This is a genomic window from Azospirillum canadense, assembly GCF_025961225.1.
Classification (GTDB): domain Bacteria; phylum Pseudomonadota; class Alphaproteobacteria; order Azospirillales; family Azospirillaceae; genus Azospirillum; species Azospirillum canadense.
Map to the genome: position 1 here is coordinate 1,884,457 of NZ_JAOQNG010000001.1, position 55,183 is coordinate 1,939,639.

Sequence of the window (55,183 nt, forward strand, 5' to 3'; positions counted from 1 at the left end):
CCACCCGCACCCAGGCGTGGGACGGCGCGACGCAGCCCGCCAGCATCTCGAACTCCGGCGCGCACTGGTCGAGGTCGCGGATGCTGCCGTCGGTGATCGCGCCCAGCGCCCCCAGCCCCCGGTGCACCGCCGTGTGCACCTCTCCCCAGAAGGCGCCGTAGCCCGTGGGCTGGTCGAGGTCCTGGATGACCACGATGGATGGCCGGGGCGACGCGTCCACCAGCCGGTACCAGGCGAGCCGCCGTTCCCGCAGCGTGGCGGCGTCCTCGCGCGGCGGGTGCTGCGCACGGATCGTGGCGGTCACCGCGTAGCCGACGATCGGCTTGGCGGTGGGGTCCGCGCAGACGAAGGGCCGCGTCGTGTAGCCGTAGCCGCGCCGCTCCGGCACCAGCCGCTCCAATGCGTTGCAGACGGTCGGGGTGTCGAGCGCGGCGAGCGCGTCCAGCTCAGCCTGGGTCAATTGAGCTGGGGTCAGGCGGTCCTGCATGATCACTCCTTCACGGCTCCGGTCATGCTGGCGACATAGTGTTCCACGAAGAAGGAATAAAGGATCGCGACGGGCAGCGAGCCGAAAAGCGCGCCCGCCATCAGGGAACCCCAGTGGTAGACGTCGCCCTCCACCAACTCCGTCACCACGCCCACGGGAACGGTTTTCTGCTCCGACGACTGGATGAAGGTCAGGGCGTAGATGAACTCGTTCCAGGACAGGGTGAAGGCGAAGATGCCGGCGGAGATCAGGCCCGGCACCGCCAGCGGCAGCAGGATCTTCACCAGGATTTGCAGCCGGGACGCCCCGTCGATCAGCGCGCATTCCTCCAGCTCGTAGGGAATGGAGCGGAAATAGCCCATCAGCAGCCAGGTGCAGAAGGGGATAAGGAAGGTCGGATAGGTGAGGATCAGCGCCCATTTCGTGTCGAACAGCCCATAGGCGAAGACCATGGACGCCAGCGGGATGAACAGGATCGATGGCGGCACGAGGTAGGCGAGGAAGATCGCAAGCCCGACGTAGCGCGCGCCCTTGAAGCGCAGCCGCTCGATGGCGTAGGCGGCGCAGACCGCGCAAAACAGCGACAGGAACGTCGACACCACCGACACCAGCATGGTGTTCAGCAGCCACTGAGGATAGCTGGTGCGGAACAGCAGCCGATGAATGTTGTCCAGCGTCGGATGCACCACCCAGAAGGGGCTAAAGTCGGTGTAGTTGTACAGCTCCTCGTTCGATTTGAAGGCGGTGATCCCCATCCAGTAGAAGGGGAACAGCAGCACGAACAGGAACAGGATCAGCGGGATCCACAGCGTCACCACGCGGCGCGGGATCGATTCCAGGAAGTCGGCACCACTCGGCGCTTCGGCCTCGGCGCTCTTGCGGAACAGGCCCATGGCGGTGCGCCTCCCCTCAGTCGTTGCCGCCATGCTGCCAGCGCCGGCGTTGCAGGCCGAAGTAGCTGAACAGGATGGCGGACAGCAGGAACGGGATCATGGTGACGGCGATGGCCGCGCCCTCGCCCAGGTTGCCGCCGGGAATGGCGCGCTGGAAGGACAGGGTCGCCATCAGGTGCGTGGCGTTCAGCGGCCCGCCACGCGTCAGCACGTAGATCAGCTGGAAGTCGGTGAAGGTGAACAGCACCGAGAAGGTCATCACCACCGCGATGATCGGCGTCAGCATCGGGAAGGTGACGTAGCGGAAGCGCTGCCAGGGCGTCGCGCCGTCGATGGTCGCCGCCTCGTAGAGCGACGGCGGGATGGTCTGCAAGCCGGCCAGCAGTGTGATCGCCACGAAGGGGATGCCGCGCCAGACGTTGGCGATGATCACGCTGGCCCGCGCCCAGGTGGGATCGCCCAGGAAGTTGATGTTGTGCTCGATCAGCCCCAGCCGGGTCAGCGACCAGGAGATGATCGAGAACTGGCTGTCGTAGATCCACCAGAAGGCGATGGCCGACAGCGCGGTCGGCACGATCCAGGGCAGCAGCACGATGGCGCGCAGGAACGCCTTGAACGGCAGATGCCGGTTCAGCAGCAGCGCCAGCCAGAGCCCCAGCGCGAACTTCGCGATGCTCGCCGCCACGGTGTAGAGCAGCGTGTTGAAGACCGACGTCCAGAAGACGCTGTCGGTCCACAGCATCTCGTAATTCTCGAAGCCGATGTACTGCCCGGCCCGCCCCACCCGCGTGTCGGTCATGCCGAGCCAGACGCCCAGGCCCAGCGGATAGGCCAGGAACAGCAGCAGCACCGCCGCCGCCGGCAGCATGAACAGCAAGCCCATGGCGCCCCGGCTCTCGCCAAGCCGGAACCGGCGGGCGGGGGCGGCGCGCGCGGACGCGCGGCGTTGGCTTTTCGTGTCGACGAACATGGCGACCTCGCAATGGGCGAACCACTTGCCCTCACCCTCCCGCTTCGCGGGTCCCTCCCTCCCCCGCTGTGCGGGGGAGGGCCTAATTGCGGCCTCGCGAAAGGGCGGCGGAGTTCCCTCCCCCGCCCAGCGGGGGAGGGTTAGGGTGGGGGCAAAGCACGCCCCTTAGACCTTGTAGTACCGCGCCGCCCGGCGCTCGGCCCTGGCGGCGGCTTCCTTCGGCGTCTGCTGGCCGCTGGCGGCTTCGGCGAACATGTTGACCACGACGTAATCCGCCATGGCCGCCGCGGACGCCGGCCCCAGCTTCCCGGAATAACCGTTCCACAGCATGTTCTTCACCGTGTCACGATACGGCGTGTGCTTGGGATCGACCGTCCAGATCGGGTTGCTCTCGTAGGCCGCCAGCGGGTGGGTGATGTAGCCGATGGCCGCCTGCTGCCAGGGCTCGTACTGGTCCTTCTCCATCATGAAGCGGAGGTATTCCTTGGCGGCGTTCGGGTACTTGGAGTGCTTGAACACCATGGCCTGGGTGAACAGGTGCAGTTCCGTCGGGCGGCCGACCGGCCCCACCGGCATGTTGGCGTGCTCGATGTCCTTGGCCATCGCCTGCATCGCCGGGTCCTGCGATGTCTTGGCCGAGTAGTAGACGGAGATGCCGTTGGCCGTGACGCCGATCTCCCCGGCCAGGAAGGCCTTGTTGTTGTTGGGGTCGAGCCAGGACAGCGTGCCGGGCACGAAGGACTTGTACAGCTCCGCCACATACTCCAGCGCGCGGACCGTCTCCGGGCTGTTGATGACGACGTTGTTCTGGTCGTCGACCATGCGGCCGCCGAAGGCCCACAAGATGCTGTGCGTCCAGGTGTTGCCGTCGCCCACCGCGTTGCCAAGAGCGAAGCCCGCCGGGTGGCCCTTCTTCGCCATGGCCGTGCAGGCCTTCAGGAAGCCGTCGGTGTCGCGCGGCATCGTCTCGAAGCCGGCCTCGTTCAGCCAGGACTTGCGGTACACGATGCAGTTGCCGGCGGCCCCCACCGGCAGGCCGATCCACTTGCCGTCGCGCATGCCGTAGCGCTTCGGCGCCTCGTACCAGCCGCCGTACTTGTTGCCGAGGTATGTCGCGAGGTCGGTGAGGTCGACCAGCTTGTCCGGATATTGGTGCGGGTCGTCGAACCAGCCGAAGATGATGTCCGGGCCGCTGCCGACGTTGGCGGCGACCGCCGCCTTGGGCCGGATATCCTCCCAGGACTCGGCGTCGATGCGGACCTTGACGCCGGTCTTCTCGGTGAATTTCTGGGTGTTGGCGAACCAGCCGTCCTCGTCGCCCTGGACGAACTTCTTCCAGCGCAGGATGCGCAGCTCAGCCCCCTTTTCCGGCTCGAAATGCATGTCCTGCTGCTGGGCCGCGGCGCTGCCCATGCCGCCCAGCCCGGCGCCGAGTCCGGCACCCAGCGCCGCCACGGCGGCGCCCGCCTTCAGCACATCGCGCCGCGTGAACTCCGTTCCCTTACCATCCTCCCTGAAACCGCCACCTTTAGACTCCATGACCGCACCTCCCTTGTGAGACGTGTCGGCCGGCTTGTGGATGCCGGTCGGCTTTTGGTGTTCCTTCGATGAAATCTCAAAGACGCATCCCCGTCGCCGCGTCGAAGACGTGGCCGCTTTCCACCTGCGGCACCAGCCGCAGCCGCTCGGCCGGCCGCAGCGGGAAGCGTTCGGTCGTCGCGGCGCAGGCGATCGCGTCGCCCACACGGCAGAAGACCAGCGTGTTGTCGCCGGTCGGTTCCACCACCTCCACCTCGGCGGGCAAACCCTGCTCCGCGTCGGAGGCGAGCCGCAGATGGCCGGGCCGGATGCCGTAAACGACCGACTGCCCTTCGTTGCCGCGCACGCCGGGCGGCGCCGGGAACAGGAGGTCGCCCTTTCCTTCCACCCACACGCGGTCGCCGTCGCGGCGCAGCCGGCCCTCGAAGAAGTTCATGGCGGGGGAGCCGATGAATCCGGCGACGAACAGGTTGACCGGACGGTCGTACAGCTCCAGCGGCGAGCCGACCTGCTCCACATGGCCGTCGTGCATCACGACGATTTTGTCGGCCATGGTCATGGCCTCGATCTGGTCGTGCGTGACGTAGATGGACGTGGTGCGCAGCCGCTGGTGCAGCGCCTTGATCTCGGTCCGCATCTGCACGCGCAGCTTGGCGTCCAGGTTGGAGAGCGGCTCGTCGAACAGGAAGACCTGCGGATCGCGCACGATGGCCCGCCCCATGGCGACGCGCTGGCGCTGCCCGCCCGACAGCTGCCGCGGGTAGCGGTCGAGGTACTTGGTCAGGTCCAGGATGTCGGCCGCCTGCCGCACGCGCTGCTCGATCACCGACCGTTCGGCGTGGCGCAGCTTCAAGCTGAAGGCCATGTTGTCGAAGACGGTCATGTGCGGGTAGAGCGCGTAGTTCTGGAACACCATCGCGATGTCCCGCTCCTTCGGCGGCACCATGTTGACCACGCGCCCGCCGATGGAAATCTCGCCGCCGCTGATCGGCTCCAGCCCGGCGATCATGCGCAGCAGGGTGGACTTGCCGCATCCCGATGGGCCGACCAGGACCACGAACTCCTCGTCGCCGATGTCCACGTCGATGCCGTGGATCACCTCGAACGTGCCGAACGCCTTGCGGACCTGACGGATGTCGACGGAGGCCATGCTCGCCCCTTCTGTCACGCGGTGGTTGACCAGCCGCGCTGCGGGCTCAGCCACGCGCGGTTGACGCAGTTGACGAGCCGCCCCGTGCCGAGCGCCGCCGCGACTGTCTCCGCCGACTTGCGGCGCAGGTCGCGGATGCTTTCCGGCGCGAAGAAGGCGGCGTGCGGGCTGAGCAGCAGCCGTCCGGCGATCCACGGCTCCTCAGCCCGCCACGCCCGGATCAACGGGTGCTCGGCCATGCGGGTCACCGGCTCCTCCGGGATGACGTCGAGCGCGGCGCCGGCCAGCCGGCCGTTGCGCAGCGCATCGAACAGCGCGTCGAGCACCACGACCGGCCCGCGCGCGGTGTTCACCAGGATCTGCCCGGTCTTCGCGTCGGCGAAGGCCTCGGCGTTGATCATTCCCCGCGTCTCCGGCGTCAGCGGCGTGTGCAGGCTGACCACATCCGATTCGGCCATCAGCGCGGACAGGCTGTCGACCCGCCGGAAGCCGAGCGCCAGGTCGGTGCCGGTCGGCTTGTACGGGTCGTAGAACAGCACCTCCATGCCGAAGGCCTTCGCCCGCAGCGCGGTGGCAAGCCCGATCCGCCCCAACCCGACCACGCCGAAGACCAGCCCGCGCGTCCGCCTTACCAGCGGCGCCTGCGCGAAGTGCCAGCCCTTGTCCAGGTCGGCGCGGATCGCCGCGTCGTACGTGGCCGTGCCGCGCGTCAGGGTCAACAGCATGGCGATGGCGTGGTCCGCGACCTCCGTCGTGCCATAATCCGGCACGTTGCAGACGGCGATGCCGAGCGCCCCGGCCGTTTCCAGGTCCACGTTGTCGAAGCCGACCCCGGCCCGCACGACAACGCGGCAGCGTTCCAGCCGCTTCAGCCAGGACGCGTCCAGGCGGACCTCGTCGTAGGCGATCACCGCCTCGCAGGACGGCCATTCGCCGGGCGCGATGTCGGCTTGCGGCACCTCGTGGTGCGGGATGAAGGACAGGGCGGAGCCGCCGGTCAGGGTTCCGACGGCCTCTCGTTCGATAGCGGCGGGATCGGTGAACTTGGCGTCGGGGATCAGCACGCGCATGGCGCCTCCCCGCCGGGTCGGAGGCGCGTTGGCCTCCGGAACCGGGAAACGGGCATGTCTCGTCCTCCCAAACCGGCGTCCCGGTTGCTCCGGGATTCGCTCGCTATATTGTCAGTGTAACTGATCGTTTGTTCGACGGTAAGACATAATCGCGCCGCCGCCGGCTTTCGACCGATGTAGCACCATCGTCCAATGTCGCGGCGGGTTCGCCTGTGGGCAAGCTGTGCGTCCGTGTGCCACCCGCGCCAGGGGAATCCCCATGCTCCGCACCACCGTCCTGACCCTTCTCTGCGCCACCGCCGTCGCCGGCACGGCGCATGCCCAAACACAGAAGCCTCAGACGCTGAAGTTCTGGAACCTGACCACCGAGACCATCACGGAGCTGAAACTGGCCGAGCCCGGCACCAACAAGTGGGGCAAGAACCAGACGCTGAACGACAAGGACAAGACGGTGGAGGCGGACGAGCGCCTGAAGCTGTCCGACATCACGCCGGGCGTCTGGGACGTCAGCGTGAAGGACAAGAAGAAGCGCAGCTGCGTCCTGCGCAACGTCACCCTGTCGGGCACCGATGCCTACGCCTTCTCGATCAGCGAAGACGACATGGCGAAGTGCAAGGGTAAGTGACGTCTCGCGCGCGCCCGCAAGCGGGCGGGCGCGAGTACTGTCGTCACCCCGCCTTCAGCGCATCCACGAAGGTGTCCGGATCGACGTTGCCGCCGCTCAGAACCACGGCGACGGTGCGGCCGCGGGCGGGCAGCTTGCCGGTCAGCACGGCCGCCAGCGCGGCAGCCCCGCCAGGTTCGACCACCAGCTTCAGCACGGTGAAGGCGTAGGCCATGGCCTCCTGGACCTCCGCGTCGGTGACGGCGAGGCCGCCGGCGAGCGTCTCCTTCATCACTGGGAAGGTCAGCGCGCCGGGCGCCGCCGACATCAGGGCGTCACAGATCGACGCATGCCCGGCCTCGTTGCCGACGCGCTCCCCCTTCGCGAGCGAGCGGGCCACGTCGTCGAAGCCGGCGGGCTCGGCGCTCCATACCCGGGTGTCGGGGAAGAAATGCTTCACCGCGGTGGCGATGCCCGAAACGAGGCCGCCGCCGCTGCACGGCGCGATCACGTCGTCGGGCACGGCGCCCAGCGCTTGCGCTTGCTCCACGATCTCCAGCCCGACGGTGCCCTGCCCGGCCATGATCTGCGGATGGTCGAAGGGCGGCACGGTGGCGCTGCCGCGCTCCTCCGCGATGCTCTTGGCGATGTCCTCCCGGCTTTCCGTCCAGCGGTCGTAAAGCACGACGTCGGCGCCGTAGCCACGGGTGTTGGCGATCTTCAGCGCCGGGGCGTCCTTGGGCATCACGATGGCGGCGCGCAGGCCCAGGATCGCGGCGGCGGCGGCCACGCCCTGCGCGTGGTTGCCCGACGACCAGGCGACCACCCCGCCCCTGCGCTCCTCCTCCGACAACTGCGACAGGCGGTTGAAGGCGCCGCGGAACTTGAAGGATCCGCTGCGCTGCAAGACCTCCGGCTTCAGCAGGACGCGCCCGCCGACCCGCTCGTTCAACAGGGCGTTCTCCAGCAGCGGCGTGCGCACCGCGTAGCCGTTCAGGCGGCGGGCGGCCTCCACCACGTCCTGATAGTCGATGACGAGATTTGCGGCAGAGTTGGTGGCGGACATGGGTCAGCGACCTCCGGACACGTTGAGGATGGCGCCGGTCACGTAGGACGCGGCGTCGGACAGCAGCCACAGCACGCTCTCCGCCACCTCGTCCGCCGACCCCGGACGACCGATGGGCGGCGTAGAGGCGAGCGCGTCGAGCCGGCTGCCGTGGCCGGGGATGACCTGGATCTCGGTGTCGATCAGGCCGGGCCGCACGCAGTTGACGCGGATGCCTTCCTTCCCGACCTCGCGGGCCAGCCCGATGGTCATGCTGTCCACGGCCCCCTTGGCGGCGGCGTAGGTGATGAACTCGTTGGGCGATCCCAGCACCGCGGCCATGGAGCCAACGTTGACGATGCTGCCGCCCGAGCCGCCGTGGCGGGTGGACATGCGCCGGACCGCCTCCCGCGCGCAGAGGATGGCGCCCAGCACGTCGATGTCCAGGGTGCGGCGGATGCCCTCCGCCGACGCCTCGTCCAGCCGGCCGTAGGGGCCGACGATACCGGCGTTGTTGACCAGCCCGGTGGGGCGGCCGAAGCGCGCTTCCGCGGCGTCGAACAGGGCCAGCACGTCCTCCTCCCGCGCGACGTCGCCACGGATGGCCTGCGCCTGCCCGCCGGCCTCGGTGATCGCCTTGACGGTGGCGTCGGCCGCGTCGGCGTTGCCGATATAGGAGAAAGTGACGGCGTAGCCGCGCTGGGCGGCCATCTTCGCGACCGCGGCGCCGATGCCCCGGCTGCCGCCGGTGACGATGAGGGACTTCATGCCCGTATCCATGCCCGTGTCCATAAGGGATCAGCCTTCCGGGTTGTCGTTGGGCTGAGGCAGCGTGATGCCGGCCAGCCGCTCGAATATCTTGATGACCGCCGCGTCGTCCTCCCGGCCCAGGCCCGCCGAAGCCGCCATGGTGAACATCTGCAAGGCGGTGGCGGCGAGCGGCGTCGGGAAGGTCATGCGGCGCGCCGAATCGACGACGATGCCCAAATCCTTCACGAAGATGTCCACCGCGCTGTGCGGGCTGTAGTCGCCGTTCAGGATGTGCGGCACGCGGTTCTCGAACATCCAGCTGTTGCCGGCGCTGGAGGTGATGACGTCGTAAATGCGCTGCGGGTCGACCCCGGCGCGGATGCCGAAGGCCATCGCCTCCGCCGACGCCGCGATGTGCACGCCGGCCAGCAGCTGGTTGATGGTCTTCACGACGGAGCCCTGGCCATGCTCCGTCCCCACCCGGTGCAGCGTGCCGGATGCCGCGGCCAGCAGATCCTCCGCCCGCGCGAAGGCCTCCTCCGGGCCGGACGCCATGACGGTCATGCGCCCTTCCGCCGCCTTCACCGGGCCGCCGCTGACCGGCGCGTCCAGCATCAGCAGCCCCAGGTCGGCGAGCCGCCGCCCGGCGTCCGCCGCGTAGGCAGCCGGCACGGTGGCCGACTGGACGACGCAGCCGCCCTTCGGCAGGGTCGCGGCGATCCCGTTCGGCCCGAACAGCACCGATTCGACTTGGTCGGCCGTGGCGACCAGGATCACCACGCGCTCCACCTGCCGGCCGAGTTCGGCGGGCGTCGCCGCGGCCTCCCCGCCGTGGGTGACGAGGCTCATGCACTTGGCCGGGGCCTCGTCGCAGCCGATGACGCGGAAGCCTCCGCGCAGCAGCGACAGGGCCACCCCCATGCCCATGGATCCCAGCCCGATGACGCCCGCGACGCGGGCCCTGATGTGGTCATCCCTGTGGTGGTCGCTCATGATCCCCCCGGCGGGCGGGACGCCCGCGCCTTTCGGTTGCCGTCTGCTGCGGCGTTGGCGGGAAGTGTCGGAGGGCGACGCCAATGCGTCAAGCCGCGGCGGTGGGTACGCCTCCCGACGGATGGCGGAACTGCGCCCGGCGCATGACGTTGACTTGAGTTAACGCCAAGCCGTGCCCATCCGCCCAGAATTTTTGCCCCGGGATCTTCATCCGAAGCCCTTGGAGGCGGTCCATGAGCAGCATCGCGCGTGAGGAAGAAGCCGCGGACCGCCTGGAGGCCCGCGCCTGGTGGGTCATCGACGCGACGATGGCCAAGCTGTTCCGCGCAAGGCCGATCATCCCAAAGGTCCTGGCCGAACAGGTTCGAGCCGCCTGCGCGCTGGACAACACGTTCCACCTCGCCTTCCTCGTCAACGCGACGGCCTTCGGCAGCCCCGCCCTGTTCGCCGGCTATGCGCTGTGGACCCGCCGCGTTCTGGCCAGCCGGGGCGTGCAGCCCGCCGACCTAACCGCGAACCTCGACTGCATGAAGGACGCCATCGCGGGCCTGATGCCCAAGCCGTCCGCCGACGCGATCCTTCCCATCCTGTCCGCCGCGCGGACCGCGCTGGACGAAACGCCCGCCTTTCCCGACCCCGAGGAACCCGTTGGAGCCGATGCGCTGGACGGGCTGGCGCGACGGTACTTCCTGTCGGCCATGGAAGGGCGGACCGATCAGGCCATCGCCCTGGTCAAGCGAACCTTCGCGCGGGGCCAAGGCCTTCATGCGGTGTGCGACGACATCATCACGCCCGTGCAGCGCGAGATCGGCCACCTTTGGGAGCTGAACCGCATCACCGTGGCGGAGGAGCACCGCTGCTCCGCCATCACCCAGCTGGCCGTGGCGCAGCTCTATCCGCGCATCATAAGCCTGCGCAAACAGCACCGGAACGGCCGGTCTCTCGTCGCCGCGTCCGTCGGCGGCGATTTGCACGACCTCGGGCTGCGCCTGGTCTGCGACCGGTTCGGTGCCGCGGGATGGATGACGACCTATCTCGGCGCGTCGGTTCCCATGGCCGGGGTCGTCAGCATGGTGGCGGAGACGCGGCCGGACCTTCTTCTCCTGTCCGTGTCCATGGGCATGCACCTGCGCAGCGCCCGGACGATCCTGCGCGCCATCCGCGCGCAGCCCGACACGCGCGACCTGCCCGTGCTCGTCGGCGGGCAAGCCCTGGCGGCCGATTGCGGGATTGCCGACCGACTGGAGGCAACCGCCGTCGCGCCGGATCCGGCCAGCGCCCTCGACCTCGCAAACCGCCTCCTGCCCTGACGAAGGGAGTAGAGGATGCGCCTAGGACGATAAATCCTGCTCCATCATCGGATCATCACCGACGGCCCACTCTTCACCGCCCACAATGAGCCCACATGAAGCTGTGGAGGGAATGGCAAGGAGAATTCAATGCCGGAAAGACAAGAAGGCGTTCCCATCCTTCTGTTCGTCGACGATGACGATTTGGTTCTTTTGAGCCTTCAGGCGTTCTTTTCCGCCGCGGGCTACGAGACGCTGGCGTTCCGGACGCTCGGCGAAGCCCTGCGGCTGTGCAGGCGTTTCGCGATCATTCCCGCGGCGGTGATCCTGAACTATCACCTCCACGATGGGCTGTCGTTCGAGGCACGGCTGGCCCTGTTGTCCGATGACATCCCCGACGCGCCCCTCGCCGTCCTGACCGGCGACATGTCCCAGCAGACGGCGACCATCGTCAAGGACCGAGGGATCTCGCTGCTGCACAAGCCGGTTTCGCCCCTGGACCTGCTGACCCATGTCCGCGGCCTGATTGGTTTCGGCACCGTCCAGGACCTGGGAAGCCCCCATTGAGCAGTTCTCCCCAAGCGCATCCAGGCCCACCATTTCACAGGTGCAAACTGTCGAAAAGGCGGTTATTCGAGTGCCTATCATCGTTGGATAGGAAGCCATGACCCGAGCACTCCCGACCGCGCGCCCCTGGCTGGACGAGGCGTTGCGCCGCATCGAGGCGGATTTCAACCGGTCGGCCGACACGCACCTGCTGCGCCTGCCGATCCCGGCGGCGCCGGGCATCACGCTCTACTTCAAGGACGAATCCACCCACCCCACCGGCAGCCTGAAGCACCGGCTGGCGCGCTCCCTCTTCCTCTATGCGCTGTGCAACGGCTGGGTTCGCGAGGGGACCACGGTGATCGAGGCGTCCTCGGGCTCCACCGCCGTGTCGGAGGCCTACTTCGCCCAGCTTCTCGACCTGCCCTTCGTCGCCGTGGTGCCGCGCGGCACCTCGCCCGCCAAGATCGCGCAGATCGAGTTCTACGGCGGCCGCTGCCACATGGTGGAGCGCGCGTCCGAGGTCTGCGCCGAGGCGCTGAGGCTCGCCGAGGCCTGCAACGGCCACTTCATGGACCAGTTCACCTACGCGGAGCGCGCGACCGACTGGCGCGGCAACAACAACATCGCGCAGTCCATCTTCGAGCAGATGGCGCAGGAGCCGAACCCCGTGCCGGACTGGATCGTCTGCGCGGCGGGCACCGGCGGCACGTCGGCGACCATGGGGCGCTTCGTGCGCTACCGCCGGATGGCGACCCGGGTCTGCGTGCCCGATCCGGAGCATTCGGCCTTCTTCGACGGCTTCCGCAACCACGACCCCAAGGCCACGGTCGACCGCGGCTCGCGCATCGAAGGAATCGGCCGGCCGCGCGTGGAGCCGTCCTTCCAGCCGGGCGTGATCGACCGCATGATCAAGGTGCCGGACGCCGCCAGCGTCGCCGCCGTCTGGGTCCTTCGGGAACGGCTGGGGCGGTCCTGCGGCGGCTCCACCGGCACGAACATGGTCGGGTCCATCCAGTTGATCGCCGAGATGATGCGCGACGGGCGACAGGGCAGCGTCGTGACCCTGATCTGCGATCCGGGCGAACGCTACGCCGGCACCTACTTCAACCGCGACTGGCTGGCCGCCAACGGCCTGGACATCGACGCGTGGGTGGAGCGCATCGACGCCTTCTTCCGCACGGGCGACTGGGACGGCGCCGGCCTGGAATCGGTCGAGCGCTAAAATCAACGCCCGCCGAGGCTCTCCCCGATCAGCCGGTAGAACCAGAAGGCCTCGTCCTTTGCGACGCGCTCGTCCAGCCGTCCCGGGGACAGGCCGGTGACGCGGCGGATGTCGCGGCCCATGTGCGACTGGTCGGCGAATCCCGCGTCGCCGGCCAGCGCGGCGAGGTCCAGTGGCGTTCCGTCGCGCGTCGCGCTGGCACGGACGACCGCCTCCTCCACGCGGGCGAAAAGCTGCAGGTCGCGCTGGCTTTGCCCGGTCGCGATCTTGATGCGGCGCTGGATCTGCCGCACGCCGTGCCCCGCTCTGGACAGCACGGCCTTTGCTGCCAGCGTCCGCAGCCAGTCCCCCAGCAGCGGCGCCGCGCGGGCATCGCGTGGGCGCGGACCGGACCACAACGGCTCCAGCCCCTCTTCCAGCCGGAGGAACGGCTCGCCGTCCGCACCATGATCGAACAGCGACCGGCAGGCGGTGAGGAACAGGCCGGACGCCACCTCCTCCAGCGGCCGGACGCGGTCGACCAGCTGGTCCGCACCGGCCCCGGTCAGGCGGGCCAAGGCTTCCGGGTAAAAGGCGACCGACAGGACTTGCACCGGTCCCGGCGACCAGCTGGCGAAGGGGCGGCGCTGCGGCCCGGTCAGGAACAGCCGCGGCAGCGGCGGGCCGAGCACTGGGACACCGTCGGTCCCACGCTCCTCCACCATGTGGATGGTTCCATCGAAGATCCAGGAGACCACCGCCAGCGGCGAGGCCGGGAAATAATTGAAGCGCTGGTCGTCGGTCAGCGCCCGCGCGCGCGTGTCGCGCTCCATGCCGACGAAAATGCAGGCGCCCAGGGCCGCGCGCGGAAACAGCAGGCGGGCGGAGCCGGCCCGGGATATGGGGAGGGGCATGGCGGATGTCGTCTCCGTTCTATACGGCCGGCCGGGTGTCCGGCGAGATGGCGCCGACCGACCATCGGAGCCCGGCCATGCCCAAAAACGCAAAGTCCAAAAGCGCAAAGTCCAAAATCATACTTCAGGGGCGCACCAGCCACAAATACCGCAGCCTCGCCACTCTTGCGCTCACCACGTTGCGCGTCATGGCTTGCCGCGCCGCCGGCCGGCCGCTGGTGCCGGAATGGACGATCCCGTTCGAGATCGGCAACCTGTTCTGGCGCGCGCAGTTCAACCACGCCTTCGCGCTCGGGAACATCGCGGAAGGCCGCGCCTATTTCGACAGCCTCGTCGCGGTGGTGGACGCGAACCCGGCGGTCGACATCAGGCCAAGCCGGCCCGGCGAGCCGCGCGGCGACTGGTTCATCCCCCACACACGGACGGGCGATGCCACCCTGCTCTACTTCCACGGCGGCGGCTACAGCTTCTACGCCTCCGTGACCCGGCATTTCATCGCCATGCTGGCTCATACGCTGGGCCTGCCCATCTTCGCCCCCGACTACCGCCTGACGCCCGAACACCCGCACCCGGCGCAGATCGAGGACGCGCTGGCCGCCTACCGTTTCCTGCTCGACCAAGGGATCGATCCGGCCCGCCTTGTGGTGTGCGGCGACTCTGCGGGCGGCCACCTGACGCTGATGACCATCGCCGGGCTGGCCGAGGCGGGACTCCCTCAGCCGGCGATCGGCATCGCTCTCAGCCCTTGGACCGACGTCGGCCGGCGCGGCGCCAGCCAGTTCGGCAATGACCGCTACGACCTCGTCCAGGGTTACATGACGTTGCGCTTTGCGGAATGGCTGAAGGGATCGGGCGGCTTCACCGACGCCGAACTGTCGCCTATTGCGCGGGATTTCCGGGGATTGGCGCCGCTCTACCTCCAGGCCGGCGGCAAGGAAATCCTTGTCGACATGATCCGCGACTTCGCCCGGACCGTGCAGGAACAGGGCGCCCGGGTCCGGCTGGAGGTGTGGGAGCACATGACCCACGAGTTCCAAGCGCATGGCCAGGAGTTGCCGGAAAGCCGCGAAGCGTTCGCCCGCCTGGGCGAGGCGATCCGCTGGGCGACGGAACCGGCTGGCCGCGAACGGGGCTTCCCGCCCGGCCCGCGGATCGAGGTGGAAACGCTGTGCGACGACTGAACCCGACCCCTACACCCACAGGCGCTTCGGCACGCGCAGCAGTATCCACAGCACCAGCAGGTGTGCCATGGCCCATGCCAAGGCGGCGGCGGGCATCAGCCATTCCGGGGCGGTGCTCGCCGCGGCGACGCGCAACGCAGCGGCGAGGCTGACCAGCGCCACGGCCGCCGTCGCCGGGCGCGGGAAGTCGGGCGGCAGCGCCTCCCGCTGCAAGGTGGCGCGCACCATCATGGAGGCGGCCAGCGTGCCGAGCGCCCCCGCCCCCATCACGTGCCACGCCGCCCCGCCCGCGAGCGGGTCCAGCCGCTCGATCCCCAGGAACAGCCAGCCCAGCCCGAGCCAGCCGTAGCCGAGATGCAGGCTCCACAGGTCGGGCCGGCGCAGCACCGCGTCGGTGCGCCAGCGGGCCAGCCGCGCCCAGGCGGTCAGGCCGGCGACCATGGCGCCCGCGGCGCCGATCCACGGCACCGGCCAGGGCCAGTTGCCGGCCGCGACGGTCAGCGCGGCCAGGATCGCCCCCGCGGCGCCGGCCCACTCCAGCCGGGGCTGCACGCGCTCGACGAGAGTGCCGCCCTGCCGCCGCACCTCCCCGGCCGTGGCGGACGGGATGATCCGGCCGCCCATCACCAGCATCAGGATGCCGACGAGGTGCAGCGCGAACAGCGCGCCGGTGCGCCCGCCGTCGCCGCCCCACCAGGCCAGCGCCTCGGCCAGCGCGAAAGCGCCGATCACCGGGCCGAACAGCGTGTTGTGGCCGCTCTTCGCCGCCCGCAGGAAGGGCACCCCGGCGACCACGAACAGCACCACCGGATAGGCCAGCGCCAGCGGCGCCGCGATCGGCGGCGGCAGGCCGCCCAGCACAGCGACCCGCCCGGCCAGCCACGCCAGGAAGGCGAGCCCGAGCGCACTGCGGGAGGGCCGCGTCAGCAGGAAACCGCCGACCACCGCCAGCGCGTAGCCCATCAGCATCTCGTGCGCGTGCAGCGCCGGCGTCCAGCCGATGCCGAGCCAGCCGAAGTAGCCGGCGACCCACAGCGGCACGCTGAGCGCCGCGTAGAGCGCCGCAGCTGGGAAGAACAGGCGGTGTCCCCAGGGGCGCCGGGGCGTTGGTGGAACGAAGAAGGACATGGGGCGCTCGGCTGGCGAAGGATTGCCACCTTAACCCGGAAGGCCGCGCCTTATCTCCCGCCGTCTTCCAGGGTTGATGCGTCACCCCCTGGGAATCCCATCTCACGGGCCTTCAGCAGGCGGCGAAGGATCTTGCCGCTGCGGGTGTGCGGCAGGGAGTCCGCAAAGGCGATTTCGCGCGGTGCCAAGGCGGGGCCGAGCCGGCGGCGGGCGTGCGCGATCAGGTCGCGGGCGAGGCTGTCATCCCCAGCGGATCCGGTCTTCAGTGTTACGAAGGCCTTCACCGCTTCCCCCGCCACCGGGTCGGGCCGTCCGATCACCGCGGCCTCCGCCACCGCCGGATGTTCCAGCAGGACGCTCTCGACCTCGAATGGACCGACGAGGTGGCCGGAGGTCTTGATCATGTCGTCGGCCCTCCCGACGAAGCGGAAGCGCCCGTCCGGGTCGCGCCGGGCGAGGTCGCCGCTGCGGTACCAGCCGTCGTCGGTGAAGCAGGCGCGGCTGTGCGCCTCGTCGTTCAGGTATCCCTGGAACATCGACGGCCAGGGCGGGCGCAGCACCAGTTCCCCAGGCTCGCCCGGCGGCGCCAGCACCTCCGCCTCGATGCCCGCCACTGGAAAGCCCAACGTGCCCGGAACGACCGGCTGGCCGGGCGGGGTGGCGAGCATGATGGCGCCGGTCTCCGTCTGCCACCACGTGTCGTGGATGGGCCGGCCGAAGGCGGCCTCGCCCCAGGTCACCGCCTCCGCGTTCAGCGGTTCGCCCACGCTGGCGACGTGGCGCAGCGCGGAGAGGTCGTGGCGGCGTGGAAGCTCCAGCCCGGCGCGCATCAGCATGCGGATGGCGGTCGGCGTGGTGTACCAGATCGACACCCGCTCCCGCTCCAGCAGCGCGTACCAGCGGGCGGGGTCGAAGTCGCCCTCATCGGCCACCAGCGTCGCACCGACGGCCAGCGGCGTCAGCAGCCCGTAGACGGTGCCGGTGACCCAGCCGGGATCGGCCGTGCACCAGAAGACGTCGCCGGGCCTGAGGCCGAGCGCGTCGCGCGCCGTGGCGTGCTGCGCCACGATGGCGCCATGGCCGTGCAGCGCCCCCTTCGGCGCGCCGGTCGTCCCGCTGGTGAAATGCAGCAACGCCGGATCGTCGGGACCGGTGGGTGCGCAGGGCACAGGCTTCAGCGCGGCCAAGCGTTCCTCCCAGCCCTCCCCATCGACAAGCAGCGCGTCGAAGGTGTCCGGCAGATCGCCCGGCGCCTTGCGCGTCCACAGGGCCACCGTGGTCACCACCGCCCGCGCCCCGGCGAGCGTCAGCCGCAGTTGCAACGGCTCCGGCCCAAAGGCGGCGAAGAGCGGGGCGTGGACGCAGCCGGCCTTCAGCGCGCCGAGCGCCGCCGCGTAAAGCGCCGGCCGGCGCGGCAGCAGCGATGCCACCACCGCGCCTTTCCCCATCCCAAGCCCGCGCAGCAGGGCGGCGAAGCGCCCGCTCGCGTCGGACAGATCGGCGTAGGTCAGCGTCGCCGCCGCGCCGTCCCGCCCGGTCCAACGCAGCGCCGTGTGGTGCCCCCACCCTGCCTCCACAGGACGGTCCACCGCCGCCCAGGCCATGTTGACGCCGCCCCACGGGCCGGTCAGCGGGACCGCCTCGGCCGCCCAATGGGCCGCCCGATCCGGCGCGGCGGCGGTCACAGCGCCAATACCACGTGGGTGACGCCGGGATCGTCCGGCGAGCTGCGGCGCTGGAAGCCGAAGGCCTCGCACAGGCGCAGCATGGCGCGGTTCTCGTGCAGCACCTCCCCATAGACCTCCTTCAGCCCCTTGGCCCGCGCGTGGTCGAGGATGCGCCGCATCAGCACGGGGCCGAGGCCGAGCCCGGCCATGTCGTGGGCCAGCATGATGGCGAACTCCGCCCGTTCCCCGTCGGCGGCGCGGGCGAGATGCACCACCCCGTGCACCGCCGTCGTGCCGGGCCGGCCGGGGTCGGTGACCGCCAACCCCATCTCGCGGTCGTAGTCGAGCTGGCTCATCCGCGCGGCGATGCCGTGGCTCAGCTCCTGCTTCTGGCTGAAGAAGCGCAGGCGGATTTCCGCCGGGGTCAGGCGCTTGAACAGGGCCTTCATGGCCGGCTCGTCCTCCGGCACCAGCGGGCGGACCATCAGGCTGCGCCCATCGGCGAGCGGCAGCGGCCGCTCCAGCTCCGACGGGTACGGAAGGATCGCGAAGGGCGCGCGCCGCCGCCCGGCCTCGACCAGCCGCACCGATGCCCCGCCGACCACCGGCCCCTCCGGACCCAGCCGCATGGGGGACAGCGTCAGGTGCGCCACCTCCTCAAGGTCGACGCCGATCTGCGCCACCTTGACCAGCAGCGCCGCCGCCGCGTCACGCGCCGCGGGCGTCAGCCCCTCCTCCTCGGCGAGGCCGACGGCGGGGACGCGCCGCAGCGCGTCGCAGGCGAGCGTCATGGTCAGCGGCGGCAGCGCCACGGCCGTCTCGCCCGGCAGGCGGGCGGCGTGGTGGCCGACGGTGATCACCGGGCCGAAATGCCGGTCCTCGCTCAAGCCCACGGCGAGGTCGTGGCCGGGGACGGCGTCCACGACTCCCAAGGGTACGCCATAGGCGGCGAGCAGAGCCCGCGCCTCCGCCTCGGTCAGGGCCACGCGCCCAGCCTCCCGCACGGCCGCGACGACACGGCGCGCGGCTCCGGCGTCGGGGCGGGCATCCTCCGGCGCCGAGCGCGGGGTTTCGGCCAGAAGCTCCTGGTTGCGGCGGAAGGCCAGCGCGTGCTGGAAGGCGCGCACCGCGCGATCGGGCGTGTCGAACACCGGGACGCGGTGGCGGGCAAGCTCCGCCGCGGCGTGGTCGGCGTCGCGCTCGCCGAGCCAGCTGGTCAGCACCGGAGTGCGGCAGTGGGTGTCGATGGCCGACGCGACCGTCCGCGCGACCTCCCCCGCCGGGACCAGCGCGGTCGGCGCGTGCAGCAGAAGAACCGCGTCCACCGCCGGGTCCACGCACAGGCGGGACAGGACGGCGGCGTAGGCGCCCCCCTCCGCTCCCTCCCCGAGGTCGAGCGGGTTGGCCAAACCGGTGGGCATGGCCAAGCGCCCGGCACCTCCGATGGCACCGTCCAGCAGCGCGTCGGCGGCCAGCCGTCCGATCCCGCGCCCGTTGGCGACGATGGCGAGCCGGTCGCCGCGGATCGGCGCGGCCACGGCCAGCGTCTCCAGCGCGTCGAACAGCTCCTCCAGCGTGAAGACGCGCAGCAAGCCGGCGCGACGAATGGCCGCGTCGAACACGGCGTCCCCGCCCTCCCCGCGCCCGGTCCGCAGGACGATCACCGGCCGCTGGCGGGCCGCCGCCCGCGCGGCGGATACGAATCGGCGCGCCTCCGGCGGCCGGTCGAGCACCAGCAGGATGGCGTGGCAGTCGTCCTGCGCGGCGAGATAATCCAGCAGGTCGCCCGGCCCGACGTCCGACGCGTCGCCCGTCACCGCGATGTGGGAGAATCCGACGGAACGCCGCTGTGCCCAATCGATGACCGCCCCGGCCAGCGTGCCGGACTGCGCCACCAGCGCGACACGGCCGGCCGGCGGCGGGCGGTGGAAGGCCCCGGCGCAGAAGCGCTTGCCCGGCATGGCGACGCCCAGGCTCCCCGGCCCGAGCAACCGCAGGCCGTGGCCGCGCGCGGCGTCCTTCAATGCGCGTGCAAGGTCGGGATCGTCGCCGTGTGCGCCGAGCAGGATCGCTGCCTTCGCGCCGCCCTTCCCGGCCTGCGCGACCAGCGCCGGCAGCCGCTCCGCCCCGGCAGCAATCAGCACCAGTTCGGGCACGGAGGCGAGCCCGCCCAGGGCGGAGGCCTCCACCCGCTGCACGACCCCGCCGTAGCCCCCGGCGAGGTTGCGGGCCGCGACGCGGGCCAGGGGAGGGTCGCCCTCGGCGACGACCGCCACTCCCTTGGGGCGGAACAGGGCTTCCAAATCGCGCACCGGCATGCGGTTTCACTCCCCCTGCGGCTCTCACACGCCTTGCCTTTTGCCGGGTGCCCGGTCAGTTTGCCGGCCATAGCGTTGGGCCGACGGGTGCGATGGCTTTTCAGGTATGATGCCTCGGAGTTGCGGACAACGGAAGCTGAGGCAGCGGAAGCCGGGCCGACGGATGCGGGATCAGGACAGTCGGGAGGACAAGCCATGACCGGAATCGATACGGATCGGATCGAACGGGCGGTGCTGGACTGCCTCGGCGCGGTGGCGCCCGACGCCGACCTGGCGGCGCTGGCCCCCGACCGGCCATTCCGCGACCAGTTCGAATTCGATTCCGTGGATTTCCTGAACTTTGTCATGAAGCTGGAGATCGCCCTGAACGTCCGCGTGCCGGAACTGGACTACCCGCTGCTGGCCACGCTGGACGGCTGCCGGTCCTATCTGGCGAAGGCGCTGGCCCACGACCCGGCGCAGCCCGGTTCCGCCCAGCCCTGACGGTGGCGATTTCGCGGGTTGGGGGCGCGGGCGCGGCGTGATATGGGAAGGCGCCTTTCCGACAGCCCTTTCGAGGACACCGCCCATGCGCCCGGTCAAGATCGCCCCGTCCATCCTCTCCGCCGACTTCGCCCGGCTGGGCGAGGAAGTGCGCGCCATCGACACGGCGGGCGCCGACTACATCCACATCGACGTGATGGACGGCCATTTCGTGCCCAACATCACCATTGGCCCGGCGGTGGTGAAGGCCCTGCGGCCGCACACGGCGAAGCCCTTCGACGTGCATCTGATGATCGCGCCGGTGGACCCCTACGTGACGGCCTTCGCGGAAGCCGGGGCCGACATCATCACCTTCCATCCGGAGGCCGGGGCGCATGTGCACCGGACCATCCAGCTGATCAAGTCGCTGGGCAAGAAGGCCGGCATCTCGCTGAACCCGGCGACCCCGCTTGAGGTCGTGGACTACATCCTGGAAGACCTCGACCTCGTCCTGGTGATGACGGTCAACCCCGGCTTCGGCGGGCAGAGCTTCATCCAGAGCCAGCTGCCGAAGATCCGCGAACTGCGCCGCCGCATCGACGCGCTGGGCAAGCCGATCGACCTGGAAGTGGACGGCGGCATCAACGCCGAGACCGCTCGCATCGCCATCGAGGCGGGCGCCGACGTGCTGGTCGCCGGCACCGCCACCTTCACCGGCGGCGCGCAGCACTACGCCGAGAACATCCGCAAGCTGCGTTGACGAGACGATAACGGAGTCACCACAGAGACACGGAGACACAGAGGTTTTCCGGAGAGCCGTCGGCTGTCGGAATTCACTCTGCGTCTCTGTGCCTCCGTGGTGAAAATCCTCGGAAGGTTACTGCGACGCCGTCGGCACGCCGGAGCCCGCCAGCGCCTGGGCGTGCTGAAGGTGCTGTTCCAGCATCGGCAGCGACTGCGCCGCGTACTCGCGATAGGGCTGCATGCCCGGGTCGCTGGAGGTGCGCGCCGCCTCATACAGGCGGATCGTTTCCTGGTGGGCCAGGATCTGGTTGACCAGGTACTGGCGGTCGAAGTCGCGGCCCGACAGCGGCTGCAACTGCGTGATCATCTGCTCCTGCTGGCCGGTCATCATGGGCGCCGGGTTGCTGCCGTTGGCGCGGGCCAGCGCCATCAGCCGCTGGTTGCCCGTCGTGTGGTCCTGGACCATCTGGCGGGCGAAAGCCCGGATGCCGTCCTGGTTGGAGCGGTCCATGGCCAGACGGCTGGACTCCACCTCGAAAAGGCCGCTGGCCGCGGCCTGCTGCGCGAAGCTGTCGGCGGTGGAAGCCTCGCCGAGCGTCCGGACCTTGCCGGCAAGCGACGAGCTTGGGTCGGCGATGCCCCTGGCGGCACCTTCCTGCAACAGCTGTTCACCGTTGACGCTGGGCCGCGCGGCCGGCGGTGCGGTCTGTGCCTGCGCGGCGGCGCCGACGGCGGACACGGACAGAGCCACGAAGGCGGCGGCCAGAGTCTTGGCGTGGTTGCGATTCATGCGGCGTTTCCCTTGCTGAGGACCATTCGGGTTTGGCCCGACAACATGGGGTCATCCGCAAAGGTTCCCCCATTCGGGCAGAACCAAATCGTCGCCGTGGGCGTTATGGAGCCGTGGGAAGGGTCCCGCAACAGCAGGGAGAGAGGTTATGGGTATCCTTTGGACGATCATCATCGGCTTCCTGGCCGGCATCGTCGCCAAGTTCATGATGCCCGGACGTGATCCGGGCGGTTTCATCATCACGACGCTTCTCGGCATCGCCGGTGCGTTCGTCGCCACCTATCTCGGCCAGGCGGTCGGCTGGTATCGGGCCGGCGAAGGGGCCGGCTTCATCGGCGCGATCGTCGGTGCCATCGTCATCCTGGCCATCTACCGCATGGTCGTCGGCCGCCGCACGACGGTTTGATCTGTGATCTGAAGCCCTTCTCCCCTTGGGGGCTCGGAGCCGTCCGCGTCAGCGGATGGGCGCCGAAGGCGACCAGAGGCGAAGAGGGGTTGGGATGAGGGGTCGTTACGCCCGGCAGGGCGGACATGAATGCCGTCCAGCTACGCTGGCGCCACCCTCACCCCAACCCCTCTTCTCTCAGGCGAGAGGGGCTATACAACGTGCAGACGACGTGCAGACAAAAAGAGGGCGGCCCGCGGGCCGCCCTCTCTTCATGTTGTCTTGACCGTTTCCGTCAGGCCAACGCCACCGGCGTCGGCATGAACACGGCGCGGGAGATGGCCGCGCGGATCGCGTCGTTGGTGAAGGGCTTTCGCACGATCTGGCCCAGGTGGCGGGCGTCCGCCTCCTCCAGGTCGCCGTCGAAGGCCGTGACAAAAATGGTCCGCATGGAGCGTTTCTGACGCAGCCGACGGGCGACCTCCACCCCGCTGCCGCCGTCGGCCAAGCGCACGTCGAGCAGCGCCAGCGTCGGCTTTTCCACCTCCAGCAGCTCCAGCGCCTCCTGCTCGTTGTTGGCGGTGCCGCAGACGACGTGGCCCATGTCGGTGACCAGTTCGCCGATCTCCATCGCCAGGACGGGGTTGTCCTCGACCACCAGCACGCGCTGCGTCAGGGCGTTGCGCACCTTGTCGCGGGCGACGGTCAGCCGTTCCTGGGCATCGGCGGTGGAAATGGCCAGGACCTGCGCCGCCTCGGGCACCGACAGGCCTTCCAGGGTGATGAGAAGGTACATGCGCCGCTCCCCCTCCGGGAGGGAGGCGAGCGCCCGTTCGATGGGATGGGGCGATGGCGCCGGACGCCCTTCGCCTTCATCGTCGAACAGCAGGTTCAACAGGGCGTAGAGCGGCACCCGCGCCCCTTTTTCCAGCCCGAACCGCGACGGCGCCATCACCGCGACCTCGACGCAGCGGGTGACCAGGTCATCCCCGCGGTCGGTCGCTCCCGTCAAGGCGCGCGCGTAGCGGCGCAGGTAGGGCAGATGATCGTACAGTTGGCGTGCGTAGACTCGCATGACCCGTTCTTCCGCGCCGTTCGTTGGCCCCCGCTGGACCCCGGCGCCCCATGCGCCGGACCAGGTCGGGGCTTGGCAACTTTAATCAACTGTTAACACTCTGAAACACTAACACGGCCGTCCCCGACCGGCGAACCGAAAAAAAGCTAAGTCCCCCTTCCCCCGTTGGCAGAGGCGTGGACGGGGCCAAAAGTGCAAACCGGCGGTCAGCGCGCCTTTTCCCGCTGCTGGCGCGACCGCCACTGCCACGGCTTCTCCACCTTGCCGGACCACAGGCCAAGGCGCCGGCTCTGCGCGAACGCCTCCCCCGAGGCGTAGGCCGGCGACAGGCTGCTGTAGGAGAAGGCCCATCCCCGCGACACCATTGCCGCTCCCAGGTCGACGCCGCGGACGCGGCATTCGCCCATCCTCTGCCCGGTCCGGTCCTTTTCGGCGATCGTGCACGAGACCTCCTCGTCCTTGACAAGGCTTTGCAGCACCGCCGTGGCGATGCGGAAGCAGTCCAGTTCGTGGCCGTACCTGTTCTTGCACTTCTGCCCCTGGTCGGGGGCATCGATGCCCATCAGGCGAACCGACGTGCCGTTCAGCGACAGAAGATCGCCTTCCACGGCAACCGCCCTGCCTTTTAACAACTCATTGGGCGTGCTGGCGACCTTTCCTTTGGTCGTGCCACGCTGGGCATAAGCCGGTCCGGCACGGCCTACGGACAGCGCGCCGAGGAGCGCCGCCGCAAGGCATAAGGCTAGGAACCAGCGCCGATCAGAACAGGGCCACTTAGAAAAGCGTCGGGGCGTCATCGAGCGGCGCCGCGCAGGCTTCGTCGTCGTTGCGCACGTTGTTGACCCGCGGGCCGACGGCGTAGGCCTCCAGCAGGTCGTCCGGAGCCGGCTTCAGCAACCCCTCCAGCACCGGGGCCGGGGCCGCCGGGTCGAGCCACAGGTCCCAGTCGGCCGCGTCCAGGATCACCGGCATGCGCTCGTGCAGCGGCTTCAGCACCGCGTTCGCGGTGGTTGTGACGATGGTCAGCGTCTCCAGCGGCCGCTCCGGCGCCGGCCCGCCTTTCGGGCCGTTCCAGCGTTCCCACAGGCCGGCGAAGGCGAAGGGAGCCCGGTCGCGCCGGCGAATGGCGTAGCCCTGCTTGCGCTTGCCCTCCGCCTTCCACTCGTAAAATCCGTCGGTCGGCACCAGACAGCGGCGCTTGCGGAATGCCTCGCGGAAGGACGGCTTCTCCGCCACCGACTCACCGCGCGCGTTGATCAGCCGCGCACCGATGGACGGATCGTCCGCCCAGAAGGGCACCAGCCCCCAGCGCAGCAGTGCCAGATGCCGCCCGTCCTCCTCCCGGCGCACGGCGGGCACCTCCTGGGTCGGGGCGACGTTCCAGCGCGGCGACAGGTTCGGGCGCTCCGGAAAGCCGAAGACCTTCTGGATTTCCGCCACGGGCGTGGTGAGAAGCATGCGTCCGCACATGGCCTGCCGTCGTCCTGACCGATGGGGAATTGGAGCGTCAAAGATAAGGGAACGGTGTCGGTTCTTCCAGGCCGCGCCTTCCGTACCGGAAACCCGTGGGTTGGGTGGAGCACACCGAGCAACGATGGAATATTTTTCTTCCAAATGGCGAGTTATCGATAAGATCATCAATTCAATGGAATTCCGTGAGACATTAATGACCGTCATCCACAGGCATATTGCGCGAATCGCGACATTGTTCGCCCTCGTGGTCCTGGCCACCGCCTGCTCCATGCTGCAGCCGATGGCGCCCTATGATCCGGAGATCGAGAAGGGCGTCTCCGCCTATCACCAGTCGCTCGATTCCTTCATCCTGAAGATGGACCGCCTCGGCCGGACCAAGGACCCCGCCGGCCGCTACGACGGCAACCTCGCCTTCTACGACGACGCCCGCGCGACGGTCGACACGCTGACTTTGCGGGCGGAGGCGCAAGACGTCACCCACAGCTGCGTGGTCCCCGACACCGTCCGCCAGATCCTGGGCGCGGCGGGCGGCGGTGCCCTGCCGGCTGCAGTCACGGCGCCCTCCAGCACGGCCTCCTCCAGCGCGGCCCCTGCCGGTGAAGGCGTCGACTGCACCGTCCAGATGCTGCGCAACGTGCGTGGCCAAGTCGACACTTTGGCGCAAATCCATCAGGTCGAAACCTACCTGACCGGCCCGCTGGCCCAACGGACGCGCGATATCACCGCGCAGTCGCTGCGCGCCATCCTCGCCGTCGAATTCGCCAAGAAACGCAACCAGATGTGAGTGGAGGCCCGACCATGGCACTCAATGTCGACACCCTCGTGCAGCAGATGCTGTCGGCCGGCGCCGGCGCCTTCGGCGACAACTGGGCGCGCGCCTCCGACTACGCCGCGACGGAGTTCCGGCAGATCGCGCAGACCATCGCCGGCATCGAATCCGACCTTGCCCAGGTCCCCCCGGCCTACACGCCGGAGGCGGCCAAGCTGCTGTTCGGCATGCAGCTGTCCTCGCTGCAGAACACCCTGATCGCCGAGGCGCAGTTGATCGAGATCGCCGTCCAGGCGGCCATCAAGGCGGTGTTGGAGTCGGTGAGCGGCATGGTGCAGCAGGCGCTGGGCTTCGACCTGTTCGCGCCGGTGTAACGCCCGCTCCATTGGCCGGCGTGAGCGTGGCGGGGCGCGTCACCGCCTCGAAGGGGACTTCCCGGAGCCGCGCCTTCCCCCTACCTTACCGTGCCTAGGCCACACAAAACGGCCCGCCCGCGGCAAAGGAAAGAGCCAGCCCCATGATGAAGTTCGGCATCGGCCAGCCGGTCCCCCGCACCGAAGACGCGCGCCTTCTGACCGGAGGCGGGCGCTACACCGACGATGTGTCGCTCCCCGGCCAGACCTTCGCGGCCTTCGTCCGCTCCCCCTACGCGCACGCCGCGATCCGCGGCATCGACAGCGCGGACGCGGCGGGCCAGCCGGGTGTGCTGGGCGTCTTCACCGGAGACGACCTGGAGGCGGAGGGCATCGGCCCGATCCCCTGCAACGCCGCGCTGAAGCAGCGCGACGGCTCCGACTACGTGGCGCCACCGCGCCCGGCGCTGGCCAAGGGGCGGGTGCGGCACGTCGGCGACCCGGTTGCCGTGGTGGTGGCGGAAACGCCGGAGGCCGCCCGCGACGCGGCGGAGCTGGTGATGGTCGACTACGACGACCTGCCCTCCGTCACCGGCACGGCGGAGGCGCTGGAGCCCGGCCGGCCGCTGGTCTGGGACGAGGCGCCGGGCAATCTCTGCTTCGACTGGGAGCAAGGCGAGGAGGCCGCGGTGGAGGCGGCGCTGTCCAAGGCCGCCCGCGTCGTGGAGCTTCAGATCGTCAACAACCGCGTCGTCGCCAACCCCATGGAAGGCCGCGCCTGCGTCGCCGACGTGGAGGCGGAGACCGGGCGGCTGGTGATCTACGTGACCAGCCAGGGCGTGCACGGGCTGCGCAGCCAGTTCGCCAATCTGTTCAGGCTGCCGGAAAAGGCGTTCCGCGTCGTCACCACCGACGTCGGCGGCGGCTTCGGAATGAAGCTGTTCAACTACCCGGAATACGTCGTCTGCCTGTTCGCCGCGCGCCGGCTGAAGCGCCCCGTGAAGTGGGCGGCGGAGCGGACGGAGGGCTTCCTCAGCGACGACCACGGGCGCGACCATGTCAGCCGCGCCCGGCTGGCGCTGGACGCCGACGGGCGCTTCCTGGGCCTGCGCGTGGACACCGTCGCCAACCTCGGCGCCTACCTGTCCAACTACGGGCCCTTCATCCCGACGGACGCGGGATCGGCGATGCTGGTCGGCTCCTACATCACGCCGGCGGTCTATGTGCGCGTGAAGGGCGTCTTCACCAACACCCAGCCGGTGGACGCCTACCGCGGCGCCGGCCGGCCGGAGGCCGCCTACCTGCTGGAACGGCTGATCGACCACGCGGGTCGCGAGACCGGGCTCGGCCCGGCGGAAATCCGCCGCCGCAACTTCATCCCCGTGGCATCCATGCCCTACGCCACGCCGATGGGGCAGACCTACGACACCGGCGACTTCCGCCAGAATCTGGAGGACGGGTTGGCGTTGGCCGACCTCGCCAGCCTGCCCGCCCGCAAGGCGGAGGCCAAGGCGCGCGGCAAGCTGCGCGGCGCCGGGCTCGCCACCTACATCGAGGCCTGCTCGGGCGGCGGGGCGGAGCAGGCGACCGTGCAGGTCAATGGCGACGGCCGCATCGTCCTGATGATCGGCACCCAGACCAACGGCCAGGGGCACGAAACCGCCTACAAACAGATCCTCGCCGACCGGCTGGGCGTTCCGCCGGAGGACATCGAGGTCGTGCAGGGCGACACCGACCGCGTCAGCTGGGGTGCGGGCACCGGTGGCTCCCGCTCCGTCCCGGTTGGCGGCTCGGCGCTGGCGGAAGGGGCGGCGCGCGTCGTCTCCAAGGCGAGCGAGGTGGCCGCCGACCTGCTGGAAACCGCCGCGGTCGACGTGGAATTCAAGGACGGCCTGTTCAGCGTCGTCGGCACCGACCGCAGCGTCACCTTCAAGGAGGTGGCGGCCAAGGCGGCGGCAGACGGCGGAATCGCCTTCAGCGAAGTCGCCCGCTGGACCCCACCGGCCAGCACCTTCCCCAACGGTTGCCACGTGGCGGAGGTGGAGGTCGATCCCGACACCGGCGTTGTGGAGGTGGTCGGCTACAGCGTCGTGGACGATTTCGGCACGGTCGTGAACCCGCTGCTGGTCATCGGCCAAGTGCACGGCGGCGTCGCCCAGGGCATCGGCCAGGCCTTGCAGGAGCGGGTGGTGTTCGATCCGGAGAGCGGGCAGCTGCTCACCGGGTCCTTCATGGACTACCAGCTGCCGCGCGCGCTGGACATCCCGCCGATCCAGGTGAAGCTGAACTGCGTGCCCAGCACGACCAACGCGCTGGGCATGAAGGGCGCGGGCGAGGCCGGGGCCATCGGCGCGCCGCCCGCGGTCATCAACGCGCTGGTCGACGCCCTGTCGGAGTACGGCATCACCCACATCGACATGCCGGCCACCCCGCAGGCCGTCTGGCAGGCCATTCAGGAGCACAGCCTAAGGCAGGCGGCGGAGTAGCCGATTCGGTCATAGGCCGATTTTGGTCGCAATGTCACACCTCGGACAGATAGCAATTGATGCAAAGTCTCCGCAATTTCATTTCCTGTTTGTAGTCAAACGAAGGAAGCGGTGATGGCGTCGGCGAAACAGGGCAAGGGATGCGGCGGGCGGTGCGCCGAGGTGGTCGGGTTCGACTTCACCATGGCGTTCCAGCCCATCGTGGACGCCGACACCGGCGCTCCCTGGGCCCACGAGGCCCTGGTCCGCGGCACCGCGGGCCAGGGCGCCGGCTGGGTCCTCGGCCAGGTGACCGACGAAACCCGCTACGCCTTCGACCAGAGCTGCCGGGTCAAGGCGATCGAGTTGGCCTCCAGCCTGGGCCTGCGCGACGCGAAGCTGTCGATCAACTTCCTGCCGAACGCCGTCTACGAGGCGGAGACTTGCATCCGGGCGACGCTGGCCGCCGCCGCCCGCACCGGCTTCCCACCGGACCGCATCATCTTCGAGGTGACCGAGAACGAGCGGGTGGTCGACCGCGCCCATCTCCAGAGCATCTTCACGGAGTACAAGCGCCAGGGTTTCCTGACGGCAATCGACGATTTCGGCGCCGGCTACTCCGGCCTGAACCTGCTGGCGGAGTTCCAGCCGGACATCCTGAAGCTGGATATGGAACTGACCCGCAACATCGATACCGACCGCACGCGGCGCAGCATCGTCGGGGCCATCCTGACGGTGTGCAACGACCTTGGCATCACTCCGGTTGCGGAAGGCGTGGAAACCGCCGGCGAGGCGCGGGCACTGCGCGACCTGGGCATCACGCTGATGCAGGGATACCTGTTCGCCAAGCCGGCGCTGGAGGCCCTGGTGGCGCGCACCGACACGGCCTACGAACCGGCCTGAACGCCCCCGTCAGGATACCGATCCGAGCACCCGGCGCGTCATGTAGGCCATGCCGCCGCCGTAGGAGGCAAGCTTCGCGGCCAGCGCCGGCCCGCCGTCATAGGCGACGAAGCCGTTCCTGTCCCAAAAGGCCCGCGCCTTCGGCGTCGAGGTCAGGGCCAGCCAGCCGAACCCGCGCCCGGCGGCGATCCCCTCCATGCGCTCCATCATTGAGACGCCCAACCCCAGCCCGCGCGCCGAAGGCAGCAGCGCCACGTCGTGCAGGTAGAGGCAGTCGGCCCCCTCCGGCAGGCCGCCCAACGGCGAATCGAGCGGCGGCGGCGCGCCCAACCGGCCCGGATGCATGACCGCGTAGCCGACCGGGGCGCCGTTCGCGCCCCCGTCCGCCAGTGCCATCAGGCAGCCGTCCGGGAACAGCGCCAGCCGCTCCGCGAAGACCGCGCGCTCCTCCGGGTAGTCGGGGTGGACCACCTCCGCGATCGCCATCACCCGGTCCAGGTCCGCGGGTTCCATCGCCCGCCAGCCCGTCATCATCCGCATTCTCCTTTCGTCCCAGCCCTTTCCGGCACTTCCAGCCCGCGGGTCGGGCGCGCTATGGTGGTCGTTCGACTTTGCCCTACGGAGTTCCATCCATGACCGACGCCGCCGTGGCGAGCCTGCTGCCCAAGGTGCGGACCATCGCGCACGAAGCCGGTCAGGTGATCCTGCGCTTCTACAACGGCGGCATCGACGCCGCCACCAAGGTCGATGGCAGCCCGGTCACCCAGGCCGACCTGGCTGCGGAGCACGTCATCACCCCCGCCCTGCACCACATCGCCCCCGGCGTGCCGGTGGTGGCAGAGGAGGCCGTGGCCGCGGGGCACAAGCCGGACATCTCCGGCGGGCGCTTCTGGCTGGTCGATCCGCTGGACGGCACCAAGGAGTTCATCAGCCGCAACGGGGAGTTCACGGTCAACATCGCCCTGATCGAGGACGGCAAACCCGTTCTGGGCGTGGTCTACGCCCCAGCGACCGGCGACCTCTTCGCCGCGGCCGGGCCGGGCACCGCCGTGCATTGGGTGGAAGGCCGCCACGACTACCCCATCCAGGTCCGCAAGCCGCCCGCCGAGGGCCTGACCGTGGTCGCCAGCCGCTCGCACGGCAGCGGCGGCGAGATCGAGGGGTTCCTGTCCCGCTACACCGTGAAGGACCGGGTCAGCTGCGGCAGCTCCCTAAAGTTCTGCACCGTCGCCATGGGCAAGGCCGACCTTTACCCCCGCTTCGGCCCGACCAGCGAGTGGGACACCGCCGCCGGCCACGCCGTGCTGATCGGCGCCGGCGGCCGGGTGGAGCAGTCGGACGGCTCGCCCCTCGTCTACGGCAAGGCCGACATCCTCAACCCCAACTTCATCGCCTACGGCTGGTAAGGGCCCGGCCCATAAGGAGCCTATCGTGACCACGCTGTGCGACGCGGCCGTCGCGGTGCTGACCACCGCGGCGCCGCTGGAGAAGGTGCGCCTGACGCGAGACTACGCCGCCGCTTGGCGCGACGGCCGCATCTCCGATTTCGGCACCGCCGTCCCGCCGGAGCGCCCCGCCCGCCCGGAGCGGCCGCCGCTGATGCTGCCCCGCGACATGCCCAAGCGCGGGCGTGGCGGCAGCGCGCAGAACCGCGTCGCCCTGCTGCACGCGCTGGCCCACATCGAGCTGAACGCCATCGACCTCGCCTGGGACCTCGTCAGCCGCTTCGTGGGGGAGGGCATGCCCAAGGGCTTCACCGACGACTGGGTCCAGGTCGCCGACGACGAGGCCCGGCATTTCCAGATGCTGGAGGAGCGGCTGAACCAGATGGGCTCCGGCTATGGCGAGCTGCCGGCCCACGACGGCCTCTGGCAGGCGGCCACCACCACAGCCCACGACCTCGCCGCCCGGCTGGCCGTGGTGCCCATGGTGCTAGAAGCCCGCGGCCTGGACGTCACCCCCGACACCGTCCGCCGCCTGCGCGAGTTCGGCGACGAAGACAGCGCCGCCCTGCTCCAGACCATCCACGACGAGGAGATCACCCACGTCGCCGCCGGCCGCCGCTGGTTCGGCCACCTCTGCGCCAAGCGCGGCACGGACCCGGTGGACACTTGGCAGGACTTGGTGAAGCGTTACTTCCGCGGCGGCCTGAAAAAGCCCTTCAACGTGACCAGCCGCCAAGCGGCGGATTTCGGCCCGGAGTTCTACGAGCCGATCGCGGAGTGAGGGTGGGTGGGTGGGAGGTTGTGGGGAGGTGGTCGCTTTGGGCCCCCACCCATCCTCCCCCACTTCGCGGGGGAGGGGCTTTGGTCGCGGAGCGGCAAAGTTCCCTCCCCCGTCGAAGATGGGGGAGGGTTAGGGTGTGGGCCCAAAGCGACAACGCGTGGGGGCCCAGCGCAACCACCTCCCACAAGCAAATCACCACCCAACCTCACTCCAACACCAACAACGGCCGAAACACCTCCTCCAAGCTGGTGTCGTGGCAGCCGGCTTTCACGAAGTTCCACGGCGTGACGTTGGTCGTGCGGATCAGGCGGCGCACCACCCGCCCATCCTCCACGTCGAAATCCAGAACGTTCAGCGCCGCATAGTCCTGCTCGAACACGCCGAGCGCGCCCAGCCCGGCGCCGCAGGCCCAGGACAGCAGCAGCCGGTTCACCCCGTCGTGCGCGACCAGCAGAAGGCGCGTCCAGCCGGGTTCGGCCAGCAGCGCTTCCAGGGACGCGACGACGCGCGCCTGCACCTCCGCGAAGGCGTCCCCGCCGGCGAAGCGGGCGCCCGGCGCGGTCGCCGCTTCGAAGCCGTAGACGTAGGCGGCCTCGCGCTCCTCGCGGGGGATCAGGCGGTAACGCCCGGCGCGGATCTCCAGGAAGCCCGGCGCGTCCTCCACGGCCAAGCCAAGCCCCTCCACCGCCAGCTCCGCCGTCTGGCGGGTTCGCGGCAGGCCGGAGCACAGCACGCGGTCGAGCGGCACCGCCCCCAGCGCCTGCCCCGCCGCGTGGGCCTGCGCCCGCCCCTCCTCCGTCAGGCCGGCGAGCTTGGGGTTCAGCGGCTGGCCGGCCTCGTCGAAATAGGCGACCTTGCCGTGGCGCATCAGGTAGACGCGACGGCGGCGGCGCGTGCCTTCCAGCGGCGTGAAGCTCACGGCTTCAGCGCCTTCGGGTTGTCGATGCTCAGGCGGGCCTCGACGATCTCCTCCAGGCACTCCATCAGCGTGTCCTGGCTTTCATGGTCGAAGTCGCCGGCGGCGATTTCGATGCACAGCCGGTGCTGCAGGCCGTGCACCCGCTCGCGCAGGTCCTCGCCGGACAGGCTGTTGTCCGCGTCCTCGCCGTAGAGCAGGGCGAGCGCGCCCAGCATGGTGTGGCCGGCCTCGTCCAGGCCGGCCATCTCGCGCTCCACGATGCCCAGCGCGTTGGCGATCATCAAGGCGGTGTAGCGCTGGGCCGGCGGAATGTGCGGCAGCAGTTCCTCGCGGAAGGTCTTCAGGGAGATGGCCAGCAGTTCGCGGGCGTCCGGGCTCGTGCGCATCAACCGACTCCCGCTTCGGTGGTCATGGTGCCGATCGCCTTCAGGTGGCGCAGCAGGTCCAGCTCGATCTCCGGCAGCATGCGGCCGGTCAATGCCAGCTCCAGCGACGGCTCCTCGCCCGAGGTGTGGCGGCGCGCCTGGAGGATGGCGACGGCCGCCCAGCGGACGTAGGCCGACGTTTCCCAATAGGCGACCGCTTGGGCGTCGACCTGACGGCCGGACGTCTCCTCATAGCCGGCGTAGAAGTCGGCCCGGTCCGCGATGCCGCCGGCCTCGCGGTCGTTGCGGCCGAACCGCCAGGAGCGGGCGCAGAACCACGCCAGATCCTCCATGGGGTCGCTGAACCCCGCGAACTCCCAGTCGAGGATCGCGGTCAGCTGGCCATCCTTGACCAGGTAATTGCCAGTGCGGAAGTCGCGGTGGCACAGCACCAGCTCGCCCGGCGGAGGGGCGTTGACCTCCAGCCAACGCAGGCCCCAGGCCAGCACCGGGTCGCACGTGGCGGCGGCGCCCATCCACGCCTTGTAGGCGTGCACGGCGTCGAGTGCCGGGCACGGGTTCGGCACGGGCAGGTCGCCCAGGCCCGGCGTATCCGGCCCCGCCCGGTGCAGCCGGCCGAGCTGCCGGCCAAGCTCCCGCGCCAGGTCGCGCTGCGGCTGGCCGGACTTCACCACCTTGTGGCCGGCGCCGACGCCGTCCGCACGGCGCATCACGTAGAACTCCACCCCCAGCACGTCCGGGTCGGCGCAGGCGGCGATAGGCTCCGGCGCCGCCACGCCCGCGTCGAACGCCGCGCGCAGGACCGCGAACTCCTGGCCCTTGGAGATGCTGGCCTGAATCCCGGCCGCCGATTGCGCGCGCAGCACGCAGGCGTGCCGACCAGCCCGCGGCCCGCCGTCAACGTCGAGCGTCACCGCGAGGTTGAGGGAAATGGCCCCGCCGCCGAGCCGCCCTTCGTCGGCGACGGACACGCGCGTGGCGCCGGTGGCCTCGGCCAGCCAAGCCTCAAGCCGCGGCCGGCCGGTGTCGTCGATCAATGCAGCCATATCAGCCCCCGACCCTCAGCCCCAATTCCAGAAGCCGTCGCCTTCGTCCATGTAGAAGCGTGACAGGACCATCTTGTGGACCTCCGACGCGCCGTCAACCAGACGGGCCTGGCGCGCGTAGCGGTACATCCATTCGAGCGGCGTGTCCTTGGAATAGCCTTTCGCGCCGCACAGCTGGATGGCGGAGTCCACCGCCTTGTGCAGCGTGTCGGCGACGTGGACCTTGGCCATCGACACCTCCTTCCGCCCGAAGTTTCCGCGGTCGAGCTGCCACGCCGCCTTCATGATCAGCAAGCGCCCGATCTCGATCTGCATGGCGACATCGCCCAGCATCCACTGCACGCCCTCATGCTCGGCCAGCGCGGAGCCGAAGCTCTCCCGCTCCCGCACATAGGCCGCGGCGATCTCCATAGCGCGCTTGGACAGGCCGGTCCAGCGCATGCAATGGGTCAGCCGCGCGGGGCCCAGGCGAATCTGCGTCGCCTTAAGCCCGTCGCCGACGTTCATCAGGACGTTCTCGTCGGGCACCTCCAACTCGTGGAAGCGCAGCTCGCAATGGCCGCCGTGCTCCTCCGGCCCCAGGATCGGAATGCGACGCATGATCTCCCAGCCCGGCTGGTCCTTGTCGAACAGGAAGGCGGTCAGCCCCTTGCGCTTGTCGTCCGACGTGCGCGCCATCAGGATGAAGTGCTGCGCCTCTCCGGCCCCGGTGATGAACCACTTGTGGCCGGAAATCACCCAGCGGTCGCCCTTGCGCTCCGCCCTGGTCTTCATCATCGACGGGTCGGACCCGCCGCCGGGGTGCGGTTCCGTCATCGCGAAGGCGGAGCGGACCTTTCCGTCGACGATCGGCTGAAGCCAGCGCTCCTTCTGCGCTTCGGTCGCCACCTTGTTCAGCAGCTGCATGTTGCCGTCGTCGGGGGCGGCGCAGTTGAAGCAGACCGGCCCGAAGATGGAGCGGTTCATCTCCTCGTAGCTCGCCGCCATGCCGACGATGCCCAGCCCCTGCCCGCCGCGCTCCGTCGGCATCTGCGGCGCCCACAGGCCGGCGGCCTTCACCTCGGCGCGCACGCGCTCCAGCACGGCCGGCGCGATGTTCTCGTGCTCATCGTAGGAGGCCGGGTCGGCCTCCAGCGGTAGAATGCGCTCCTCGACGAAGGCGCGCACGCGGCGGCGGTAGTCGTCGACGTGCGGCGGCAGGGAGAAGTCCATCGGGTTCGGTCCTCTCGGAAATGTTTTTGTTGGTTCAGAATGTGCCCAAGGCGACCACTCCGATCACAGCCCCTTCGCCTGGTCGCGCAGGACGAACTTCTGGATTTTCCCCGTGGAGGTCTTCGGCAGGGCGCCGAACACCACCATGCGCGGGATTTTGTAGTGGGCGAGATTGTCGCGGCAAAAGGCGACGATGTCCGCCTCGGTCACCAGCCCCTCCGATCCGGGCTTCAGCGTGACGAAGGCGCAGGGGGTCTCCCCCCACTTCGCGTCGGGGCGGGCGACGACCGCGGCCTCCATGACGTGGGGATGCTTGTAGAGCACCTCCTCCACCTCCAGCGAGGCGATGTTCTCGCCGCCGCTGATGATGATGTCCTTGGCCCGGTCCTTGATCTCCACATAACGGTCGGGGTGCAGCACGGCGAGGTCGCCGGTGTGCAGCCAGCCGTCGCGTAGCGCCTCGTCGGTCGCCGCCGGGTTCTTCAGGTATCCCTTCATCACCGTGTTGCCGCGCAGGGCCAGCTCGCCCAGCGTCTCGCCGTCGGCGGGCACCTCGCGGCCGGTGTCCGGATCCAGCACGGTCTGCTCCGACATGGTGACGTTCGGCACGCCTTGGCGCGCCATCTTCACCGCCCGCTCCTCCAGCGGCAGGTCGGCCCAGTCCTCCTGCCAGGCACAGCCGGTGGATGGGCCGTAGCATTCCGTCATGCCGTAGAGGTGCGTCAGGCGGAAGCCCATCCGCTCCATGCCCGCGATCACCGCGCTGGGCGGCGCCGCGCCGCCGGTGGCGACCTGCACCGGGCCGTGCTCGAAACGGCGCTTCACCGCGTCCGGCGCGTGGATCAGCATGGTCAGCACCACGGGCGCGCCGCAGAGGTGGGTGACCTTCTCCTCCGCGATCAGGCGGAAGATTTCCGCCGGATCCACGGTGCGCAGGCAGACGTGCGTGGCGCCCACCGCCGTCACCGCCCAGGGGTAGGTCCAGCCGTTGCAGTGGAACATCGGCAGCGTCCACAGATAGACGCTGTCCGGCCGGAGCCCGAAGGTGATCACGTTGCCCAGTGCGTTCAGGTGGGCGCCGCGGTGGTGGTAGACGACGCCCTTCGGATTGCCGGTGGTGCCCGACGTGTAGTTCAGCGCGATCGACTCCCACTCGTCCTCCGGCGTGCGCCAGGGCTGGGCGGGATCGCCGGTGGCCAGGAAATCCTCGTACTCCGTATCGCCGACCGGATCGACGGTTTGCGCGTGCGGGTCGTCGATCCACACCACGCGCGGCGGGTTCGCCAGCCTCTCCAGGGCGGCGCGGGCAACAGCGGACAGGCCGCGGTCGACCAGCAGCAGGCGGCTCTCCGCGTGTTCCAGGATAAAGGCGACGGTCGGGGCGTCCAGGCGGGTGTTGATGGCGTTCAGCACCGCCCCGGCGCCGGGCACGCCGTAATGCGCCTCCAGCATCGCGGGCGTGTTGAATGCCAGGACGGAGACCACCTCGCCGGGCTGGATGCCGGTCGCGGCGATGGCCGAGGCGAGCGCGCGGGCGCGCCGCTCCACCTCCGCCCAGCTGCGGCGCAGGGGGCCGTACACCACGGCGGTCTTGTCCGGATAGACCATCGCCGACCGGCGGAGGAAGTCGAGCGGGGTGAGCGGAACGAAATTCGCCCGGCGCTTGGCGAGTTCGGCGGACGGTGCGCTGTCGTCCACGGTCGTGTCCTCCCATTCGTTCTCACGGCGCTTCAATCTGAACGCCTTACGAACAATGGTAGGCACGAACTTATGGACGGGACAAGTTTCACCTTTGGTTACGGGGCTATAGCGACCTTTTGTCAGGGCGCCCCTTCGTCAGGGCGCCGCGACCAACGTGGTCACGACGTTCGCCTGCACCGCCACCAGCGCGTCGGCCCGCAGGCCGTAGTCCACCCGGCCGGAGAAGCCGCCCTGCTCCACCACCGCGCGCATCCAGGCGGCGGAGGCGCCGAGCCCGAGCAGGCGGTTGATCATCCCCTGCGTCGTCCGCAGGGTCATCGTTCCGGTCCGGTCGTCGCGCGGGGCGTGCACCATGAACCAGGCCCCGGGCTCCGCCGCACGGGTGGCGCCGGCCATGAAGACGCCGACACACATGCTCTCGCACGAAGCACCGGCGTGCACCAGCGTGTCGACCCGCCGCCCATCCGCACGGTGGCGCAGCACCGCGTCGATCATGGCGTAGCCGGCCTTCACGAAGCCGCCGGGGCTGTCCAATTCCACCAGCACGGCGCGTCCCGTCGGGGCGGCGTCCAGCGCGGCGATGAAGGCGACGGCAACCTCCTGCGTGATGACACCGGTCAGGGCCATGCGGACCCGCCCGCCCTCCCACCCGCCTTCCATGGTCACGGCCAGCGAGCCCGTCAGGCCCGCGTCGTCGCCCGCGGGCGGGGCCGGCACCGGCGCGATGCTGGCCGTTTCAGCCGCGCACGGCAGAGCCAGCATCAGAAGCAGGACGGTCAGCAGGGCGCGCATCGCGGGATCTCCATCGGGGATGGCCCGGACGGTACGCAAAGTCGACGGGGTGCGCTGTGCAGGCGCTCACAAACGCCGCATCAAGCCCTTCCCCGTTCAATCGGGGTGCCGGGGGCTGGCGCGTTAACGCCTCTGGCGTCGCGGAAGGAAGCGCGGACGCTTGTAGTATGGACGGGCTGCAACCCAGGCGCGGGGGACAAGGATGACGGCGGTTCGGATTGCGTTCGACAAGGAACTCGTGCTGGCCGGGCACTTCCTCCTGAAGCATCTGGAAAAGCCGGAGTTGCAGCGGCTGGCCGCCAGCGCCCGCCTCACCTACCACCGGCCCGGCGCGATCATCTTCCAGAAGGGCGACCCCGGCGACAGCATGATGGCGGTGATCCGCGGACGGGTGAAGATCTGCTCCCACTCCACCGACGGGAAGGAGCTGGTGCTGAACATCATCAACAAGGGCGGCCTGTTCGGCGAGATCGCCCTGCTGGACGGAGAGCCGCGCACGGCCGACGCCGTGGCGCTGGAGGAGACCGACCTGCTCGTGCTCGACCGTTCCAAGTTCATCCCGCTGCTGAACGAGCGGCCAGCCGTGGCGCTCCAGCTGATCACCGTTCTGTGCAAGCGCCTGCGCCAGACCAGCGAACATCTGGAGGACACCCTGTTCCTGGAGGCCTCCTCCCGCTTCGCCCGCGCGCTGATGCGCCTGGCCGAGGTCTTCGGCAAGCCCGCCCCCAACGGCCTGAAACTGGACATCAAGCTGTCGCAGCAGCAGCTTGGCTGTCTGGTCGGCGTGTCGCGCGAGAGCATCAACAAACTGCTCGGCGAATGGCAACGCAATGGCGTGATCGCCATGGAGTCGGGCCGGATCACCCTGCTGGATCGCGAGGCGTTGGAGGAGATTGCCGAGGCGAATGGGTGAGTGGTTGCACTGCCCCCACAAGTGGTTGCACTGGGCCCCCCCTCCTAACCCTCCCCCATCTTCGTGGGAGGAGGGAACTCCGCCGCGCACGCGCCAAATCCCTCCCCCCGCGAAGTGAGGGGAGGTTAGGAGGGGGGCTCAGCGCAACCACTCCCCCCTCAATCGTTCGTCAATTTAATTCCCGCAGGACGCGCACCCCATTGTTCAGGTAACGCACGTCCACGTCGTAGAACAGGCGGGCGGTGTCGCTTATGTCGGTCTTGCTGGCGCGCCAGGAACCACCGCGCAGAACGCGCTCGCGGCAGTCGCCGGTGACCCAGGCGCTTCCGTCGGACGGGGCGCCGCTGTAGTCCGGGTGCCAGCAGTCCGCCACCCACTCCGCCACGCTGCCGTTCATGTCGTGCAGGCCGAAGGGGTTCGGCTTGTAGCTGCCGACCGACGCCGGGGTCAGGCGCTCGTGCGGGCCGCCGCAGTCCTGGCAGTTGGCGAGCACGCCGGGCTCGTTGCCCCACCAATAGCGGCCGGTGGTGCCGCCGCGCGCGGCGTATTCCCACTCCGCCTCCGTCGGCAGGCGGTAGCGCTGGCCGGTCTTCTGGCCCAGCCACTTCGCGTAGGCCTGTGCCTCCTGCCAGGAAACATTGTGGATCGGCGTGTTGTCGTTGGGGTTGGTCATCCGTGGCATGCCGTTGGGGCAGCCGCCGCCGTCCACGCAGGCGCGGAACTCCGCCACCGTGACCTCGTACGCGCCGAGCGCGAAGGACTTGGCGATGGTCACCTTGTGCACCGGCTTCTCGGACCGGTCACCCTGGTCGCTGCCCATGGAGAAGCTGCCGGGCTGGATGCGCACCATCACAGGGCATTCCGGGCAGTCCTGGAAGCTGTTGGACTTGCTGTGGTTGCGCACCGCCCCGCTGCCCGGCGCCGGCGGCGCTCCCGCCATCGCGACCTGCTGCTCCTCCGCCGGAGGCGGCGGTGTGGGCGCCGGCGGCGCGGGAGGTGGCAACGTCACGGTGGCCTGCTGCTTCTCCGGCTGCGGCTTTTCCGGTGCCGGGGGCGGAGCCGCTTCCGTGCGGTCGGCCGGTGGGGTCATATGGACCAGCGGCGCGAAGACGTAACCCTGCGACCCGTCGCCCAGCGTCACCTGATACCAGTTGGCCCCCGGCACGCGCCCCACGACCCGCAGCGTCGTGTTGCGCGGTACGTTGGCGATCCGCGTGCTGTTGTTCGCCGGGCTGGCGCGCAGGTTGGCGTCGGCGACGGTGATGTAGGTGCCCTCTTCCACCGGCTCCAGCTTCGGCTGTTCGGGCTTTGATGCCTCGGGCTTGCCTTCTGCTTTTGGGGGTGCCCCCATGGCGACCTCTGTGCCGGCCACGGGCAGCTCGCTCTTCTTCGCCACGGTGTTGAGCGCGCCGAGCTTCTGCCGAGCCAGACCGGCGTAGGACCCATTGGAGAACAGCCGCAGGAAAGCTTCGAAATCGGCCGGGTCGTTGCTGTTCTTGACCATCTGCCAGATGGACTCCTCCAGCGCCGCCGGCGGCGGGGCGGCGCCCGGCGCGCCGATCTCCAGCTTGACCGTCCCGGTGGCGCGGCCGCCCTTGCCGTCCTCGACCAGATAGGCGAAGGCCCCCGCGGGGCCGGGCGGCGCCTCCTCCGGGTCGAAGGTCAGGCGGTTGAGCTTCTCCGGGGTCAGCCGGTCGCTGGGACGGATCAGATTGGCGCCGTCCTTGACCTTGCCGCGCTCCGGCACGGCGGTGACGGTGATGGTCAGCGCGTCGCCATCCGGATCGACCGGCGGCTCGATGTTCAGCGGGTTCGGGATGGCGCGCAGCGTGCGTTCCGCCATCACCACGGGCGCCCGGTTGCTGGGCTTGATGGCGATGCGCACGCCGCCGCGCACGATGCCCCCGCGCCCGTCCATCACCGTGAAGTCGAAGCTGCCCGCGTCGCCGACGACGGTCGCGTCGGGCTTGAAGCTGGTGGCGGCCAGCTGCTCCACGGTCAGGTAGTCGCCGATCAGCACGACGCGGTCGCCGATGCGCACGCTGCCGCCGCGCGGCAGGCCGGACACTTGGGCGAAGAGCTGGTCGTCGTCCGGGTCGGTCGGCCGGCCGATGCGCAGCGGTTCGGCGTCGGCCCGGTCGGTGATCTCCACCGGCTTCAGCTCGCCCAGCACCGGCGGCCGGTTCGGCGGGCGCGGGTTGAAGTAGAAGGGCGTGGCGCCGAGCGAGCCGAAGATGTAGGGCTCCTGCCGGCCGTTGGTGGACTGGCGGACGCTGTCGCGCACGTTGCGGAAGAACAGGCTCAGCTCCAGCCCCGGCGTTTCCAGGTGCTGGAGCAGCGCCGCCGTGTAGGGGCTGTGGTCGCCCTGCCCGTCCTCGGCCAGCTGGTCGGCGCGAGTGGCCATGGCGACCAGCGTGTCGCTGGGCGTGTCGTCGACGCGGGCGAAGCCGTAGTTCACCTGGACGCGGTTCTGCCCGGCCTGCTTCAGACGGTCGACGAAGGGGTTGTTGCGGCAGGCGTCCAGCATCAGGATGCCCAGCTTGCGGGCCTGCGACAGCTCACCCATCATCAGGTTCAGAGGCATCGCCTCGTAGACGAGGTCGCGCTCGCGCTCCAGCCGGGCGTCGGACGGGACGATGTAGTTGTTTCCGCCGACCTGGATACCGTGCCCGGCGTAGAAGATCACCGCCACGTCCGCCTGCGACGCGCGGATGCCGAAGTCGCGCAGCGCGCGCTCGAACGTCCGGCCGTCCACGTCGAAGCGTTCGTCAACGTCGAATTGCAGCTTGCGCAGGGCGTCGCCGATCGCCTTGGCGTCGTTGCGGGGGTTCTGCAGTTCTGGGGCGAACTCGTACTTGCCGATGCCGACGACCAGCGCGATACGCTTTTCCGGCGCGCCGGATGGCGCGCCCGTCGGTGTTGCGGCCTTTTGCGCAGCGGCGTCGCCCACCACGCATAACGAGACGCCGACCAACACGAGAATGCCCAGGCAGGCGCGCGCCATCCACCAGAACAGGCCCGGCCAGCGTTGCGCCATTGGTCCGTTCGTCATCGCGCCGGCTCCTTGCTGGGACAGCCGCAATCCACGGGATTTATTGTTGCTGAAGACCGCAGAATAATCTTTCGGATCGTTCGGTCCAAGCGTTCATTCAGCCTAATCCCGAAAACAGGGTCGGGCGACGTACAAAGGGGCTACCGCTTCTTGGAACGGCCGTCCGCTGGACTTGTCTTATTCTCCCGCTTTGGCGGGCTGGACGGCCTGCGGCTCCTCCTCGTCCAGGACCAGCCAGGTGTGCACCGCCTTGCGCTTGCCCTTTAGCGCCATCTCCCCGACGGGAAGCCCCGGCACCTTGCCGTCCACGGCCGCCCAGGTCGTGTCGCCGATCACGATGCGGCTGTGGGTGGAGCTGCGCCTGGCGACCGTCTTGCCCAGCGCCTCCAGCCGCGCCGCGGTGTTGGCTGTGTCGCCCAGCAGCGAATATTCCATGTGCCGCAGCCCGCCCAGGCTGCCGGCGACCAGCGGCCCGGTGTGGATGCCGATGCGAATGCCGATGGGCGGCAACCCTTCCGCCTGCCACTGCTGGTTCAGCGCGCGCAGTTCCCGCCCCATTTGGAGCGCGCAGCGCACCGCGCGTTCGGCGTCGGCGTCGATCTCCTCCTGCGTGGTGCGGGCGACGGGGGCACCGAAGACGGCCAGGATCGCGTCGCCGATGAAGCGCAGCACGATTCCATCATGCGCCGCGACGATGCGGACCATGGCGTCCAGATAGCCTTCCAGCCAGCGGATCAGGGGTTCCGGCTCCAGCGCCTCGCAAACGGTGGTGAATCCCTCGATGTCGGAGAACAGGACGGTGGCGGTCAGCTCCTGCGGGCGCGGTCGCCCGCCCGCCAGGAAGGTCGCGCGCTCCCGCCAGATCTCGTCGGCGACTGGCTGCGAGACGTGGTTGGCGAACAGCTGCATCAGGCTGTCGCGGTCGGCCCGCTCCTTCAGCGACAGATGCGCGGTCATCACCGCGATGCCGCCCAGCCACGCACCCGACGGCGCCATCAACGCCACCAGCGGCCCTCCGTGGGCGAACAGCGCGATCCCCGCCGCCCACAGGGCGAACAGGATCAGCAGGCTGGCCGAGACGAGCAGCCACATCGGCAAGCCCGCCACAGCCAGCGCCACGCCCGCGGCGGCGAGCGCCACGACCAGCGCCGCCTCCCAGCGCAACGGCAGGCTGCGGCTGGTCCGGCCATCCAGCAACTGCGCCAGGACATGGGCCTGGATCTCCACCCCCGGCGTCGACAGGCCGGCGACAGCCAGCGGTGTGCGGTGCTGGTCCACCCCGACTAGGACGGTACCGACCACGGCGATGCGCCCGGCCAGCCAGGCGCGCGGCAACATCGGCACGGCGTCCGCCGGAAAGGCCGGGAAGGCCGGCGCCCCTGGCCCCGGCCCGGCGAGCCAGTCGATGCGGAAGGGCTCCGCCGGGATCGCGGCGCCGGCAACCATCGCCAGCCGGGCCGGGAAGCTCGGCGTGCCATCCGGCGCGCGGGGAACGTGCCAGCGCACCGTGCCGTCCAGCCGGTCCTTGGCAAGGTTGGCGTGGCCGTTCGGGATGCCGTCGAGGAAACGGCCGAGATAGCGGCGCTGCTCCTCCGTCAGCGGCGTGTCGCCCAGCGCGGTGATGCCGACCACCGGCACCGACGCGTCGCGGATGCGCCGGCGCAACCGGTCGTCCAGCGCCGGGACGGTCGGCTGGTCGAACAGGATGTCCAACCCGATGGCGCGCACCCCCGCCTTCTCCAGGTTGCCGACGAGGTCGGCGAGGAACCCGCGGTCGACCGGCGACCGGCAGGCCAGCGTGGAGAACAGGTCCTCCCCCAGCGTGATCAGCACCACGCCCGGATGCTGCGGCGCCGGCGGCGTGAAGTAGGCGATGGTCAGGTCACGGAAGCTCTCGTCGGCCGACCGCAGCGGCGGCAGGAGCCGGGTCAGCCCCAGCGCCGCCGCCGACACCCCGACCACCGCCGCCGCCCCCATGAGCCACGGGAGCAGCCATGGAAGCGACCGCGGGGCCAGCCCCGCTTTTCCCAAGGCGGCGCCCTCACTCGACGCGCAGAATGACCTGGGCCATCACCAGATCGGTCTGCTTCAGCGAATTCAGCGTCTGCTCCAGCTTCACCGCCGCGTCGTCGCTGAGCGGGCGGAAGGCGTCGCGGCGGCCCGGCAGGTCGTTGCCGATGTCGCGGCCGGCTGCGAAGCAGCGCACCTCCTGGTCCCCCGGCTTGCCGCCCCCGCTGTCGCCCGCGCGCAGCGGCATGGGCATGCGGTCGCCGGGCAACGACAGCGTCTGGTGCCCTTCCACCAGCGACGGCGCCGACGGCCCCGACGGGAAGATGGGCGTCAGCTGCCCGCGCGTGTTGCGCAGGTAGCAATAGACGTGGGCGTCGCGGTTGGTCTGCAGCACCAGCTTGACCGGCTCCCCGGACCGGTAGGTCGGGTAGAGCCCGCGGTCGGTGGACAAGTACAGGTTCAGGGGCGCCATGCTGTCCCGCACCGGGGTCAGCAGGGCGGCGGCCTGGGCGGCGCAGCCGGCACTGGCGAGCCGGACGGCCAGCGCCGCCCCTTCCCCGTCGCCCTCCACCACGCGCAGGCGCAGCGTGTGGCGCGGCTTGCCGTCGGGGCCGGCGACCGAAAGCTCCTCCCCATCCTTCATGGGGAGTTCCTTGGGCCAGGGCACGGCGTTTGCCTTGTCCCAACGGATGGTCGCCGAGGTGCCGCGGGCGGTGTCGCGCAGCGTCGCCGGGACCAGCGCCGGATCGTGAGGCTTCTGCACCGTCACGGTCCCGCCGGCCTTCACGCACTGCGTGCCGGCCACGCCGGGATCGACGGCGAAGGCCTGCTCCGCCCCCTTCTGCATCGGGCTGTTGAGCGCGCGGGCGGCGCCGAGGTCGGTCTGGAAGAAGCGCTCGCCGCCGACCAGCGTGCCGACGCCGTTCCAGCTCGACGACTCCGGCATCTTGTCGAGCGCGCCTTCGAACGGGCCCTTGATGCGCACCATGCGGCCGTTGGCGAACAGGAACAGCGCATTCGCCCCGTCCGGCACCGTCACCGACGTGCCGTCGGCCACCAGCTGCCCCTGCGCGTAGCCGGGGGCGGTCGAGGCGACCACCACCGCCTCCGCGGCGGCGGCCGGGGGCATGATCGCGAGGGTCGCGACGGCCACGGCGAGCGCCGCGCCCAATGTTTTGGACATGATCGCCTCCATGGGCGGGGAACGGGAAATCATTGGCGTTTCCCGGGCCCCTGTCCAGGCAACGAAGGGGGAATGCCGGGCCGGCGATTCCCGCCGGAATTGGGTGTGGCAACGGTCCCGGACGGACATGTCGAATCCTCCGATTAGGGCTCGGCGGCGAGGTTGCCGCGAGCGTTCGCGCCCCGAAGCCTAGCCCTCCTCCCCCGAAGAGGCTGTGAGCCGCACCACATCGGGCGGTGGGAAGCCCGATCCTTTTGCCGCGCCGCTGTGGCGGCCATCACAGCGCGACGGATTCAAAGGGCCTAGGCTGCTGCCAGAACCGATCATTCCCGAGCGTTTCGAGGAGCCCGCCATGACCGCCCCGCACGTCGCCTTCGCCGCCACGGACAGCAGCTTCGCCCGCTACGGCATCACGGACGTGGCCTACACCCGGACCGTCCTGCTGGAAGGCCGCACCGCCTACGCCGTGCACGCCGCCGACGGCACCTGCCTGTGGCTGGACACCGACCGCGAAACGGCCGTCGCCACGCTGAAGGACCACGGCATGAGCCTCGTCAGCGTGCATTGAGGGGTTGTTCGCTATTGATATTCGATATCGATAAATGAGTGGTCGCGTTGGGCCCCCCTCCCGACCTCCCCCCATCTTCGACGGGGGGAGGAGAAAAGCCCTCCCCCGCACAAGTGGGGGAGGGTTGGGTGGGGGCCCAACGCGACCACTCATGTCGTCACCGTAAGGCGACCTATTCCTTTTCCCTCGGACTTAACATGCACGACGTGCGGTTTTGGCTGACGATGGACAGTGTCCGTTCGGGTTCGCCCGCGCGGCGGAAGCGCAGGGCGTTGATCTGGCTGGCGACGCTGAGGGACAGGACGTTCAGGTCGGCCTCGTCGATGATCTTCTCGCCGTCCTGCCAGCATTGGACGCGGACGCGGCCACGGGCGACGCCGATTTCGATGCCGCCGGACTCCGCGCCGACGGTGTGGCCGTTCTTGCGCACCACCGTGGCGTCGGCGGCCCCCGAAAATACGGGGATCGCCGCCACGGCGAGGAGGATTCCAAGCAGTAAGGGGAGAGTGCGGACCATGACGGCCTCCTCTGCCCGGCTTACTGGACCGGCCGGAACTCGACGCGCCGGTTGCGGCTGTCGGTCGGGTCGGGGGTCAGGGGCTGGGTCTTGCCCATGCCGGCGATGGCCAGGCGCTGCGGCTCCACATGGTGGATGCGCACCAGATACTCGCCCACCGACACGGCGCGGCGCTCCGACAGGCCGAGGTTGTACTGGTCGCCACCGACGGAGTCGGTGTGCCCCTCGATGACGAGGCGCAAGGACGGGTCCTGGTTCATCAGCCCGCCGACCGCGTCGATGTAGGAATAGAATTCCTTCGGAACATCGGCCGAGTTGAAGGCGAAGTTGATGCGGAAGCCGAAGCCGTTGGTCGGCTGCTCCTCCTTCGCCGTTGCCTCCTCCTGCGTCGACAGGGTCGCTGGCTGGACGGCGGCCTGCTGCCGGTGCGAGGGGCGCGGGGAGGGCGCCGGGGCCATCGGCGGGGCGGCGGCTTCCTGAACCGCCGGACGTTTCGGCTTCGGCTGGGGTGCGGGCTCCGGCTGCGCCATCGCCGGCTGCTGCATCGGCGCCTGCTGCATCTGGGGCTGCTGCATTTGCTGCTGCATCGGGGCCTGCTGGACTGGCGCCTGCTGCATCGCGGGCGAGCCATAGGCGGCGGACTCGGTCTGACGCGGGCGCTGGGCTCCGTTGATGCCGCTGCCGACGATCTCGATGCTTCGGGTACGAATTTTCGGCTGCTCCTGCCCATCCACCGGCGCGGCGGGCTTCAGGGTCTCGCGCAGTTCGTCCACGGTCGGCGGCCGGTCGAACATCATGACCTTGTTGCTGCCCGTGCCCTCCACGGTCTGGGCCAGCGCCGGCGCGGCACAGGCGGCCACCAGGACCGGCAGCGCCACGCGGCCCAGGAGGCGGAAGCTGAGTTTCGAAATCGGTCGCGGCATCGGTGGCCTCCCATATCGGGGTGAGGTGTCTTGCCTGCCTGTGTACGCCCGATGGCCGGCCCCCGCTGTGAGCCGGCCAACAGTTCGAGCGTGATCGTGAAAGCTCACTTCATCGCCGCGACCGCGGGCAGCACCTGAACCTTCATCTGCCGGCTGCGCACGCTGGTCCCCTGGATGCTGTTGTAGGAGGCCAGCACGTCGGCCAGCGTCGCGCCCGGGATCGGTTGCAGGTCGGCCGTCTTGAAGCGGTCGGGGATGCGCGTCCCGATCTCGTCCGGCGAAACCACGCAGGCGATGGTCTCGTCGGCGCCGGGACGGTCCATGCGCAGGTTGAACGGCTTCTGCGCGCCCGGCGGCACCTCCACCTGCTGGTTCGACTGGAGGAAGCTGTCCGGCTGGAAGCGGTTCGGGAAGATGCGGGCGACGGCGCCGCTGGCGTCCTGGTAATAGCAGTAGACGAAGCCGTTGGCCGTCGGCTGCACGCGCACGACCAGCGCCTCGCCCACGCGGTAGCGTGGCTGCGGCCCCCGGTCGGAGCCAAGCGTCAGGTCCGGCGCCCCGGCGGCGCTGGGGCTGGGGGTGGCGCGCGGCAGCCCCTCCCCGCCCGCGTTCGACACCGATTGCAGGCGCGGCGCGCCCGTGCCCTTCTGCCCGGCGGGCTCCGCCAGCATGCGCTGGTAGAGGTCGAAATCGACCCGGCCCGTGGCGATCAGGTCATGCTCGGCTTGGTAGCGGCCGATGGCGTCGCGCGTGCGCTCGTCCAGCTGGCCGTTGTCCGGCCCCTCGTAATAGCCACCGGCGGCAAGCACGCGCTGCACATAGGCGACGCGCTGCGACGGCGCCATGCCTTCGAACCAGTCCCGCGCCTGGCCGGCGAAGGCCGGATTTGTCTGGTCGATGCCCAGGCACTGCCAGTAGGGCACGCGGGTCATCTTGCCGAGCGCCTCGATGGCGCTGAGTTCGACCAGCGTGCGCACCGCCTGGTGCAAACCTTCGGATTTGTTGAGCGAGACGTTGAAGGACAGGCCGGCCTTGCCGATCACCGCCCCGGCGTCCGCCCCCTTGCCCGACGAGATGACGGCGAGCGAGTTGCTGGCCGACAGGCCGGGAATGATCTGGCGGGTCGCCAGCTCGCCGACGTTCAGGTCAACGGAGATGACCGACATCACCTGGTCGGCGGAGATGCCCAGGTCGACGCTGGGCAGCGAGATGCCGGCGCTCGCCGCCTCGCTGACCACGTTGTCGTCCAACTGCGTGATGGCGCCGCGGATGTAATAGGAGGGCGCGCGGAAGTTCGGCTGCACGCCGATCATCCAGTAGAGCGCGTTGACGTCGTCCAGCGTCGGCTCGAAATCCACGAAGCGGAAGGCGTTGGAACGCTCCGACATGCGCGACACGGCGGTGATCAGCATCTCCTTCGTGCCGCCGGCCACCTTGCCGGTGGCGTCGGGGATGCCGTTGGAGGTGATGAAGATGTCATGCTTGCCGTGGTCCCACAGCAGCGTGTCCATGCAGCGCAGCGCCTCGCTGAAGTTGGACACGGTGCGCACGGCCGGCGTCTTCGGCTTCTGCACGACGGTGGCCTGCTCGCCCGATGTGACGCAGGCTCCCAACAGGAGCAGGGAGGCCGCCGCTAAGAATTTCACAGGCACGAACCGCCGAACGAACGCCATATGGTCGCCTCCCCGGGGAGCAAGGATAAGCAGCAATCGTCACGCAGCCATCAGCGGGCCGAGACGCGGGTGTTGTCCCCGCCCGCACGCACGGTGATGGTGATCTTCTTCGACATGATCGGCGGGTCGTGCGGGATGTGCTCCGAATCGCCCATCAGAAGTTGCAGCGTGTGCTTGCCGGGCGGCAACTCCACGTAGGTTTCCGTCTGCCCCTTGCCGAAATGGATGTGGTTCTTGTCATTGGGGATCGGCTCGTCCATCGGCGGCAGGTCCGCGTCGACCAGCAGGTGGTGGTGCCCGGTGTTGTCCTTGCGCACGCCGGCCGGGGCCACGCCGAAGTTGCGCAGCCCGAACCAGACCTTGAAGCGGCCCTGCACCACCTCGCCGTTGTTCGGCCAGCCGATGTAGACGTAGGCGTCCTTGGGCGCCTTGGTCCGCCCGGCCTTGGCTGCGTCGGGTGTGGTCGGGGTGCTTTCGTGCTCGTGCCCATGGCTGGCGGGCTGCGGAGTGTTCTTGGTGTCGGCCAGCGGCTTGTTCAGCGGGTCGGCTTCCGGCGACGACTGTGCCGCCGCGGGGCCGGCGGCCAGCAGCAATCCGATCGCAACGGTGCCGAGCAAGGCTGGAATCCGGGCGGCGGAGTGCGTCATGACATCCTCCCTTCAGCGCGTGGTTTCGGGTTCGGGGCACCGCGATTCAGGGCACCGTGATGGTGATCTTCTGCGACATGACGGGCGGGTCGAACGGGACATGGTCGGCATCGCCCAGCACCATTTGCAGCGTGTGCTTGCCCGGCGGCAGTTCCAGCCGCACCTCCGTCTGGCCGCCGCCGAAATGCAGCGACTGCTTGTTGTTGGGGATGGGTTCGTCGTAGGTGGCGAGGTCGGTGTCGACCAGCAGGTGGTGATGGCCCGTGTCATCCTTGCGGATTCCCGCCGGTGCCACGCCCATGTTCTGCAGGCCCATGCGCACCCACAGCTTGCCGCCGGAGACCACGGCGCCGTTGTTGGGCCACATGATGTAGGCGCGGGCACCATCCGGCGCCTTAATCCTCCCCTTCTGCTCTTGACCCGTCTGGGACGGAGCTGCCTGGGAGGGGGCCGCCTGGGAAGGGGCCATTTGGCTTTGTGCCGTCTGATTCTGGGCGGACTGGTTCTGAGGATTCTGATCTTGGGCCAGCGCGGCGCCCGGCAACAGGAGCAGCGCGGCCGCCATCACCATGGCGACACGGGTCATCGACTCCCCCCTTTTGCTTATGTACCGACAATCTTATGCCCTGTCGCGGCGCAGTGATCGCGGTTTTTCGACCCTCATCCTTTCACCCCCGGCCCGCCGAATAGTTGGTATCGACGAAGCCGGTTCTTTACCCCATTTTGTGGGAAGAAGTCGGCGCGAACACCCTATTCCTTTGCGAGCTTGACGGCACCGCAGCCGGTGCGAAGGTCGCAAGGGGCGAACAGGTGCCCCGGCACGCCAACCTTTGCCACCTTTGGCACGCCCACGGAATCAACGCGCCATGCCCGACTCGTCCCGCCTCGCCCCGCTTCCCATCGGTCCCGCGGGGGCGCCGTCCCGGCCGAGCCTTCGCCTGTTGCTCGTGCCGGCGCTGTTGACCATCGGCGCAAGCGTGGCGACGGCACAGCGGCCCTGGCTGGCCGGCCACGTGGCGCCGGTAGTCGGCTTCATGGTCGCCGACGCGCTGTCCATGCTGCTGGCGGTCGCGGCCTGGCTGGGTGCAGCGTGGCTGGGGTCGCGCATCATCGACCTGGTCGTGGCGCGCAACGCACGGGCCACGCCGATGCCGCGGCTGGCGACCGACCTGCTGCGCGCGCTGATCTACGGGATCGCGGTGCTGGGCATCCTGGCCTATGTGCTGGGCCAGCCGGTGACCGGGTTGCTTGCCACCTCCGGCGTGCTGATCGCGGTCCTGGGCTTCGCGCTGCGCAACATGATCGCCGACATCTTTTCCGGCATTGCGCTGAACATCGAACATCCCTACCGGATCGGCGATTGGATCGAGCTGCCGCCGGGCATCACCGGCCGGGTGGACGAGATCAACTGGCGCGCCACGCGGCTGGTCGCGTTGGACGGCACCACGCTGACCGTGCCGAACGGACTGGCCGCGGGCAGCCGCCTGATCAACTACAGCCAGCCCGGCAGCGGCTTCCGCACCAGCGTGTCGATTACGCTGGACGCCGACATCCCGGTGCCGCGGGCCAAGCGCATCCTGCTGTCGGCGGTGGTGTGCTGCGACATGATCCCGGCGGAGCCGCGGCCGGACGTGATCGTGGAATCGGTCACGCTGCACGGGGTCGCCTATCACGTTCGCTTCTGGGTCAAGGACTACGCCCGGCTGGCCAGCAGCCGCGATGCGGTGACCACCGCCATCCTGGAGCAGCTGTCCCGCGCCGGGCTGGAGCCCTCCTACCCCAAGCAGGAGGCGGCGCGCACGCACCGCGCGACGATCCCCACCACGCCGGAAGGGCTGGGGCGGGAGCTGCTGTCCCACGTCGACCTGTTCGCCGCCTTCCGCGAGGACGAGCTGGCCGAACTGGCCGCGGGCATGCACCTGCGCCACATCGCGGCGGGCGACGCCGTGGTCCGCCAGGACGAGACCGGCACGTCGCTGTTCCTGGTGGCGGAAGGCGCGCTGGACGTCCGCGGCAGTTTCGGTGGGCGGACGATCCTGCTCGACCACATGGGGCCGGGCGAAGTGTTCGGGGAAATGTCGCTGCTGACCGGCCAGCCGCGCAGCGCGTCGGTGATCGCCAACACCGACGCCATGGTCTACGAGCTGGACAAGGAAATCCTCGACCCCATCCTGCGCCGCCGCCCGGAGCTGGCGTCGCGGCTGGCCGACCTGATGGGCCTGCGCCAGCGCCGCAACGACGCCCACCGCCGCGCCTCCGCCAACCCCTCCGCCACCGCGGCCCCGGCCGTGGTGGACCACGACCTGCTGGCGCGGCTGAAGACGTTCTTCAAGTTATGAGGGATCATCCCCCCAGTGGCGAAAACGGCAGGCCCGCCTGCTCCATCGCGCGCTCGATCACCTCGGCGGAGGTCTGGTCGAAGAGCTGGAGCAGGAGGTCGTCGACCTCGCGGTCGTCGCTGTTGGCGCAGCCGTCGAACAGCGTCGCGATCGCCTCCGTCTGGAAGCGCTCGCGCCCCTCGTCGCCGCCTTCGTAGTGGAGCGCCTTGGCGACCGCGATGGCGATGCGGAAGGGCTTCATCAGCGTGAAGGACAGGCCCGCCTTGGCGAACAAGCCTTTCAGCGCGTGCGGCCCGCCGTCCCAGGCGAGCTGGCGGGCGTTTTCCGGCGGCAGGTTCGCGCGCACCGCCATGCCGGCGTTGAACAGCGCGATCTCCCCCGCGCAGAGCGCCCGGAACAGCAGCGGCGCCGTCAGCCGGCCGCGGATCAACAGGTGGCGGGCCAGAAGCTCCACGTCCGCCTCGCCGGGCGTCAGCGGCTTCAGAAGAAGAAGAGTCGCGGCTTCCCGCGCGCGTTGGACCAGCTTGCCGATCAGCTGCGGGTTCAGTCGGTTGGAGCGGATCAGGCGGGCCCGGATCTCCTCCGACACGAAGAGGATCAGCTTTTCCAGCACGGCGGCCGACAGGTCCGGCCGGGCGGCCATCGCCTCGTTGACCGTGGCGACCACCCCGAAGCGGTCGAGCACGTCGTGCAGCGTTGGCTCGGCGATCACCGCACCGCGGTTGCGCAGAAGCTGCGTGATGACGATGACGTTGCCGCTGCGCACCAGTGCGTCCGACACCGCCGGGGTCAGCGTCTTGCGGCCGGCGATGGCCAACTCCTTGGCCGGCCGCCGCTCCGTCAGGATTTCGAGAAGCAGGCCTTCGCTGAGCTTTTCGGCATGGCGCAGGATGGGAAAGGCCACCCGGTCCACGTCGCGCGCGAGCCGGGCGGCCAACTCCTCGGTCAATAGGCTGGAGTTGTGGATCTGCCAGGCCACGGCCTCGCGCACCGCGGTCACCGCGTCGGCGGCGAAGCGTTGAAGGATCTCCAGCGCCAGCGTCCGCTCGCTCTCCGCCAGTTCCCCCGCCTCCAGGTCGCGCACCAGGTTGGTCATGGTGTCGATGCGCGCCTGGGCGTCGGGCGCGGCCAGAAGCCGCTGGACGTCCTTCTGGGTCAGGGAACGCGGTGCCATGCGCGATGTCTTCCGTACGAACGCTCGGGGGTCAGAAGTCCGGCGTATCGTAGCGGATCAGATCGCTCCACGCCCGTTCCAAACGACGCAACGTGCGGTAGGTGGTGTCGAATTCCGCCGCCTCCTCGTCGGACCGCACCAGCCCCTCGGACCGCATGGCCTCCAGGTTGCGCAGGGCTTCGCAGAGCTTCAGGCCGCGGTCGGACAGGCGCAGGCGCGCCGTGCGCCGGTCCCGCTGGGAGGCGGTGCGGTCGACATAGCCCGCCTCCACCAGATGCTTCAGGTTGTAGGACGCGTTGGAGCCCAGATAGTAGCCGCGCTCCAGCAGGTCGCGGACCGACAGCTCCTCACCTCCGATGTTGATCAGCATCAGGGCCTGACCGGGGCTGAGGTCGTCGATGCCGATGCGCGCCAACTCCATGCGCAGGACATCCAGGAACCGGCGCGTCATGCTCTCGATGATGCGGCCGAGGTCGGTGTAGACGGCAGGCACGGCGCCACGGGTGGAACCGATCCGTTCAGGCTCGCGCTCGTCAGCCATACGGTTCGACGCATGCGAAACGTGCTTGGCGGCGGCGTTCATGGCGATTCTCCCGCTCTTTGATGGGCATTCATACGATTATGCTTTGCGTATCATTGGCTTTTGAACCAGGGAAAACCGTATCTCCCCAGATCACATAGAATGATAAGATTTTAGTTTAATTTGTGGAAACAATGTTAGGACATCACCCGCGGGCACCGCAGGAAAAGCCACGTCCGTAAGTCGCGGGGCTTCCATGGAAGGGAACGCCCAAGGCTGCGCTCTTGTTGCATCGGGGCCAACCATCCACGCTACCCGACCACGCCGGAGGAGCCCCGCGATGCCGCCGACCTCAACGCCGACGACGATCCGCCGCCCCGTCCCCACCACACGGAGGGCCGGCTGATGCGCACCGGATTGGCCTTCACCGCCGGCCTGCTGGCCGGCCTGTGGCTGGACACCACCAGGCGCAAGGCGCGGGCCGAGCGGCAGCACCCGCCGACTGGCCGTTTCGTCAACGCCGACGGCGTGACGCTGCATTACCTCGACCGCGGGCCCAAGACGGGCCGGCCGGTCGTGTTCCTGCACGGCAACGGTATCCTGGCCGACGACTGGGCGCTCAGCATCCTCGACCGTGCGGCCGAGACGCGGCGCTGCGTTTGCTTCGACCGGCCCGGCCACGGCTACAGCGAGCCGGCGCACCTGCACTCCAGCCCGGCCGCGCAGGCGGCCATCCTCGCCGCCGCCGCGCGCAAGCTGGGGCTGGAGCAGCCGATCATCGTCGGCCATTCGCTGGGCGGTGCGGTGGCGCTGGCCTGGGCGCTGGACTTCCCGGAGGAGGTCGGTGGGCTGGTGATCCTGTCGGCCTTCACCCACCCGACGCCGCGGGCCGACTTCATCCCCTTCATGGGTCCGGCGGTTCCGGTCGTCGGTCCGGCGATGAGCCGCACGGTGCTCCAGCCGCTGGACCGCCTGATCATCGGCCCATTGGTCCGGCACATCTTCGCGCCGAACCCGGTGCCTGAAAGCTACGACAGCATCCCGCCCGATCTGCTTCTGCGCCCGACGCAGCTGGAAGCCGCCGCGGCGCACACCGCCGCGCTGATCCCCGGCGTGGCGGCCATGGCTCCCCGCTACCCGGACATCCGATGCCCCACGGCGATCGTCGCCGGCCTGGAGGACCGCGTCGTCGATCCGCATGCCCACGCCGTGCCGCTGCACGACGCCATCGCGGGGTCGACGCTGCACCTGCTGGCCGGCACCGGCCACATGCCCCACCACGCGCGGCCGGAGGCGGTGCTGGCCGCCATTGAGCGCGTGGAACGGGCGCTGGCGGCGGAGCCCGCCCACGCGGCGTCCTGAGTTCTCCAGGGAAACAGGCGCCGGGACGGATTCTTGCCCGCATGGGGGGTCATCGATGGCGAATCGAAAAAAGCGACTCGATGCGACTCGGATGAGCGATGGTTAACAGTTTGGTTACGATCCTAGGGCTAACGTTCCTCTCAGAACGCACCACCCAGCGCCCCAAGGATTTTGACCGATGTCCATGGCTGCCGACGTTGACACCATCGAACGCACCTCCATCGTCGCGTACACCCTCCTCAACGAGCTGCACGACGTGCTCGCTCTGCCCAAGGCTCCCGACGATGTGACGCTCGGCATCCTCATGGGCCTGTCCATGTTCATGGACGACAAGGTCGGCCCGATGCGTGCCAAGCGCCTGATGTCGGAGGCTCCGACCATCGTCCTGAAGACGGACGCGCACGTCACGTCCGACCAGATGCAGCGCATCCTCCCGGTGCTGCGCGCCTTCGGCGACCACCTGAAGGACATGCGCGCCAAGGCGTCCCGTCCAGTCGACGACACCGTCGCCTGACGCAGGGCAGCCCTGCAAAAGACAAAAAAGGCTCGGCCGCAAGGCCGGGCCTTTTTTTGTGCCCGCGCGGACGGCCTGTGTGGAAGGATGGTGCGGACCTTGACCATGCTGCGAATTCGGCGGATGCTTCGTATCTTCGTCCACCGCAGGTATGGATCGGAGCCATGGACGGGCTTTCCAGCGGATGGCTGTCGGCGGTGTCCTTCGTCGCCCTCCTGGCAGGCGTGACCATCAGCGTCGTGGTGCTCGCCGCCGTGGGGTCGATCCGGCGCAGCCTGAACGAGGGCACGGCCCGCCAATCCCAACAGGTCCGCAAGCTGGCGGAAACCGTCGCCACCC

At 69.5% G+C, this 55,183-nt stretch carries 54 protein-coding genes (2 of these 54 running past the window's edge); 20 read left to right on the top strand and 34 right to left on the bottom strand.

The genetic code is table 11. The features are described 5' to 3' along the window. The 6 genes from M2351_RS08990 to M2351_RS09015 form a co-directional block, all read right to left on the bottom strand. Positions 1-487: the 5' portion of an RraA family protein gene (locus M2351_RS08990; RefSeq protein WP_264655752.1), read on the bottom strand. It extends 233 nt beyond the left edge of the window; the window shows 487 of its 720 coding nt (coding positions 1-487); its start codon is at positions 485-487; the stop codon falls past the left edge of the window. A 2-nt stretch (positions 488-489) separates the two neighbouring features. Next, complete coding sequence (locus M2351_RS08995; RefSeq protein ID WP_264655753.1) at positions 490-1,380, bottom strand: carbohydrate ABC transporter permease; 891 nt, start codon at positions 1,378-1,380, stop codon at positions 490-492. Between the two features lie 16 nt (positions 1,381-1,396). After that, positions 1,397-2,350, bottom strand: coding sequence for a carbohydrate ABC transporter permease (locus M2351_RS09000; RefSeq protein ID WP_264655754.1), 954 nt, complete (start codon positions 2,348-2,350; stop codon positions 1,397-1,399). Between the two features lie 165 nt (positions 2,351-2,515). Further along, positions 2,516-3,889 carry an ABC transporter substrate-binding protein gene (locus M2351_RS09005; protein WP_264655755.1) on the bottom strand — a complete coding sequence of 458 codons (1,374 nt, stop codon included), beginning with the start codon at positions 3,887-3,889 and terminating at the stop codon, positions 2,516-2,518. A gap of 76 nt (positions 3,890-3,965) precedes the next feature. Continuing rightward, a complete protein-coding gene (locus M2351_RS09010; RefSeq protein WP_264655756.1) occupies positions 3,966-5,039 on the bottom strand; it encodes an ABC transporter ATP-binding protein in 1,074 nt (357 codons plus the stop codon). 14 nt (positions 5,040-5,053) lie between these two features. Then, complete coding sequence (locus tag M2351_RS09015; RefSeq protein ID WP_264655757.1) at positions 5,054-6,109, bottom strand: C-terminal binding protein; 1,056 nt, start codon at positions 6,107-6,109, stop codon at positions 5,054-5,056. Positions 6,110-6,368: 259 nt separating this feature from the next. Here M2351_RS09015 and M2351_RS09020 point away from each other — a divergent pair, with 259 nt between their 5' ends. After that, entirely contained in the window at positions 6,369-6,734 is a 366-nt protein-coding gene (locus M2351_RS09020) for a hypothetical protein (RefSeq protein ID WP_264655758.1), read from the top strand. Positions 6,735-6,777: 43 nt separating this feature from the next. Here M2351_RS09020 and M2351_RS09025 read toward each other — a convergent pair whose 3' ends face one another. Genes M2351_RS09025 through ltnD form a run of 3 tightly spaced genes read right to left on the bottom strand, consistent with a single transcriptional unit; the run spans position 6,778 to position 9,501 of the window. Then, entirely contained in the window at positions 6,778-7,779 is a 1,002-nt protein-coding gene (locus M2351_RS09025) for a threonine/serine dehydratase (RefSeq protein ID WP_264655759.1), read from the bottom strand. Positions 7,780-7,782: 3 nt separating this feature from the next. Further along, positions 7,783-8,526, bottom strand: a complete 744-nt coding sequence (locus M2351_RS09030) for an SDR family oxidoreductase (protein WP_264655760.1) — start codon at positions 8,524-8,526, stop codon at positions 7,783-7,785. Positions 8,527-8,556: 30 nt separating this feature from the next. Then, entirely contained in the window at positions 8,557-9,501 is a 945-nt protein-coding gene (gene ltnD, locus M2351_RS09035; protein WP_264655761.1) for an L-threonate dehydrogenase, read from the bottom strand. A gap of 233 nt (positions 9,502-9,734) precedes the next feature. Between ltnD and M2351_RS09040 the strand changes: the two genes are divergently transcribed. The 3 genes from M2351_RS09040 (at position 9,735) to M2351_RS09050 (ending at position 12,561) form a co-directional block, all read left to right on the top strand. Then, positions 9,735-10,811 carry a cobalamin B12-binding domain-containing protein gene (locus M2351_RS09040; protein WP_264655762.1) on the top strand — a complete coding sequence of 359 codons (1,077 nt, stop codon included), beginning with the start codon at positions 9,735-9,737 and terminating at the stop codon, positions 10,809-10,811. A 129-nt stretch (positions 10,812-10,940) separates the two neighbouring features. Beyond that, complete coding sequence (locus tag M2351_RS09045) at positions 10,941-11,357, top strand: response regulator transcription factor (RefSeq protein ID WP_264655763.1); 417 nt, start codon at positions 10,941-10,943, stop codon at positions 11,355-11,357. A gap of 97 nt (positions 11,358-11,454) precedes the next feature. Then, complete coding sequence (locus tag M2351_RS09050; protein WP_264655764.1) at positions 11,455-12,561, top strand: PLP-dependent cysteine synthase family protein; 1,107 nt, start codon at positions 11,455-11,457, stop codon at positions 12,559-12,561. A 2-nt stretch (positions 12,562-12,563) separates the two neighbouring features. Here the strand turns inward: M2351_RS09050 and M2351_RS09055 are convergent, their stop codons facing one another. Beyond that, complete coding sequence (locus M2351_RS09055; RefSeq protein ID WP_264655765.1) at positions 12,564-13,454, bottom strand: AraC family transcriptional regulator; 891 nt, start codon at positions 13,452-13,454, stop codon at positions 12,564-12,566. A 77-nt stretch (positions 13,455-13,531) separates the two neighbouring features. Here M2351_RS09055 and M2351_RS09060 point away from each other — a divergent pair, with 77 nt between their 5' ends. Then, positions 13,532-14,635, top strand: coding sequence for an alpha/beta hydrolase (locus M2351_RS09060; RefSeq protein WP_264655766.1), 1,104 nt, complete (start codon positions 13,532-13,534; stop codon positions 14,633-14,635). Between the two features lie 9 nt (positions 14,636-14,644). Here M2351_RS09060 and M2351_RS09065 read toward each other — a convergent pair whose 3' ends face one another. From M2351_RS09065 to M2351_RS09075, 3 genes are read right to left on the bottom strand one after another with little or no spacing between them, the layout of a single operon-like run. Beyond that, the gene (locus M2351_RS09065; RefSeq protein WP_264655767.1) at positions 14,645-15,763 is read right to left on the bottom strand and encodes an NnrS family protein; all 1,119 of its coding nucleotides are present in this window, start codon (positions 15,761-15,763) and stop codon (positions 14,645-14,647) included. Between the two features lie 50 nt (positions 15,764-15,813). Continuing rightward, positions 15,814-17,448: an AMP-binding protein gene (locus M2351_RS09070; RefSeq protein ID WP_264655768.1), complete on the bottom strand. Its 1,635-nt coding sequence runs from the start codon at positions 17,446-17,448 to the stop codon at positions 15,814-15,816. Next, positions 17,445-19,748 (bottom strand): bifunctional acetate--CoA ligase family protein/GNAT family N-acetyltransferase, encoded by a 2,304-nt coding sequence (locus tag M2351_RS09075; RefSeq protein ID WP_264655769.1) that lies wholly within the window; start codon positions 19,746-19,748, stop codon positions 17,445-17,447. Before M2351_RS09075 ends, M2351_RS09070 begins: the two co-directional genes overlap by 4 nt. Positions 19,749-19,943: 195 nt before the next feature. On the opposite strand from M2351_RS09075, the gene M2351_RS09080 reads away from it, so the two are divergent. Then, the gene (locus M2351_RS09080) at positions 19,944-20,231 is read left to right on the top strand and encodes a phosphopantetheine-binding protein (RefSeq protein WP_264655770.1); all 288 of its coding nucleotides are present in this window, start codon (positions 19,944-19,946) and stop codon (positions 20,229-20,231) included. Between the two features lie 85 nt (positions 20,232-20,316). Further along, positions 20,317-20,970 carry a ribulose-phosphate 3-epimerase gene (gene rpe / locus M2351_RS09085; RefSeq protein WP_264655771.1) on the top strand — a complete coding sequence of 218 codons (654 nt, stop codon included), beginning with the start codon at positions 20,317-20,319 and terminating at the stop codon, positions 20,968-20,970. A gap of 117 nt (positions 20,971-21,087) precedes the next feature. On the opposite strand, the gene M2351_RS09090 is transcribed toward rpe, so the two are convergent. Further along, positions 21,088-21,744: a DUF4142 domain-containing protein gene (locus tag M2351_RS09090; RefSeq protein WP_264655772.1), complete on the bottom strand. Its 657-nt coding sequence runs from the start codon at positions 21,742-21,744 to the stop codon at positions 21,088-21,090. 148 nt (positions 21,745-21,892) lie between these two features. On the opposite strand from M2351_RS09090, the gene M2351_RS09095 reads away from it, so the two are divergent. Continuing rightward, on the top strand, positions 21,893-22,150 hold the full coding sequence (locus M2351_RS09095) for a GlsB/YeaQ/YmgE family stress response membrane protein (protein WP_264655773.1): 258 nt from the start codon (positions 21,893-21,895) through the stop codon (positions 22,148-22,150). Positions 22,151-22,424: 274 nt separating this feature from the next. Here the strand turns inward: M2351_RS09095 and M2351_RS09100 are convergent, their stop codons facing one another. The 3 genes from M2351_RS09100 to M2351_RS09110 form a co-directional block, all read right to left on the bottom strand. After that, complete coding sequence (locus M2351_RS09100; RefSeq protein ID WP_264655774.1) at positions 22,425-23,204, bottom strand: PhyR family response regulator anti-anti-sigma factor; 780 nt, start codon at positions 23,202-23,204, stop codon at positions 22,425-22,427. Positions 23,205-23,410: 206 nt separating this feature from the next. After that, positions 23,411-23,812 carry a thermonuclease family protein gene (locus M2351_RS09105; protein WP_264655775.1) on the bottom strand — a complete coding sequence of 134 codons (402 nt, stop codon included), beginning with the start codon at positions 23,810-23,812 and terminating at the stop codon, positions 23,411-23,413. Positions 23,813-23,978: 166 nt separating this feature from the next. Further along, positions 23,979-24,662 (bottom strand): SOS response-associated peptidase, encoded by a 684-nt coding sequence (locus tag M2351_RS09110; protein ID WP_264655776.1) that lies wholly within the window; start codon positions 24,660-24,662, stop codon positions 23,979-23,981. Positions 24,663-24,909: 247 nt separating this feature from the next. Here M2351_RS09110 and M2351_RS09115 point away from each other — a divergent pair, with 247 nt between their 5' ends. The 4 genes from M2351_RS09115 to M2351_RS09130 all read left to right on the top strand — a co-directional run bounded on the left by M2351_RS09115 (position 24,910) and on the right by M2351_RS09130 (position 29,167). Further along, complete coding sequence (locus M2351_RS09115) at positions 24,910-25,461, top strand: hypothetical protein (RefSeq protein WP_264655777.1); 552 nt, start codon at positions 24,910-24,912, stop codon at positions 25,459-25,461. A 14-nt stretch (positions 25,462-25,475) separates the two neighbouring features. Continuing rightward, positions 25,476-25,820: a hypothetical protein gene (locus M2351_RS09120; RefSeq protein WP_264655778.1), complete on the top strand. Its 345-nt coding sequence runs from the start codon at positions 25,476-25,478 to the stop codon at positions 25,818-25,820. Positions 25,821-25,966: 146 nt separating this feature from the next. Continuing rightward, complete coding sequence (locus M2351_RS09125) at positions 25,967-28,285, top strand: xanthine dehydrogenase family protein molybdopterin-binding subunit (RefSeq protein ID WP_264656856.1); 2,319 nt, start codon at positions 25,967-25,969, stop codon at positions 28,283-28,285. A gap of 114 nt (positions 28,286-28,399) precedes the next feature. Beyond that, positions 28,400-29,167, top strand: coding sequence for an EAL domain-containing protein (locus tag M2351_RS09130; RefSeq protein WP_264655779.1), 768 nt, complete (start codon positions 28,400-28,402; stop codon positions 29,165-29,167). Between the two features lie 9 nt (positions 29,168-29,176). On the opposite strand, the gene M2351_RS09135 is transcribed toward M2351_RS09130, so the two are convergent. Further along, entirely contained in the window at positions 29,177-29,701 is a 525-nt protein-coding gene (locus M2351_RS09135) for a GNAT family N-acetyltransferase (protein WP_264655780.1), read from the bottom strand. Between the two features lie 98 nt (positions 29,702-29,799). Here M2351_RS09135 and cysQ point away from each other — a divergent pair, with 98 nt between their 5' ends. Continuing rightward, positions 29,800-30,573, top strand: coding sequence for a 3'(2'),5'-bisphosphate nucleotidase CysQ (gene cysQ / locus M2351_RS09140; protein ID WP_264655781.1), 774 nt, complete (start codon positions 29,800-29,802; stop codon positions 30,571-30,573). Between the two features lie 22 nt (positions 30,574-30,595). Then, positions 30,596-31,393, top strand: coding sequence for a ferritin-like domain-containing protein (locus tag M2351_RS09145; protein ID WP_264656857.1), 798 nt, complete (start codon positions 30,596-30,598; stop codon positions 31,391-31,393). 205 nt (positions 31,394-31,598) lie between these two features. Here M2351_RS09145 and M2351_RS09150 read toward each other — a convergent pair whose 3' ends face one another. The 6 genes from M2351_RS09150 to M2351_RS09175 all read right to left on the bottom strand — a co-directional run bounded on the left by M2351_RS09150 (position 31,599) and on the right by M2351_RS09175 (position 37,449). Further along, complete coding sequence (locus M2351_RS09150; protein ID WP_264655782.1) at positions 31,599-32,312, bottom strand: histidine phosphatase family protein; 714 nt, start codon at positions 32,310-32,312, stop codon at positions 31,599-31,601. Then, positions 32,309-32,698 (bottom strand): DUF6285 domain-containing protein, encoded by a 390-nt coding sequence (locus M2351_RS09155; RefSeq protein WP_264655783.1) that lies wholly within the window; start codon positions 32,696-32,698, stop codon positions 32,309-32,311. The genes M2351_RS09150 and M2351_RS09155 overlap by 4 nt, the downstream gene beginning before the upstream one ends. Beyond that, a complete protein-coding gene (locus M2351_RS09160) occupies positions 32,698-33,744 on the bottom strand; it encodes a phosphotransferase family protein (RefSeq protein ID WP_264655784.1) in 1,047 nt (348 codons plus the stop codon). Before M2351_RS09160 ends, M2351_RS09155 begins: the two co-directional genes overlap by 1 nt. A 15-nt stretch (positions 33,745-33,759) precedes the next feature. Continuing rightward, positions 33,760-34,956 (bottom strand): acyl-CoA dehydrogenase family protein, encoded by a 1,197-nt coding sequence (locus tag M2351_RS09165; protein ID WP_264655785.1) that lies wholly within the window; start codon positions 34,954-34,956, stop codon positions 33,760-33,762. 63 nt (positions 34,957-35,019) lie between these two features. Continuing rightward, positions 35,020-36,654 (bottom strand): acyl-CoA synthetase, encoded by a 1,635-nt coding sequence (locus M2351_RS09170; protein ID WP_264655786.1) that lies wholly within the window; start codon positions 36,652-36,654, stop codon positions 35,020-35,022. A gap of 138 nt (positions 36,655-36,792) precedes the next feature. Then, positions 36,793-37,449 carry an ATP-dependent Clp protease proteolytic subunit gene (locus tag M2351_RS09175; protein WP_264655787.1) on the bottom strand — a complete coding sequence of 219 codons (657 nt, stop codon included), beginning with the start codon at positions 37,447-37,449 and terminating at the stop codon, positions 36,793-36,795. Positions 37,450-37,651: 202 nt separating this feature from the next. Here M2351_RS09175 and M2351_RS09180 point away from each other — a divergent pair, with 202 nt between their 5' ends. Continuing rightward, a complete protein-coding gene (locus tag M2351_RS09180) occupies positions 37,652-38,362 on the top strand; it encodes a Crp/Fnr family transcriptional regulator (protein ID WP_264655788.1) in 711 nt (236 codons plus the stop codon). A gap of 169 nt (positions 38,363-38,531) precedes the next feature. On the opposite strand, the gene M2351_RS09185 is transcribed toward M2351_RS09180, so the two are convergent. The 3 genes from M2351_RS09185 to M2351_RS09195 form a co-directional block, all read right to left on the bottom strand. Further along, positions 38,532-41,414 (bottom strand): SUMF1/EgtB/PvdO family nonheme iron enzyme, encoded by a 2,883-nt coding sequence (locus M2351_RS09185; RefSeq protein WP_264655789.1) that lies wholly within the window; start codon positions 41,412-41,414, stop codon positions 38,532-38,534. A gap of 177 nt (positions 41,415-41,591) precedes the next feature. Beyond that, on the bottom strand, positions 41,592-43,445 hold the full coding sequence (locus M2351_RS09190) for an adenylate/guanylate cyclase domain-containing protein (RefSeq protein WP_264655790.1): 1,854 nt from the start codon (positions 43,443-43,445) through the stop codon (positions 41,592-41,594). 10 nt (positions 43,446-43,455) lie between these two features. Then, the gene (locus M2351_RS09195; protein ID WP_264655791.1) at positions 43,456-44,607 is read right to left on the bottom strand and encodes a DUF4384 domain-containing protein; all 1,152 of its coding nucleotides are present in this window, start codon (positions 44,605-44,607) and stop codon (positions 43,456-43,458) included. A gap of 352 nt (positions 44,608-44,959) precedes the next feature. Here M2351_RS09195 and M2351_RS09200 point away from each other — a divergent pair, with 352 nt between their 5' ends. Beyond that, positions 44,960-45,175, top strand: coding sequence for a DUF1150 domain-containing protein (locus tag M2351_RS09200; RefSeq protein ID WP_264655792.1), 216 nt, complete (start codon positions 44,960-44,962; stop codon positions 45,173-45,175). A 172-nt stretch (positions 45,176-45,347) separates the two neighbouring features. On the opposite strand, the gene M2351_RS09205 is transcribed toward M2351_RS09200, so the two are convergent. The 5 genes from M2351_RS09205 to M2351_RS09225 form a co-directional block, all read right to left on the bottom strand. Then, positions 45,348-45,692 carry a hypothetical protein gene (locus tag M2351_RS09205; RefSeq protein ID WP_264655793.1) on the bottom strand — a complete coding sequence of 115 codons (345 nt, stop codon included), beginning with the start codon at positions 45,690-45,692 and terminating at the stop codon, positions 45,348-45,350. 20 nt (positions 45,693-45,712) lie between these two features. Further along, positions 45,713-46,615 (bottom strand): OmpA family protein, encoded by a 903-nt coding sequence (locus M2351_RS09210; RefSeq protein WP_264655794.1) that lies wholly within the window; start codon positions 46,613-46,615, stop codon positions 45,713-45,715. 104 nt (positions 46,616-46,719) lie between these two features. Further along, positions 46,720-48,288: a DUF4384 domain-containing protein gene (locus M2351_RS09215; RefSeq protein WP_264655795.1), complete on the bottom strand. Its 1,569-nt coding sequence runs from the start codon at positions 48,286-48,288 to the stop codon at positions 46,720-46,722. 50 nt (positions 48,289-48,338) lie between these two features. Beyond that, entirely contained in the window at positions 48,339-48,935 is a 597-nt protein-coding gene (locus tag M2351_RS09220) for a DUF4399 domain-containing protein (protein WP_264655796.1), read from the bottom strand. 46 nt (positions 48,936-48,981) lie between these two features. Further along, positions 48,982-49,521, bottom strand: a complete 540-nt coding sequence (locus M2351_RS09225) for a DUF4399 domain-containing protein (protein WP_264655797.1) — start codon at positions 49,519-49,521, stop codon at positions 48,982-48,984. 280 nt (positions 49,522-49,801) lie between these two features. Between M2351_RS09225 and M2351_RS09230 the strand changes: the two genes are divergently transcribed. Further along, the gene (locus tag M2351_RS09230; RefSeq protein ID WP_264655798.1) at positions 49,802-51,274 is read left to right on the top strand and encodes a mechanosensitive ion channel family protein; all 1,473 of its coding nucleotides are present in this window, start codon (positions 49,802-49,804) and stop codon (positions 51,272-51,274) included. Positions 51,275-51,278: 4 nt separating this feature from the next. Here M2351_RS09230 and M2351_RS09235 read toward each other — a convergent pair whose 3' ends face one another. Then, a complete protein-coding gene (locus tag M2351_RS09235; protein ID WP_264655799.1) occupies positions 51,279-52,448 on the bottom strand; it encodes a DUF2336 domain-containing protein in 1,170 nt (389 codons plus the stop codon). A gap of 31 nt (positions 52,449-52,479) precedes the next feature. Further along, positions 52,480-53,031, bottom strand: a complete 552-nt coding sequence (locus M2351_RS09240) for a MarR family winged helix-turn-helix transcriptional regulator (protein ID WP_406567371.1) — start codon at positions 53,029-53,031, stop codon at positions 52,480-52,482. 342 nt (positions 53,032-53,373) lie between these two features. On the opposite strand from M2351_RS09240, the gene M2351_RS09245 reads away from it, so the two are divergent. From M2351_RS09245 to M2351_RS09255, 3 genes are all read left to right on the top strand, one after another. Then, complete coding sequence (locus M2351_RS09245) at positions 53,374-54,330, top strand: alpha/beta fold hydrolase (RefSeq protein WP_264655800.1); 957 nt, start codon at positions 53,374-53,376, stop codon at positions 54,328-54,330. 184 nt (positions 54,331-54,514) lie between these two features. Then, on the top strand, positions 54,515-54,844 hold the full coding sequence (locus M2351_RS09250) for a hypothetical protein (protein ID WP_264655801.1): 330 nt from the start codon (positions 54,515-54,517) through the stop codon (positions 54,842-54,844). A 164-nt stretch (positions 54,845-55,008) separates the two neighbouring features. Continuing rightward, positions 55,009-55,183 carry the 5' portion of a hypothetical protein gene (locus M2351_RS09255; RefSeq protein WP_264655802.1) on the top strand. Its footprint extends 152 nt past the window's final position, so the window shows 175 of its 327 coding nt (coding positions 1-175); the start codon lies at positions 55,009-55,011; its stop codon lies beyond the right edge, outside the window.

Excerpts from the sequence above, each read along its gene's own strand:
- ltnD (WP_264655761.1), bottom strand. The coding sequence starts at position 9,501 with ATGAGCGACCACCACAGGGATGACCACATCAGGGCCCGCGTCGCGGGC.
- M2351_RS09225 (WP_264655797.1), bottom strand. The coding sequence starts at position 49,521 with ATGACCCGTGTCGCCATGGTGATGGCGGCCGCGCTGCTCCTGTTGCCG.
- M2351_RS09240 (WP_406567371.1), bottom strand. The coding sequence starts at position 53,031 with ATGAACGCCGCCGCCAAGCACGTTTCGCATGCGTCGAACCGTATGGCT.
- M2351_RS09090 (WP_264655772.1), bottom strand. The coding sequence starts at position 21,744 with ATGAATCGCAACCACGCCAAGACTCTGGCCGCCGCCTTCGTGGCTCTG.
- M2351_RS09110 (WP_264655776.1), bottom strand. The coding sequence starts at position 24,662 with ATGCTTCTCACCACGCCCGTGGCGGAAATCCAGAAGGTCTTCGGCTTT.
- M2351_RS09060 (WP_264655766.1), top strand. The coding sequence starts at position 13,532 with ATGCCCAAAAACGCAAAGTCCAAAAGCGCAAAGTCCAAAATCATACTT.
- M2351_RS09195 (WP_264655791.1), bottom strand. The coding sequence starts at position 44,607 with ATGTCCAAAACATTGGGCGCGGCGCTCGCCGTGGCCGTCGCGACCCTC.
- M2351_RS09095 (WP_264655773.1), top strand. The coding sequence starts at position 21,893 with ATGGGTATCCTTTGGACGATCATCATCGGCTTCCTGGCCGGCATCGTC.
- M2351_RS09065 (WP_264655767.1), bottom strand. The coding sequence starts at position 15,763 with ATGTCCTTCTTCGTTCCACCAACGCCCCGGCGCCCCTGGGGACACCGC.
- M2351_RS09050 (WP_264655764.1), top strand. The coding sequence starts at position 11,455 with ATGACCCGAGCACTCCCGACCGCGCGCCCCTGGCTGGACGAGGCGTTG.
- M2351_RS09080 (WP_264655770.1), top strand. The coding sequence starts at position 19,944 with ATGACCGGAATCGATACGGATCGGATCGAACGGGCGGTGCTGGACTGC.
- M2351_RS09025 (WP_264655759.1), bottom strand. The coding sequence starts at position 7,779 with ATGTCCGCCACCAACTCTGCCGCAAATCTCGTCATCGACTATCAGGAC.
- M2351_RS09045 (WP_264655763.1), top strand. The coding sequence starts at position 10,941 with ATGCCGGAAAGACAAGAAGGCGTTCCCATCCTTCTGTTCGTCGACGAT.
- M2351_RS09210 (WP_264655794.1), bottom strand. The coding sequence starts at position 46,615 with ATGCCGCGACCGATTTCGAAACTCAGCTTCCGCCTCCTGGGCCGCGTG.
- M2351_RS09165 (WP_264655785.1), bottom strand. The coding sequence starts at position 34,956 with ATGGACTTCTCCCTGCCGCCGCACGTCGACGACTACCGCCGCCGCGTG.
- M2351_RS09250 (WP_264655801.1), top strand. The coding sequence starts at position 54,515 with ATGGCTGCCGACGTTGACACCATCGAACGCACCTCCATCGTCGCGTAC.
- M2351_RS09160 (WP_264655784.1), bottom strand. The coding sequence starts at position 33,744 with ATGGCTGCATTGATCGACGACACCGGCCGGCCGCGGCTTGAGGCTTGG.
- M2351_RS09130 (WP_264655779.1), top strand. The coding sequence starts at position 28,400 with ATGGCGTCGGCGAAACAGGGCAAGGGATGCGGCGGGCGGTGCGCCGAG.
- M2351_RS09185 (WP_264655789.1), bottom strand. The coding sequence starts at position 41,414 with ATGACGAACGGACCAATGGCGCAACGCTGGCCGGGCCTGTTCTGGTGG.
- M2351_RS09205 (WP_264655793.1), bottom strand. The coding sequence starts at position 45,692 with ATGGTCCGCACTCTCCCCTTACTGCTTGGAATCCTCCTCGCCGTGGCG.
- M2351_RS09135 (WP_264655780.1), bottom strand. The coding sequence starts at position 29,701 with ATGATGACGGGCTGGCGGGCGATGGAACCCGCGGACCTGGACCGGGTG.
- M2351_RS09030 (WP_264655760.1), bottom strand. The coding sequence starts at position 8,526 with ATGAAGTCCCTCATCGTCACCGGCGGCAGCCGGGGCATCGGCGCCGCG.
- M2351_RS09245 (WP_264655800.1), top strand. The coding sequence starts at position 53,374 with ATGCGCACCGGATTGGCCTTCACCGCCGGCCTGCTGGCCGGCCTGTGG.
- cysQ (WP_264655781.1), top strand. The coding sequence starts at position 29,800 with ATGACCGACGCCGCCGTGGCGAGCCTGCTGCCCAAGGTGCGGACCATC.
- M2351_RS09180 (WP_264655788.1), top strand. The coding sequence starts at position 37,652 with ATGACGGCGGTTCGGATTGCGTTCGACAAGGAACTCGTGCTGGCCGGG.
- M2351_RS09215 (WP_264655795.1), bottom strand. The coding sequence starts at position 48,288 with ATGGCGTTCGTTCGGCGGTTCGTGCCTGTGAAATTCTTAGCGGCGGCC.
- M2351_RS09075 (WP_264655769.1), bottom strand. The coding sequence starts at position 19,748 with ATGCCGGTGCGCGATTTGGAAGCCCTGTTCCGCCCCAAGGGAGTGGCG.
- M2351_RS09010 (WP_264655756.1), bottom strand. The coding sequence starts at position 5,039 with ATGGCCTCCGTCGACATCCGTCAGGTCCGCAAGGCGTTCGGCACGTTC.
- M2351_RS09000 (WP_264655754.1), bottom strand. The coding sequence starts at position 2,350 with ATGTTCGTCGACACGAAAAGCCAACGCCGCGCGTCCGCGCGCGCCGCC.
- M2351_RS09235 (WP_264655799.1), bottom strand. The coding sequence starts at position 52,448 with ATGGCACCGCGTTCCCTGACCCAGAAGGACGTCCAGCGGCTTCTGGCC.
- M2351_RS09230 (WP_264655798.1), top strand. The coding sequence starts at position 49,802 with ATGCCCGACTCGTCCCGCCTCGCCCCGCTTCCCATCGGTCCCGCGGGG.
- rpe (WP_264655771.1), top strand. The coding sequence starts at position 20,317 with ATGCGCCCGGTCAAGATCGCCCCGTCCATCCTCTCCGCCGACTTCGCC.
- M2351_RS09220 (WP_264655796.1), bottom strand. The coding sequence starts at position 48,935 with ATGACGCACTCCGCCGCCCGGATTCCAGCCTTGCTCGGCACCGTTGCG.
- M2351_RS09175 (WP_264655787.1), bottom strand. The coding sequence starts at position 37,449 with ATGCGCGCCCTGCTGACCGTCCTGCTTCTGATGCTGGCTCTGCCGTGC.
- M2351_RS09015 (WP_264655757.1), bottom strand. The coding sequence starts at position 6,109 with ATGCGCGTGCTGATCCCCGACGCCAAGTTCACCGATCCCGCCGCTATC.
- M2351_RS09155 (WP_264655783.1), bottom strand. The coding sequence starts at position 32,698 with ATGCGCACGAGCCCGGACGCCCGCGAACTGCTGGCCATCTCCCTGAAG.
- M2351_RS09125 (WP_264656856.1), top strand. The coding sequence starts at position 25,967 with ATGAAGTTCGGCATCGGCCAGCCGGTCCCCCGCACCGAAGACGCGCGC.
- M2351_RS09005 (WP_264655755.1), bottom strand. The coding sequence starts at position 3,889 with ATGGAGTCTAAAGGTGGCGGTTTCAGGGAGGATGGTAAGGGAACGGAG.
- M2351_RS09055 (WP_264655765.1), bottom strand. The coding sequence starts at position 13,454 with ATGCCCCTCCCCATATCCCGGGCCGGCTCCGCCCGCCTGCTGTTTCCG.
- M2351_RS09200 (WP_264655792.1), top strand. The coding sequence starts at position 44,960 with ATGACCGCCCCGCACGTCGCCTTCGCCGCCACGGACAGCAGCTTCGCC.
- M2351_RS08995 (WP_264655753.1), bottom strand. The coding sequence starts at position 1,380 with ATGGGCCTGTTCCGCAAGAGCGCCGAGGCCGAAGCGCCGAGTGGTGCC.
- M2351_RS09120 (WP_264655778.1), top strand. The coding sequence starts at position 25,476 with ATGGCACTCAATGTCGACACCCTCGTGCAGCAGATGCTGTCGGCCGGC.
- M2351_RS09100 (WP_264655774.1), bottom strand. The coding sequence starts at position 23,204 with ATGCGAGTCTACGCACGCCAACTGTACGATCATCTGCCCTACCTGCGC.
- M2351_RS09020 (WP_264655758.1), top strand. The coding sequence starts at position 6,369 with ATGCTCCGCACCACCGTCCTGACCCTTCTCTGCGCCACCGCCGTCGCC.
- M2351_RS09040 (WP_264655762.1), top strand. The coding sequence starts at position 9,735 with ATGAGCAGCATCGCGCGTGAGGAAGAAGCCGCGGACCGCCTGGAGGCC.